Origin of the sequence: Acinetobacter sp. G11, from assembly GCF_049808495.1 — a bacterium.
Classification (GTDB): domain Bacteria; phylum Pseudomonadota; class Gammaproteobacteria; order Pseudomonadales; family Moraxellaceae; genus Acinetobacter; species Acinetobacter kookii.
Genome location: NZ_JBNCAT010000011.1, coordinates 1 through 57,671, shown reverse-complemented (window position 1 = coordinate 57,671; position 57,671 = coordinate 1). Strand labels below are relative to the sequence as shown.

Here is a 57,671-nt window from a genome sequence, read left to right as displayed (position 1 = left end):
AAAACTTCAATTATCTATATAGAACATATATTTAATTATTAAGTCTTTTTTATTATATGTTAAATAACTTTTAGCTATATATCGGTGTAATATTTTGCCCGATATTAATGCATTTTCAGTCCCATTTTTGCGCACAGGAATTCTATGTAAAAACATGCTAGTATTGCTCTCCAGCACATTGTTTCGCGCTGCTTGCCCAGCACTCCCGGTTATACATGAACACTCAAATTAGCTTGATTCAAAAAATTGACGCCCTGCTGCCGCAAACACAATGCGGACTTTGCGGCCATCGCGATGGATGCCTGCCTTATGCAAAAGCCATAAGTGAAGGTGAAGAGGCCAATAAATGTGTACCTGGCGGACAACCCGTAGCTGATGCTTTGGCTGAATTGCTGGGTCGCCCAAAACTCAAAGCGGAAGAAAGTGTCTGGCCAATTCAAAGTGATGGCCGTCCGCAACGCATGAAAGCCATTATTCGTGAAGACGAATGTATTGGTTGCACCAAGTGCATCAGCGCCTGCCCGGTTGATGCGATTATTGGTTCAGGCAAGCTCATGCATAGCATTTTGACTGACCTGTGTACCGGTTGCGAACTCTGTATTCCGCCCTGCCCGGTCGACTGTATTGACCTGGTAGAAGACAACCACGTCGTGCCTTCAGAAGAGGCTCGCATTGCTGAACAAACCGACCTGCGCAACCGTTATTACGCGCATATTCAGCGTGAAGAAAAACGGCGTATCAATCGTAAGGGTCCTGTGGTTCGTGCCAATATTGATACCGCCTTGTTTGCCCAATTTTCAGCGCAAAGTGATTTGGTTCCTGAAATTCAAGTTGCGGAAAAAACACCTATAGCTGTCGTGAGCCATGATGCCGCAACCACCATTCAACTGGCAAAAATCCGCACTCAAATCAAAAAATTAGAAAAACAGCTCAGTGTTCGTGAAGACCTTCAAAAACGTGCCCTGCTGGATGATTTGCAACAGCAGCTGATGGTTTTGGGAGCCTCATGATGGCCATTAAAAACATGACTCGAAAGCAGATTCAGATTTTTTTTGAACGCTTACGTGAGCAAAGACCCAGCCCTAAAACCGAACTGAATTACAGCAGCCCTTTTGAACTTTTAGTGGCCGTGACACTTTCGGCTCAAGCCACCGATGTCAGCGTGAATAAAGCCACGGACAAACTGTTTCCGGTGGCCAATACCCCTGAAGCCATTTATGCTTTGGGCGTTGAAGGGTTAAAAGAATATATCAAGACCATCGGCTTATATAACGCCAAAGCCGAGAATGTCATTAAAGCCTGCAAGATGCTGATTGAAAAACACAACAGTGTGGTGCCCAGCAATCGGGCTGATCTGGAAGCATTACCGGGTGTGGGACGTAAAACTGCAAATGTGGTGCTCAATACCGCCTTTGGTCATCCCACCATGGCAGTCGATACGCATATCTTTCGGGTAGGCAATCGTACCGGTCTGGCTATTGGCAAAAATGTGCTTGAAGTTGAGCATCGGCTGGTCAAAGTCATTCCCAAGGAATTTATTGTCGATGCCCATCATTGGCTGATTTTGCATGGTCGTTATACCTGTATTGCACGTAGGCCGAAATGCCATGAATGTGTGGTAGCGGATGTCTGCAACTGGCCAGATCGTTTCGAATTCGGTGCGGCACGTCGCATTGCGGTCAAAAACCTTGAAGCTGAGCTTTAAGTTCAGCCGGGTTGAATTAATCAGCCGTTTATTTATTTTTTTCTTGTTCAGCTTTTTCCTGGTCTCGTTTTTGTTGTTCTCGTCTTTGTTGGTCATGTTGCGCCTGTAATTTCGGGTGCAATTGACGCTGAGGTGCTTGAGCTGCATTTTCTGCCCGTTCCTGTTGGCGTACTTTTTTAAGCATCTTGAAACTGACATAGAACAAAGCAAACAATACTGCCAGAAATACGACCATTAACCCTAATACAGCAAATTTCACAGCAGTGTCCTTTTTGAGAGCATAATAAAAAGAGCCCTAATATGACTTAGGGCTCTTCGATTGTCAAAAGCATCGAAATACGATTATTTTGATTGGTCCAGAATAGCAAAAAGATCAGTTTGAACTTCTTCAATTGGACGCAGACCATTTAACTTGTCATAAGTCGGTGCATTTTCACCCGATGCTGCGCGACCTTGGTAGAAACCTACCAGCTGTTCAGTTTCAGTGTGATAAGAACCTAAACGTTTACGGATGGTTTCTTCCTGGTCATCAGGACGCTGAACCAGGTCTTCACCCGTTTCATCATCTTTACCTTCCACCTTAGGCGGATTGTAAACCACATGGTAAACACGGCCAGATGCCGGGTGCTGACGGCGACCAGAAAGACGTTTTACGATTTCTTCGTCTGGAACATCAATTTCAATCACGTGATCAATGTTGATGCCTTCATTTTCCAAAGCTTCTGCTTGAGGAATGGTGCGAGGGAAACCATCAAAAATGCAACCGTTTACACAATCAGGTTGAGCAATACGTTCTTTTACAAGACCGATGATAAGCTCGTCTGATACCAGACCACCGCTTTCCATCACGCTTTTAGCTTTAAGACCTAATTCAGTACCTTCACGAATTGCAGCACGGAGCATATCACCGGTTGAAATTTGTGGGACATTGTAGCGCTTACAGATCAACTGAGCTTGTGTACCTTTACCTGCTCCAGGTGGTCCGAGTAATATAATGCGCATAAAAAAACATCCTCATTTAACAAATATATGTGATGCGTTTGCATGACAAATCTCTCTATTCGTCATGTAGTCCAGCATCTAATTATAAGAAAGCCACAAACAAATGTATTGTACCCGCTATAAATCCGGTTACGCCACCCAAGACAATCAGAATCCATTCATCTTCCTGAAAGGCAGGACGTAACAGATTCTGAAACTCTCTTGGTGTCAACTCGCGAATACGGTCTCTAAACATTTGATAGATTTTCTGTGCACGGCTCGCATTAAAGGCCGGGTCGCATACAGGCACCATCGTAATTTCAATCGAGCGATCGATCAAGTCCGTCTTGAGTTTTGCATACTCTTTTGGTCCTAAAGACAGCTGCAAAGAGGTCCGAACAATCGGAGTTTCCATAATTTCGTTGATATGGCGTTTAACGATACGGCGAGTTTTATCTTTCTTCCCACCATACATCATCTCGGTCATAATGGATTTTAACGTAATCAGGTCTTCTGTGACCACTCGCGCAAAAACATCGGAAACTTCATCCTGACGTTTCATGAAGGCACCCTGGATATTATAGGTGCCAATACGCGGAATCACCGGTTTGATCCAAGGAAACTGGCGGTTTTCGGTGCGCGCAAAAAACTGCGGATAGCGAATATAATGCGGTTCCAGCGGATTAAACACCATCCAGATGGCAATCCAGTTGGTCAAAAAACCCCACACCGCTGCCCAGAAAGGAACCGTCCAGTGCCAAGGCACCACAAACCAGACAATCATCTGGAATATACCAAAGAACATTCCAATTAATGCACTGATATGCCAGATAAAGTTGATTTCCTTACGCCCCACCTTAAGAAACATGTTTACCATTAAACGGCGATCACCTTCCATTTGGCGCACCACCATTTCACGCATGTCCACAAGTGACTCGACGTTCATGGTCAGCTCGGTCACCAGCTCCCTTAAAATACCCGGCAGCTGTTTATGCGCTTGGGAATAGATACGGCGTTTAATCGAATACGGCAAGTTTTCCCAAAGTACGGCATTACGGTCAATCATCATTTCATCAATCAGATGTTCAAGTTCAAACCCGACCTGCTCACCGATGATCCGTGCCATATCTTCAGGATCCATGGCATCCAGAAATTCACGCAAAGAACCCAGTTTCGACAATGTATTGTCTGTGATAATCCCTGAAATGCGACCGGCTTTACGTGGCACAATCCCCTGCCAGCCCACAGGCAGCGGACCTACATGGAATCCCCAAAACGTCAGGGGATAAAATACCATTTTCAGCGCCATCCACACATGCGCCCAAGTTACAAAAGCTGTCACAGGAATGATGCTAAGTACTGCCCAGAAATCAGGGCGATTCAAGAAGGTTTGCCACAATTCGTTGACGTACTCAAACATGCACGATATCCATATTTAATTTTTTAATCACAAAATACTTAATTGTAAAAACTGACTATTTTCACTATATACCGACACTTAGAGTATAGGAAAATTGTAGCATGGGTTCTGTTTCTGCAATCACTTCGCCATATTGGTCCGTCATCTTTTCACCAGCGCCGATACCAATACTAAAACTGCTAATTCGTTCTTTACTAAGCAATACATAGGCCAAATCTACACCGGCTCCCAGTCTTGCTTCGTATTCATTATTGATGTGTTTGCTTTCAATATGTCCTGCATAGACACCCACGTAGTAACCGTTTTTATCTTTTCCGGTGAGATAGTAAGGATAACGAAACCCGACCTGAGCACCGGCATTATAGTCATCATTATAAAACACACCCGCTTTTGCATAAGCGATGCCATAAGGATTCACCCATTCTGCATTCAAATGAAGAAGCTTTTGGGTAAATCCAACCCCGACATTCCATGTTTTAGCACTGTCTGATGTCAATTTCGCTTCAGGTGAATATGGATTGTCTTGTGCATGAGCAATATTTGCCAGCGCAAAAAAAGCCAGCAAAGGATACACTTTTGTGATTATTTTCATCGTTGTCCCTAAATTTTATTTTTTAATACAGTCCTTTTTTTTGAATTTTGACTTTAGCAGAATTATCAGAACTCTTATATACTTCACTTTACAATTTTAATGTCTGTAAAGTCAAAGTTTAAGCTAAACCCGTCCACCAGTTCACCGGAACAAATATCAAAAAATGCTGACTTGCGTTAGAATGTGCCACCAGATTTTTTCACTCCCCTGTATGTAAGTCGATCGCGTATGAAGCAGCACTTTCCTTTAAAAAATGTTCAACAAGAAAAGCGCATTTATCGCAATCGGGTTTTTATCTCCATCGGGATCGTGGCTTTCTTTCTGCTCCTGCTTGTTGCCCGTTATGCCTATCTGCAAATCGTGCATTATAATGAATTTTCAACGGCTTCAGACCAGAACCGTATCCGCCTGCAGCCTTTGGCACCTGCGCGCGGCTATATCTATGACCGTAACGGTATTTTGCTGGCAGACAATTATCCGGTCTTTTCTGCAACCATGTCTCGGGCCGATGTGCAGGACATTGACGACACCGTAAAGCGCCTCACTCCCATTTTAAGCCTGACGCAAGAAGATATTGACCGTTTTAGCAGCCGCATCAAGACCTCTAAAAAAACCGAACGCGTATCGCTCAAATTAAATTTAAACGAAACCGATATTGCCAAATTTAGCGAAGTCAAATTTCAGTTTCCCGGGGTCAATATTGAAACCCAAATGACCCGCTATTATCCGCATGGCGACCTGTTTGCCCATGTAATCGGTTATGTGGGGCGTATTAACGACAAAGAATTAAAATCGATTGATAAAGACTTATATGCCGGCACCAACCTGATTGGTAAAATCGGGGTGGAGAAATCTTATGAAGATCTGTTGCATGGCTTGCCAGGCAATGAATCTGTCGAAGCCGATGCTCACGGTAACGTATTACGCAATTTAGGTCGTAAAGAGCCGGTACGCGGGAATGACTTGTACCTTTCCATTGACTATGGCTTGCAGGTCACAGCAACCGAGCAGCTGGCGGGTCGTCGTGGTGCCATTGTGGCGCTGAATCCGAAAACAGGGGAAATTCTGGCCCTGGTTTCCAGTCCAAGTTTTAACCCGAATTTATTTGTGACCGGGATTAGCAATACCGACTATAGCGCGCTACGGGACGACCTTGACCAGCCGCTGTATAACCGTGCTGTGCAAGGGGCCTATCCTCCAGGTTCAACCATTAAACCGATGTTTGGTTTAGGTGGGCTGCATTACAATATCGTGGATTGGAACACCGCCATTTCAGACCCCGGGTATTTTTCTTTACCCGGCGATTCGCATAAATTCCGTGATTGGCGCAAATCAGGTCATGGCACGGTCAATCTGCATAAAGCTCAAGTGGTTTCTTGTGATACCTATTATTATATTTTGGCCTACCGCATGGGCATTGAAAAAATGAATGCCTGGATGCGCCAATTTGGCTTTAGTGAAAAAACTGGCGTCGATTTACCTAGTGAAAGTACCGGTTTGTATCCAAACCCGGACTGGAAAATGCGGACCCGTAAGAGCAAATGGCTAAAAGGTGAAACCATTTCCGTCAGTATCGGACAAGGTGCCTTTACTGCAACGCCGCTGCAACTGGCCATGGCGACCGCGATTACGGCAAATCAGGGTGCGCATATTACCCCGCATGTACTGCGTGAAAGTCACGGCGCCAAACCTTTTCACATGCGTAATGCACCTGATGGCAAAATCCAGTTTAACGGCAAACCGGAAGACTGGATTAAAATGCGCGATGCCATGGTTGATGTCATCGAATCTGGTACAGGACGTGGCATCCGTACCCCGCTGTATCACATTGCAGGAAAAACCGGAACCGCACAGGTCAAGAGTATTGCCCAGGGCAAAAAATACAACGAAGCATTATTAACCGAGCGTCAACTTGACCATGGTTTATTTGTCGGTTTTGCCCCGGCCGAAAATCCTGAAATTGCGATTGCGGTCGTTTGGGAAAACGGTAAACACGGGGGCTCCGCAGCTCAGCTGGCTCGCCCTATGTTTGATTACTGGTTATATACCCGTAAAAAGAATCCAATCCTTCCGGCAGCGCATCAAATTAGTGGCGGCTTAATGACTGCCGGCATCAAACCGGGTGAATTGCCAAGTGGCACGGTACCCGCAGGCACGGCGATCAATACTCAGACCAGTGCAACAGCAGCGCCACAGCAGGTTCCACAAGCTGCCTCAGGTGCACAACCCGCAGAAGCTGAAGGTGAATGATCTATGAAAAATCAACTCCGTATTATTGGTGGTGAATGGAAACGCCGTCAGCTTCCTTTTGCCAGTATTGAAGGCTTACGCCCTACCCCCGACCGTGTCCGTGAAACTTTGTTTAACTGGCTGATGTGGGATATTCAAAATGCACAGGTTCTCGATATCTGTGCCGGCTCAGGCGCCTTAAGTTTTGAAGCATTATCACGTGGTGCAGCACAGGTGGTCATGATTGAACCGAATCGCACTCAGGCTGCTTTTTTGACAGATAATTTGCAGTTGCTGAAAGTGACCAGCCAACATGCCAAACTGAAAGTCGCCACGGCACAGCAAACCCTACCCACCCTGAAACAATCTTTTGACCTGGTTTTTTTAGATCCGCCTTATAGTCTGGATTTATGGGAAGAACTTGCCCGGCTTGCTGACCCGCTGATTAAAGACCGTGCATTTATCTATGTTGAGGCCGATCGCGAGTTAAACCAGCTTAAACTCCCCGCTTCCTGGCAACAGATTAAACAAAGCAAGGCGGGAACTGTCCGTGCAGGACTGTATCAAAAAAATGCATCCTGATTAAAAATAAAAAAAGGATTCCTGAATGGAATCCTTTTTTGTCAAATGAAGTCAGTCAATTTAAGATCGATAATAAATCGATTAACGACCATAACGCCAGTCCCGGTCATCTCTATCATGATCCCAGTCCCGACGGTCTTTGTTGCCCCAGTCCCGGTCACCATGATGGTGTCGGTCATAGTGTCCGTTACGGTCTCGATGATCATCATAATCATCATCATAAGGATCTAGGACACAGCCAGTTAATGACACTGCCAATACAGAAAGCAAGAGCACTTTTTTCATCATTTTCGTCACCTCTTTACGGCGTATTCTCAGTATTAGCGGGTTTGATGAAGAGCGATAGGATTGCGTGTTAGATTCTTGTAGCCATTTATGTATTTTTTTATTCACAGGAACAATTTCTGTAATGAAAGCTGAAGCGGCGTTATACAAAGTTCTCCTTAGATTTGCAGAAATACTGCTAAATAGGGGCTTGGTTTTTTGGCTTATGTTTTTAATACTACTGACTTTTCGTCTGTACCTATTTCTATGACCTGGTTGTTATTTATTGTTGGGGCCATGGTCGCAGGTTTTGTGCAGGGACTGACCGGCTTTGCCTTTGCCTTAATCGCCATGTCATTCTGGGTGTGGGCGCTGCCTCCGCAAATTGCTGCGCCCCTGGTGGTCTTTGCTTCGGTATGGAGCCATATCATTTCGTTGTCCAATGAACAGAAGCATCCACATCTGAACAAAACCCTGGTATTGCCTTATTTGATTGCCGGGCTGATTGGCGTACCTTTAGGCACCTATTTGCTGCATATTATTCAGCCCGAAACCTTTAAAGTGGTTTTAGGCATTTTTTTGCTGTTGTGGTGCCCGGTGATGTTTTTCAGTCCGGCATTTCCACGGCTGCAACAGTCGGGAAAACTGGCAGATAGCCTGGTAGGATTTCTCGGTGGAATTCTGGGTGGTTTAGGCGGTTTTTGCGGTTCATTGCCATCTGCCTGGGTCATGCTGAAAAATCTATCCAAACAGCAACAGCGTTACGTTTTACGACACTTTAATTTTGGCATTCAGCTATTTACGCTACTGGCCTATTTACTGCAAGGCACGCTTGTCATCCAGCTCTGGCCTTATATGGCAATTTTGCTGATCAGCGTCAGTTTTCCCGCCATTCTAGGGGCAAAATTATTTTATAAAATTTCGGAAACCCAATTTAAGCATACAGTTTTAAGCCTTTTATTTGCTTCCGGCGGCTTCCTGATTTTCAATACACTGCTGTAAGGTTGATTTCTGGTTTACACAAATCACTTACATATGTTGAGATATTGCAGGTCTATTGATCCATAACAACTGATCAAACGCCCCATAAATCTCATTTAAACAAAAAATGCCCAATCAGTCGGACAGATCAAATTTATCGGCAGGAAAACTTTATACAATAACTTAATCCCACCATCAATTTTCCTAGAAATGAGAACCTTGATTTTATTAGCAGGAATAATTCTACTCTCTGGCTGCTCTCTCGGCACTTCTCGCGAGCTTAAACATGCAGAAAAAATGCTTGCAGATTTTCAGTGCAATAAAATTGAAAGTGCACAAATGGCGCATAGTTCGATTACCTCTTATCATGAACAGGCACTTACCTCTAGCCGCCAGAAAGCCGAATCTTATATCAAGAGTTATAAAGATGGAGATGAGTTATTTAATCTGCCATTAACAGAAGTCATTGAGGAACAATATTATATTTATCAGGAAGCTTGCCAGCATTTAGGCGGGATTAGTCCGGCACAAAATCAATAATTTTTTAAGCAAAAAGTCAAACCCCATACTTACTGAGCCATCATATGCAGCGAGCCAAGATTTGCTATCTGCATCTCTTGGCTTCGCTTAAAAATGACAATGAACTCGGTTTTTCCAGTTAGGTTTCAGGGTAATAACGTGTATCCACGCTAAACTGTTCTGGAAATTTGGCATGAATTTGTGCATAAAAAGCCATAATTTCAGCCATATCTTTTTCATAGTCGCCCGTAGGATAAACAATTTTACCCACCCCGGTTTTCTTCTTGGCATAATCCATATAAGCCAATGCGATGGGCACCCCGGCATTGATTGCCACATGGTAGAAACCGGTTTTCCATTGTTCCTGTTTGGCACGCGTTGCTTCCGGTGTGACCAGCATCACCAGTTTTGGATGGGTTTTAAATAAATCCGACATCACTTGAACCATGCTTGGACGTGGTTCCCCTTCTTTTTTGGCTGTGCGGTCAATCCCGATTCCGCCCATTGCACGTACAAATGGACCAAAAGGAAATTTCATATAACTGTCTTTAATGGTAATACGGACGTTGACGCCTAAGGCCTTGAGTGCCAGACGTGCATATAAGGCATCCCAGTTGCTGGTGTGCGGTGCAGCAATCATGACACATTGATCCAAGTCAAGTGGCCAATGATTATCGATTTCCCAGCCCATCATTTTTAAACCTTGTTCAGCTAATTTTTCAAACACTTGCCGCACCGACACCTATATAAAGTGCGCAGATTTTAACAAGGTGGCTGAAATATAAAAGTGCAATATGACCAATAATTAATCAATTAATATATAAATGTATAACTTTAGAGTTCAAATAAAATAGGTAAAGTTGCCGTTTTATTTTTGCCGAAATTTTAGCTTGGCAAGCTTACACCCAAGTTGCCTATTCAAATCCATACAAAATAGATATAACAAAGCCATAACAAGATGAACATTTAATTGATCTGCATTTTTACGTATTTTTTAAAGCTCTATGAGCCAAAAGGACAATATCGTGAAAAAAATAATATTCATCCTGTCATTAACGACTCTGGCTTTAGCTGGGTGCAGCAAACCCAAAACCGATACTCATGACAGCAATACAGCACCTGATCAGCCCATGACTCAAACCACCCCATCAGCCGCCACCACCGCTCAACCCACCTCAGCTATAAGCGATACGGCAGAAACATCTCTGGATTGGCCTGGTGTATATAAAGGGGTTTTACCCTGCGCCGACTGCGAAGGTATTGAAACCGAACTGGAATTAAAGGCAGATAAAACCTATGAATTGACCCAGGAATACTTGGGTAAAGGAAAAGACAATGAATTCAAGGTAAAAGGAAGGTTTAGCTTTGATGCTAATCAACCCTCCATGATTAGCCTGGACCAAGCGGGAGAAAATCGTAATTTTTTTGTCGGTGAAAACTTTGTTGAAGCACGTGATATAAAATCTGGAAAAGTTATTGATTCTAAAATGAATTATAAATTACAAAAAAATCTTAAATAATTTCTATTTAAACCTTTGTCTTTAGGCACTTAAAAAAGTCTGAAAATTAAAAACGACAAATATGCAAATGAAGATAGAGAATCAGAAACTTATACGCGATGGAATGGCATTCATGACTCAATCAGCATCTATAACTACAGATAGATACATCAGAATACCTGGTTTTTGTTGATGGCTTAAGAAATTTCAGCTTTGACGTATATGATCAGGATGAACTCGAACTTTCATTCATCAGTTGAATGGAAAGTGAATAAAAAATCCCCGCAAAAGCGGGGATTTTTTAAGATCAAATGATCAGTATGAATTACATCATACCGCCCATTCCACCCATGCCGCCCATATCAGGCATAGCAGGTTTATCTTCAGGGATATCTGTGATCATGCATTCAGTGGTTAGCATTAAAGCAGCTACAGATGCAGCATGCTCAAGTGCAGAACGGGTTACTTTTGCAGGGTCAAGAATACCCATCTCAAGCATATCGCCATATTCACCAGTTGCAGCGTTATAACCGAAGTTGCCTTCGCCATTTTTCACAGCATTGATGACTACAGATGGTTCGTCGCCCGCATTCGCTACGATTTGACGAAGTGGCGCTTCAATCGCACGACGTAAAATGTTGATACCTACATTCTGGTCATCATTACCGCCTGTCACACCTTCAAGTGCTTTAGCAGCACGTACCAGTGCAACACCACCACCAGCAACTACACCTTCTTCAACCGCAGCGCGAGTTGCATGAAGCGCATCGTCTACACGGTCTTTTTTCTCTTTCATTTCAACTTCAGTTGCTGCACCAATTTTGATGACCGCAACACCGCCAGCCAATTTAGCAACGCGTTCTTGAAGTTTTTCTTTGTCATATTCAGAAGTCGATTCTTCAATTTGCGCACGGATTTGTTGAACACGTTCAGCAATCTGGTTCGCATCGCCAGCACCGTCTACAATCACGGTGTTTTCTTTAGAAACCGTGATTTTATGTGCAGTACCCAAGTCTTGAAGTGTCGCTTGCTCTAAAGACATGCCCACTTCTTCAGAGATCACAGTCGCACCAGTCAAGATTGCGATATCTTGCAGCATTGCTTTACGACGGTCACCGAAACCAGGTGCTTTCACCGCACATACTTTAATGATGCCACGCATGTTGTTCACAACTAGAGTTGCCAACGCTTCGCCTTCAACATCTTCAGCAATAATAAGAAGCGGCTTGCCAGTTTTAGCAACAGCTTCAAGTACAGTAATCAATTCGCGGATGTTGCTGATTTTTTTGTCTACAAGAAGAATGAACGGATTTTCAAGTTCAGCTGTTAACGTATCTTGTTTGTTGGCGAAGTACGGCGAGATATAACCGCGGTCAAACTGCATACCTTCAACTACGTCTAAAGCGTCTTCGAAGCCTGAACCTTCTTCAACAGTAATTACGCCTTCTTTGCCCACGCGTTCCATAGCTTGTGCAATCAGTTTACCCACTGTTTCATCAGAGTTGGCAGAGATTGAACCCACTTGTTCAATGGCTTTAGTATCAGAAGCAGGTTTTGCAGTAGCTTTAATGTTTTCAACTACAGCTTTTACTGCAAGGTCGATACCGCGTTTCAAGTCCATCGGGTTCATACCCGCAGTCACTGACTTGATCCCTTCGTTCAGGATTGCTTGAGCCAATACAGTTGCAGTTGTTGTACCGTCACCTGCGATGTCATTAGTTTTTGAAGATACTTCACGAACCAGTTGCGCACCCATGTTCTCAAATTTGTCTGCCAGTGAAATTTCTTTCGCTACAGTTACACCATCTTTAGTGATGTGTGGTGCACCAAAAGAACGGTCGATCACAACGTTACGGCCTTTAGGACCTAAAGTCACTTTTACCGCATCTGCAAGTACGTTTACACCTGCAATCATTTTAGCGCGAGCTGAATCACCAAATTTTACGTCTTTAGCTGACATGGTTTACTCCAAATATTTTAATTTTCAATAAGCTGAATAAATAATCAGGTCTGAATTTTCCGGCTCAGGATTAACCTTCAAGCACAGCTAAAATGTCAGACTCTTTCATAATAAGAAGTTCTTCGCCTTGTACTTTTACCGTTGTACCTGCATAAGTACCAAACAATACTTTGTCGCCAACTTTTACATCTAAAGCACGCACACCGTTGTCAGTAATCTGGCCATTGCCTACTGCAATGATTTCACCTTGAGCCGGTTTTTCAGCAGCAGAACCTGGAAGCAAAATACCGCCAGCAGTTTTAGTTTCTTCTTCAACACGACGAATAACTACGCGATCATGTAATGGACGAATGTTGCTCATTGGAAACTCCATCAGACTAAGTCTTTTATTAGTGAAGTAATGATGACTTTGTTATTCCATCGGTCATCATCAAATAATTTCGATGACACTTTTGTGGGGATGGAAAAAAACGCTTCAAGGGGCAAGCAAAAAAAAATTGCTGTTTTTTGTATTTTTTTTATTCAAATCCGATATTTCTTCTTTTAATCGGCATTTTCTTCTTTTAATACAAATTCTTTTTGCTGATTGTTAAAATAATAATGCTCCACATCGCCATTGGAATAAATCAAATTCAAACTGTTTGGCAAACCACGATGCAAACGGTAGGAAATTGCAGTTCCAGCATGAATGTCCAGCACCGGATGGTCTGCCCCCAAATGGTAAATCTGGTTCAGGTCATACACCGCCGACTGATGCAGATGACCATGCAACAGGCCATTTAAACCACTTTGACTCCACGATTCTAAAGCCATACGCCCCAGCATTGGACAGTCCTTGATGCCATGCGGATTATCCGGAGGCGTATAAAATGGTTGGTGCGCAACGATGAGTTTGATTTTATGCCTGGGAGCCATCATCAGCCTTTGATCAATTTGCTGAATTTGCTCCAGGGAAATATGCCCGCGAGTGTGATAGCGCCGCCGAATACTATTCACGCCAATCAGGTAAAAATGCTTGGTTTCCAGTACCGTTTCCATATGGCCAAAGAAAATTTTATAGCGGGTAAAGGGACTGAATATCCGGTTCCAGACATGGTACAAGGGAATATCATGATTACCCGGCACCACCAGATAAGGCAGATTTAAACTTTCCACAAACTGTTTGCAGTCATAAAACTGCTTGTAACGGGCGCGCTGGGTTAAATCCCCGCTGACCACCACGGCCTCCAACGGGTGTTGCTGACAAAACAGGCGAATTGCCGCCATACAGGCCGGTTTTTCCGTACCAAAATGCAAATCAGACAGATGTAGAATCATAAGGAACCATTATTTTCAATGCATGCTTGCGTACTGAAATCTGAAGCGGAGGCTGCATTTCCACAATCTCACCATCCAGTGCCAGGGTCAGTTTTTTGGCTTTGGAATGTATTTGCACCTTGTCGGCGGAAAAGCTATATACCTCGGGCGTATGATCAAGCTTGCCGCGGATCAATTGCCATAAGATTTTAAACAAGGTGGGTTTATCGCTTTTCGCCACTATCACCCCCACGACCTTTCCCAATTCAGCACATTTGGCAATGCGTAAATTCATCTCTGCAAGTTGCAGCTGATTATTACCAAAAAAAATCAGCGGCGTTTTGACGGGATATTTTTTACCGTCAATTTCCACTTCAAGTTTCAGCTCTTTGCGATCACGAATCAGCACATCCAGCGCTGAAGTATAGGCATGTAGAGCAAACCGCCCAAAACGCCGGTTATAGAGTTCACGCCTTTGTATGAATAAAGGATAAAGCCCCAAACTGGCGTTGTTCAAATAGATATGATCATTGATTTGCGCCACATGGACTTCACGGATCTTCCCGGTCGCTATAACATCGGCCGCTTTGAGCAAATCCAGCGGAATATGCAGTAGACGGGCAACATAATTAAAGGTTCCCAGAGGAAAAACTCCCATGGGAATCTCGGTACCGATCAGTTTGGTTGCCACCGTATTGAGTGTACCGTCTCCACCCGCAGCCACCACAACACCAATTTCTTCGGCCTGTTGATGACGTTCGATTATTTTGTCCATAAAACTGTTAAAATCTGCTTCTGCACTGATTTCAAAAGCCTGGATTTCATAGCCATAGGCTGTTAAATTTGTCATAAGCTGTTCATAGATTTCATCTTTATTGGCTGCATGAAATCCCGATTTTTCATTATAGATAAGCGATAAAGGCTTGGCAGAAACTGACATTTTCCATACTTCTTTGAAGTAATTGCTCTAATTTTGTCCAAATTATCAACAATTGAAAGCATCTTTATGTAAAATTCGAATTACCACCATTTATTAAATCAATAACAATTGCCACCCAAATACCCCAGATAACTAATTGTTTTTAAAAAACATAATTTAAATAAATTATACCCATAAAGTTAATAAATGGATTAATTAATAAACACACTACATCATAACTTATTGTTTTTTATTACATAAAAATAGAAACATATAATATTCCAATCTATTTCAGCTACTTCTTTAGTCTTATTTTTTTCACGATTTTATGCTTTAATACAGCCACTTTTTTTTTATATTTTCTTCCGGGCGATGTATCCCATTGTCCGGATTGTACTTTGTACATTTGAATCGTACATATTTGAGATAGGCCTCACCATGACCCAAGTGAACGCACCAGAATTCGTTCGTCACCCTAAGCTTATTGCATGGGTGGAAGAGATTGCTAAATTAACAAAACCGGCAAAAATTGAATGGTGTGACGGTAGCGCAGAAGAATATCAACGTCTTATTGACTTGATGATCGCTAACGGCACTATGCAAGCGCTGAACCAAGAAAAACATCCTGGTTCTTACTTGGCAAATTCTGATCCTTCTGACGTTGCTCGTGTTGAAGGTCGCACATTTATCTGTTCAGAAAAAAAAGAAGACGCAGGTGCGACAAACAACTGGGAAGCGCCTGCCGAAATGCGCGATCGCCTGAACGGTTTGTTTGACGGTTCAATGAAAGGCCGTACTATGTACGTGGTTCCTTTCTCTATGGGTCCTTTAGGTTCTCATATTGCCCACATCGGTATTGAAATCACTGACTCTCCTTACGTTGCAGTCAGCATGGCCAAAATGGCTCGTATGGGTAAAGCGGTTTATGAAGTACTGGGTACTGACGGCGAATTCGTTCCATGTGTACACACTGTTGGCGCGCCGCTTGAAGAAGGTCAAAAAGACGTTGCTTGGCCATGCAACCCAGAAAAATACATCGTGCATTACCCAGAAACCCGTGAAATCTGGTCATTCGGTTCTGGCTACGGCGGTAACGCATTGCTTGGTAAAAAATGCCTGGCTTTACGTATCGCTTCTTCGATGGGTCGTCAACAAGGCTGGTTAGCTGAACACATGCTGATCCTTGGCGTGACCAATCCACAAGGCGAAAAACACTACATCGCTGCTGCATTCCCTTCTGCTTGTGGTAAAACCAACTTCGCAATGTTGATTCCACCAGCAGGTTACGAAGGCTGGAAAATTGAAACTGTAGGTGACGATATTGCCTGGATCAAACCGGGTGAAGACGGTCGCTTATATGCCATCAACCCTGAAGCTGGTTTCTTCGGTGTAGCGCCTGGTACCAATACCAAGACTAACCCGAACTGTATGGCGACATTAGCGAAAGATGTTATCTATACCAACGTTGCTGTAACTGACAACGGTGAAGTATGGTGGGAAGGTCTGACTAAAGAAGCTCCTGCTAACCTGACCAACTGGAAAGGTCAACCACACACTGGCGCAGAGAAAGCAGCACATCCAAATGCTCGTTTCACCGTTGCTGCGGGTCAATGTCCTTCTATTGATGCTGACTGGGAAAATCCGGCAGGTGTTCCAATTTCTGCGTTCATCTTCGGTGGTCGCCGTGCAGATACAGTGCCTTTAGTTTCTGAAGCATTCGACTGGGTTGATGGCGTATATAAAGCTGCAACCATGGGTTCTGAAACGACTGCCGCTGCTGTAGGCCAACAAGGTGTGGTACGTCGCGATCCATTCGCAATGCTTCCATTCGCAGGTTACAACATGGCTGACTACTTCGCTCACTGGTTAGAAATGGGTGAAAAAGTTGGCGAGAAAGCTGCTGCTGCCGGCAACAAGCTGCCTGGTATCTACAACGTGAACTGGTTCCGTCGTGATGCTGAAGGCAACTTCGTATGGCCTGGCTTCGGTCAAAACATGCGTGTTCTTGAGTGGATTATTGACCGTTGTGAAGGTCGTGCAACAGCAGTTGACACACCAATCGGTCGCGTTCCAACTTACGAGCAGCTGAACTGGACTGGTTCTGACTTCACTAAAGAACAATTCGAGCTTGTCACTTCTCAAGACAAAGATCAATGGATCAAAGAACTTGAAAGCCACACTGAATTGTTCAACAAACTTGGTGAGCGCTTACCAGCTGCACTTAAAGCACGTCAAAACGAGCTTTTAGAAGCTGTAAAAAAATCTGCTTAATCAGTAGATATTGAAAAAAGGCCGCACGTGCGGTCTTTTTTTCAACCGTTTGTTTAATAAAAAGATTATATAACTTAACAACAACCATAAAAGGGGAAAATTCATGTTAAAAATGCTTACACTTAGCGCTTGCCTGTTTGGCCTGTCTACTTTAGTGATGGCCAAACCTGAAACTGCAGAACAACCTGCCTTACACATTTGTGCAATCAAAGGTACGCCAGACTCTAGCCAGTTTCAGATCAAAAAGCGCATTAAAGTGGCTAAGGGAACTTATGGCAGTGTAGAAGAGCTGTATTCACGTTTTGCAGAACGTGCCCATCAAGTCGGTGGCAATGTGGTCATTAACTACAATGCCAGCCAGAGATTCGGTTTCTGGCCTTGGCGTATTGTACGCCCGGTAGTTTGGGGAACTGCAGTGAAATGGAATACGCCAGTAAATTGTAAAGAACTCGGCGGCGTTGAAATTTAAGTACAGCCCAGAGCTGGGACTTCAGTCAAGATAAAAACTACGACTTGCTACATCCAAAAGACCGCTCAGGCGGTCTTTTTTATTGACAGGTTTAAGCAGCCGTATCGCTTGATCTTTTCAGCAGCAACTTTAAAAGATATTGATCTAATTGCTGTATTTCATCAGCACTAAATTGAAAGCCGAGTTTGGTTCTGCGCCATAAAATATCTTCACTGGTTCTTGCCCATTCCTGATCGACCAGATAGTCGACCTCTCTAGCAAACAGTCCATGACCAAAATCTTCACCCAATTCACTTGTCGTTGAAATATTCTTTAAAAAATTCCACACCCGTGAGCCATAAGCATGTGCCCAGCGCGAAGCCAATGACAAAGAAACCTGATCAATGCCTTGCATAAGCTGCTGCATTAACAGCTCCACCGAAACCAGGTTTTCCGCACCCGGCAAACATGCCGTCTCGGTCCAGGATTTATTCATGTCCGGGAATGTGGGTGCCAAATGCGCCATGGCTGACTCTGCCAGTTTTCGGTAGGTAGTAAGCTTGCCCCCAAAGACCGAAAGCAAGGGGGCATCATTTTCCTGCGTAGGCGATATCGCCAAAGTGTAATCTCGGGTAATCGCCGATGGATTATCTGACTCGTCATCACACAAAGAGCGCACACCTGAATAGGTATATAAAATATCCTCAACCGTCAGCTGATGTTTAAAATGATCATTATAAACATCCAGTAAATAGTCCACTTCCTGCGAGGTGATTTTGACCTGATCCAGGTTGCCCTGATATTCATGATCAGTGGTACCAATTAAGGTGTATTGCTCCAGATAAGGAATGGCAAAAACAATCCGGTGATCATCATTTTGCAGAATGAACGCTTTATCGCCTTCATAAATTCTAGGCACGATAATATGACTGCCTTGGACAAGGCGTAGGCCATGCGGCGATTGCTGTTTTAAATTGTGCTCAATAAACTGGAGCACCCAAGGCCCAGTAGCGTTAACCAGGGCTTTTGCCTGCACCTGATAACTGCCCTGCGCATGTTCCAGATGGATATTCCACACGCCATTTTCACGGTAAGCAGCGGTACAACGGGTTTGTGTGGCAATTTTGGCGCCCAGCTCATGGGCCTGCATGGCATTTAAAACCACCAGGCGTGCATCATCCACAGCACAATCCGAATATTCAAAACCCTGCGTCATTTCATCTTTCAGAGGACTGCTGGCTGGATCAAAATGAATATGCCGGGAAGCGGCTAATTTTTTCCGCTTGCCCAAATGATCATAAATAAATAAACCGGTCCGTATCAGCCATGCAGGACGTAAATGCGGTTGATGCGGCATGACAAAACGTAAGGGGCGAATAATATGGGGCGCTTTGGCTAGCAGAATTTCCCGTTCCAGCAAAGCCTCATGTACCAGGCGGAATTCTTTATATTCAAGATAACGCAAACCGCCATGAATCAGTTTACTGCTCGCAGAGGAAGTATGGCTGGCGAGATCATCCTTTTCACATAAAAAAACGGATAAACCCCGTCCTGCAGCATCAACCGCAATACCTACGCCATTGATGCCACCACCAATCACCGCTACATCATAGACCGGATGACTCACTTGCATGTCCACCTCCTCTAGTCCTGTTCGAACAGTAAACTTAAATTTCCTGTTGTTCCAAGCAACTTAACACTATTTAAAGTGAAAGGACACCGAATAATTGTCGTTCACTTCCATGAAGACAAAATGGACAGCGTGTTTATTTTTATCAACTCCCCAAAACTTGATCCCACTGCTTATTTATATACTTTCTTTTTACACTGTAAATTTTGCACATTTCTCATACAAAACTGAAAGAATCATAGGCTTATTCCACTTTAATAATGGGTTTAACATCAGAAAAACAATAGCAAAATGGACTTGTGCAGATGATTGAACAAAACGTTTCTCAAGTAAATCTAGACACCAAAACACGGGTCAAATCCATTCTTGGCGGTTCGGCAGGCAACCTGGTGGAATGGTATGACTGGTATGTCTATGCTGCTTTTACCTTATATTTTGCCCATGCCTTCTTCCCCAAAGGCAGCCAGACAGCACAATTACTTCAGGCAGCCGCCATTTTTGCAGTCGGCTTTTTAATGCGACCGATTGGTGCCTGGATTATGGGTATTTACTCGGATAAAAAAGGACGCAAATCCGGGCTTACCCTTTCTGTGACCTTGATGTGTATTGGCTCTCTGATGATTGCTGTTTCCCCAACCCATGATCAAATTGGCATATTCGCGCCTATTATTTTAGTAGTTGCCCGGCTCATTCAGGGCTTAAGTGTCGGTGGTGAATACGGCGCCAGCGCCACTTATTTAAGTGAAATGGCTGAAAGAAACCGGCGCGGCTTTTTCTCCAGCTTTCAGTATGTGACCCTGATTGCCGGTCAGCTGACTGCACTCTGTGTATTGCTGATTTTGCAGTTCGTCCTCACTGAAGAACAGCTGCATGACTGGGGCTGGCGTATTCCCTTCTTTATTGGAGCTTGTCTCGCCATTGTGGTGTTCTATATCCGTCGTGGATTGCTTGAAACGCAATCTTTTAGAAATGCTCAAAAAGATAAAACTCAGCCTGAATCTGGCATGTTTGCTTTATTTAAACATTATCCTAAACAAGCCTTTACGGTTTTATTTTTAACCGCTGGAGGTACGGTTGCTTTTTATAGCTATACCACCTACTTACAAAAATACTTGGTGAATACTTCCGGATTTAGCAAACCTGCAGCCACACAAATTACGACTCTGGCGCTGTTCATTTTCATGTGTATACAACCTTTAGCCGGTGCTTTGTCAGATAAAATTGGACGTAAACCGCTCATGATTGCTTTTGGGGTCTTAGGCGTTTTATTTACCTATTTTATATTTGATCGTCTAGGTCAGACGCATGACTACTGGGCAGCATTTTGGCTCTGCCTGGCAGGCCTAGTTATTGTAACTGGCTATACCTCCATTAATGCAGTCGTCAAAGCCGAATTGTTCCCCGCCCATATCCGTGCCTTGGGCGTTGCACTGCCCTATGCCCTCGCCAATACCCTGTTTGGCGGCACGGCCGAATTTTTTGCCTTAAGTTTTAAGGAAGCCGGACATGAGTCCTGGTTCTTTATTTATGTCACGATTTTAATTTTTATCTCGTTGCTGGTTTATATCTTTATGAAAGATACCAAACACCATTCCGAAATTAAGGAACATTAATCCAAAACCAATCAAAAAAGCCTTTCTTTATTGAAAGGCTTTTTTGATTTATCTGTACGCTTAAATAAAATAAGTAGTGCATGTGCAATAAAAGCTCAAAAAATATTCTCTCAACTCAAGTGGACAGAAATGAACTTTGCCACAATCTTTATATTCATATGGCTACTCCCCAGTATGCAGTGTCAGACAAGTGATAATTAATTCGATTTAACTCGGTTGAATCATCCACTTCTAAGCCGGGAATGGTCACATTTGGAAAGCTTTTTTATGAGATATAAGCACGGTAAGATCGTTAAAAAATCGGGCTTATGGCATACTGAATAGAATAATAACGCCGGGAACTTTTGAAGATGAACAAGAGCTATAAATTGTTGGGTTTGGGTTTGATTGCGCTTGGACTGGCTGCCTGTCAAAGCACTCCGCGCCAATACAACGGTAATGTCGGCTATCAGATTGAAAGCAAGTCTACGGATAGTGCAACCTTGGCTTATACTCTGGCTATTCGTCAAAACCAGAAAGTTGATGAACAGAAATTACAACGTGCCTGTCAAAAAGTATTAGGTCTAAATAAACAATATAAATTAACGATCCTGAGCATTAGTGAAATTGCCAATCCGGAAATACAAACACCACACTATGGCCGTCAACTGGGTCAAAGTCGCACCAGCATCAGTCTCAGCAACACCCCAGATCTATATAACAGTGAAAATATGGCGACTCGCCAGTCGTTGGAGGCGCGTCCAAGTACCTTAAGTGTGGTGCGTTATACCTGCTCTTAAAATTTACAGGCTAGATAAAAATAAGACGCTGTTTATAGCGTCTTATAAAAACTGACATTACGAAATTCCTTTGCTTCATCCAGGTCCGGCCAGGTGGTCGCACTGCGCTCATCCAGCTTTTGATAGTTTGGATGACTAAAGTTTTTCACCCGACTGTCTGCCACCCATACCTCGGGTGCAAATTTCAGGAATTCATCCAGGAAAAAGCGGTTACATTGGTCATACAGCACATCTGCTGCAAGCAAGATATCGACTTGTTCTGCTTTATACAGATCATCCAGATATTCAAGCTCGACATCATTCAGTTCTGCATTGGCGCGACAGGCATCCAGACTAACCTGATCAATATCACAGCAGATTACCCGCTTCGCGCCTGCCATTTTCGCTGCAATCGCCACCACGCCCGACCCTGCACCAAAATCCAGAACCACCTTGTCTTTGACATGATGCGGTTCAGCAAGAAGCCACTGCGCCATAGCAAGTCCAGAAGCCCAGCAGAATATCCAGTACGGCGTATCATTCCAGATCCGGCGAATCACTTCGTCATCAAGTCTGTCAGTTGGAAATACAGGTGGAATGAGCCATAAAGAAATGGGGGTTTCAGGCAATTGCTGGGCAAGCAGTTCACAGTTCGGAATTACTTCATGCAAAGCTTGAATAAGATGTTCTGGGGCTTTTGGAAATTTAAAAGTACAGCTCATTGGATTTTTATTCGTTTTAATTTGAAAAAATTTGAAGATATTCCTCCTCCTTTTAGGAGAGGGTTATGGAGAGGTCTAAATTCCTGAGACTTCTTCCCTCATCCCAACCTTCTCCCTGAGCCGTATACGGCGCAAGAGAAGGAGTATCCATTATTTTTACAATGAATTTCCCCTCTCCTGAGCAAGATTTAAAGGATTGCTTTTAAATCGAAGCGCAAGAGAGGGTCAGGGAGAAGTCAATTTATTAACCCAAAGCCTTCTCAGCAGCTTCAACCGTTTGACGAATCAAAGTGGTAATGGTCATTGGACCTACACCACCCGGAACTGGTGTATAAGCAGAAGCGATTTCTTCGATCCCAACCAGTTGAATGTCACCGACACCACCGCCATCACGTGGGTGGAAACCGGCATCTACAACCACTGCACCTGGTTTGATCCAGTCTTTTTGAATCAATTCAGCTTTACCTACCGCACCAACAATGATGTCTGCCTGTTTTACAAAGCTTGCAAGGTCTTGGGTACGTGAATGGCAAATCGTGACTGTTGCATTTGCTTCAAGCAGCATTGCAGCCATCGGTTTACCCAAAATTGCAGAACGGCCAACAACAACGGCATGCTTACCTGCAATTTCAACGTTGTTTTCTTTCAGAATGGTCATGATGCCTGCAGGCGTTGCAGAACCATAAGCCGCTTCACCCATTGCCATACGGCCATAGCCCAGGCAAGTTACACCGTCTACGTCTTTCGCCAGTGAAATGGCATCAAAACATGCACGCTCATCAATTTGCGCAGGTACCGGATGCTGTAACAGAATACCGTGAACATCTGGGTTCGCGTTTAATTTTTCAATTTCCGCAAGCAACTGTTCAGTTGTGGTTTCCTTTAGAAGCTCAACTTTGAGTGAATCCATACCAACACGGCGGCAGGCATTACCTTTCATACGAACGTAAGTTGCAGATGCACCATCATCACCCACCAAAATAGTCGCAAGGATTGGAGTACGACCTGATTTTGCTTTTAACGCTTCTACGCGAGTTAACAAATCAGCCTCAATTTGCTTTGCCAATGCACGACCATCTAATACTAATGCCACGGCACTTCTCCCAAATGTTGATATGAATCAATTTCGCACATTCTACATGAATATTTTAAATATTTTCCGTTATATGCTGCTTTTCTGCACATCTGCATAAATCTACTATTGTTTTTTTTTCAGGGCTTGATAATATACGCAGCAACAAGAGATGGCGGGGTGGCAGAGTGGTCATGCAGCGGACTGCAACTCCGTGTACGCCGGTTCGATTCCGACCTCCGCCTCCAATCTTGTTAAGCCCGAGTGGTGAAATCGGTAGACACAGGGGATTTAAAATCCCCCGCCCACAAAGCGTGCCAGTTCGAGTCTGGCCTCGGGCACCATTCTTAGCCTACTAAGATGGTGTAAATAAAGAACCCAGCGACCAGCTGGTTTTTTTATGCCTGAAATTTCTTCCAGACCCCTCTCTTATTTCACGCTCTTTCATTTCTTTGTTAATGATGATTCTGTAAATAACCCTGCAGGCTAGCTTCCAGCTCTTGCTGCAAATGTGCTGGCTTTATTATTTTCACATAAGGAATCCAGTAACGTACCAGCGGGTTCAATTCTTTCTGATGCCGAATTTGACAACTCATCAACAGCCCTTCTGTTTCCGATTCATCTAGAATCGCTTGTTCTGGAAAAATCCGGCGTTGCTTAAAATAAATCGAAGCCTCTGGGTGCACAGATAAAACTACTTCCTGTTTTTCGTACTGAAACCAGATGCCTTCATCATCTTCCAATTGCTGCAAGATAGTCTGATCATGTTCAAACGCTGAAAGCCGATGGCTACAGATAATTTTCTCAATACGCCCCAGACGGTAAACGCGCAGTTCCTGCTTGCGTACAGCCGCCAAATACCAGTTGCCCATGTGATGAATTAATCGATAGGGTTTTACAACCCGTATTTGGCCTCTGTAAAGCAAAGCGATTTGTTGTCTTTTTTGAATACTTGCAGTGAGCACCTTGAAATGTTCAGCATACTGGGTATTGTCTTCAAAATTGTAGCCTTTGGCAGAAAAAACCGGATTGGACCGATTGTCGAACAGTTCCCTTAAAAAGGAGATATCTAAAGAGGGATAAAGATTCTGAATGCCAGACAACTGGGCAAAATTTTGAATATCCTGTAATTTAAAGCGCCCAAAATAGGAAGAATCCAGGTAAAATTTTTTGGTTTTAGTGTCTTGAATAAGGGGAAGATAAGAATTTAAACGATCAAAATCACGCTCTATGGTCCGGCTACTGACCCGAAACTCAAGCGCCAATTCATGCACGCTCAGTTGATGCCCTACATTAAGCTTTGTCAGTATACGGGCCAAACGTTCTGCAAGACGCTCATGTGTTGAAGGATGACCCTTCATAAAACCCCTCTTTGTGCTTTGCAGCACAACGCTTAAAATGCGTAAAATTATTCAATTATGAAAAAATTATAGCGTCAATTAAAAACGTGTTTTTGGATATTTTCTCCGACTTAAGGCTAATATGGCGGCTTTAAAAGTTATTGAATCGAACGTATCCGACGGCTTTTTTTGCCTTTACCATTCAGGCGTTCAACATAACGCTCCAGATGTAGCATGGCTTTATAAAACTGATGCAGATTAGAAGGCAATACCTGATTGCAAATAATGGCTTTATGCAATCTTTTCAAGGCACGTAAGCCATGTTCAGATGTATAAGGAGCTGAGACTATTTTCATAATATTCTTCCTTTTATTACATGACGTTTCTATTAAAACCAAACAATTTAGTCGGATATCTTAAAACTCAATTTACCTCCTGGTTCTGACAGGTTGTGTCAATTAATCGACCTTTTTTACCATTTTTTAAAATTTATGACCTTTTTTCTATTCATTAATTTAAATTAGTTATCATTTTTTATTACATGCAAAATAAAAGCCAACATCTGTTGGCTTTTATTTTATTTAAAGCTGGAATCGTTAGATGATTTCCACCACAACTTTACCGACATGCTCACCGGTATCCATCACCGCATGTGCATCCTGAATCTGGTCAAACTTGAAAGTTTTATAGATCATTGGCAAGCATTCTCCTTTTGCCCACAGCGGAGCAACCTGCTCTTTTAAGCCTTGAGCAATTTCAGCCTTTTCAGCAGTATTACGTGCACGCATGGTTGAACCGGTAATGGTCAGGCGTTTCATCATGATTTGACCGAGTTTGACCTCTTTGGCTTTGGCCCCACCCAAGAAAGCGATATAGACCAGACGACCGTCACGACGCAGCAGATTCAGGTTTTTCTCCAGATATGGCGCACCGACCATATCCAGAATCACATCGACACCGCCATTCTCTGTAACTTGATTAATGACTTGCTCGAAGTCTTGAGTCTTATAATTGATGGCATGGGTTAAATCTGAAATGGCCGCAACTTTTTCATCGGTCCCTACAGTGGCAAAAGTTTTGATTCCAAGCGATTTACACAGCATTAAAGCAGTGGTTCCAATTCCGCTGGTTCCACCATGCACCAGTACCGTTTCCCCTGCTTTGGCTTTACCCATCTGGAATACGTTGGCCCATACGGTAAAGAAAGTTTCAGGAATTGCAGCAGCCTGAGTAAAGCTTACGCCTTCAGGAATTGCCAAGGTTTGGCTTTCAGGCACCACACAATATTCCGCATAGCCGCCGCCATTGGTCAGGCCGCAAACCTTATCTCCAACCTTAAACTGGCTAACGCCACTCCCCACCGCCACCACTTCACCGGCCACTTCCAGACCCGGTACAGGCGTTACCCCTTTAGGCATTGGATATAGACCCTGACGCTGCAAGATATCTGGACGGTTAATACCAAAGGCATGTACTTTTACCAAGACTTCATCTGCTTTAGCTTCAGGTACTGCAACAGTTTCGTAAGCGAGTTTATCCACGCCGCCCGGTTCTGTAATAATGACTTGTTGCATTGTCGCTTGTGACATAGTTTATTCCTGATCTATTCATTGCTTTTTAAATTTACCGCCCTATTTGAACATAGAAATAGCCGGGAATGAATAACCGTGGACTTATGTATAATCCTCCCACTATTCAGCAAAATAATATGAGATAGCACATGGCAACCATTCAAAAAGCTAAAATGCAGGATATGGATGCTATCTTAGGCATCTGGCTCAATGCTTCCTTACAGGCGCATGATTTTATTCCTGCTGCTTACTGGGAGCATCAACTGATTCCGATGCGTGATCTTTATCTGCCTTTGGCCGAAAATTTTGTCATTAAAGAAAATCAAACAGTGCTGGGTTTTGCATCTTTATTAAGATCTGAGGCGGTGCTGGCTGCACTTTTTATTGCACCTCATCAGCAAGGCTCTGGATATGGCAAATGTTTAATTGATTTTTTTAAACAGCAATGTGATGAATTGCATTTAAATGTGTATGCTGAAAATACCGCAGCGGTCAATTTTTATCAGCAGCTGGGCTTTAAAGTCATCAGCCAAGCCCTGGACAAAAACACCGGTCATGCAGAATTGAGTATGACTTGGTCCAAACCTTAATTTGGAAAAGATAAGGACAAATTGATGTCAGCCGTCATTGCATACAATGAAGATAATTATAGTGACTTTGAATGGTTTGAAGGCCTGGCAGTCATCCGTTTCTATGCCGACTGGTGCACACCCTGTGTACAGAACTTTCCTGTCTTTGAACAGCTGGCCGCTCATTATGCTGAAGTCAAACCCGAGATCAAATTCGGCAAGATCAATGTCGATCAATCCCCGATTCTGACCTTGCGCTATAACGTTTACGGTTTACCCTCTACACTGATTTTTAAAAATGGACAAATCATTCAACGGATTGCAGGGGTGAAAAGTTTGAATGAAATGAAAAGTATTGTTGATTTAATGGACTAATATAAAATTATCTTTGCTGATCGATAAAAATACTCAATTGAATATTGTAGCGTCATTTCAGTAAATCTTACTTTATTTCTATTATTATTCAATATATTGTAAGACCCACACCGACAATAAAAAATACTCAATTATTATGGATTTAAAAGTCATTTTCCTATTTTGCCTGTTCCCTTGTTTGGGCATTATTTTCCTGACATGGTTGTTGCGTTTTCCCTGGACCTGGCTATTTAAAACTGTGATTGCTTTTGAAGTTGTAGTTGCAATTTTGGTATTTGTCATTGAGCTTGATGCAAGAAAAACACCTGGGAATAGCGGCTGGATCATGATCTTTGCAGCCGTCTTTCAGATCTATTTTGCCGTACTGCTTATGTTGACCCGCTTAGTGATCTGGCTGATAAAAAAACGGGGCTAAATTTTATGCATTCACCCCATCTCTCATAGTCATGGTTTGGATAATTTTTTAATCAAACCGAATCGTTTCTTATTTTGGCATTTCTACAAATTGCATCAAAAATTTACGCACCAGTGGCAGCATCACCAGAATCAGTGGAAATGCCATCAGCCATGATAAGCTCCAGGCATGTAGCCATAATGAGATAAATTCATTACTCCAGCCTTTATTCAGCAGCATGTTAAAGCAGGAAATTGCCCCACTCATAATGCCTGACAGGATGAGTGGCATCAGCCAAGTCAGATGTTTTGGGTGAAATTTTGGGAGATTATTTTTCATCATTTAACCTAATTTTTTAAATCGTGAATTGAATTACAGACGGGTAATGTTTGCTGCGGCTTGGTCAATCTGTTCTGCAATCTTTAGAACGTCTTTACTGCTTAATTCAGCATGAGACAGCTTTAAACGCAGGGAGGTTTTCAGGTTTTCCATCGCACGTTTGATATCAATAAACTGTTCGTTGTTGTGGATTTGCTTACGCGTATTAAAACGGTCGAGAACTTTATTGACCTCTTGTTGATGCGCGGCTAAATGTTTTAGGCCTTTGGCTGTAATATGATATTGCTTGCGCTCATCCACACTCAGCTTTACTTCTGTGTAATGGTGTTCTTCAAGATAGTTGATGGTCGGACAGATGGTGCCGGTGCTCGGCTTGTAGTTTCCACCAACCAAAGCAGCAACATCTTTGATAATGTCGTAGCTAAACTTTGGGGATTGGGCAATAAAGTGCAGCACCAAGAGCTTCATTTCGCCTGCTTCAAACAGGCGTTTTCGGATTTTAACAGGACTTTCGCTAACTGCGAGAAGGTCTGAATTTGGCATAGCTAAGACATACCTCAAAAACTATTAAGATATATCTTAATATATTTTTAAAATTTTAGTCACCTCTATTTTTTAATTATTTTAGATTTAGATGACCTCTAAATTCCTTCAATTTTTATCCTACTCCAATATAATAATGAGACTTTTTATGTATATTTTCTAATAACATATCAAAATTATTAAAAAAAATTTATGTTTAATATTTCAATTTTGAATTTTTTAAATTGTTATGAAGCTATTTTAAGAATTCAGTTAATATTAATTATATAAACTCAAAGTGTTTTGATCCTTCCATTCCATTTAAGAATTTTAGAAAAGTTTTACATTAAAGAAGAACTTTCATATTTATAATGCTTCTTTACTAAGCTTTATCAAGTCTTTAAGCTTATCTCTCCATTCATTGATAACCTTATTATGTTCTGCTTCATTGAACTTCACACTTTTTAATCCTAATTCTGAACGAAAAGCATTAAGTAAATCTATATTAACTTTGGCCATCTCTCCTTTTAATTCAAAAAGTTTAATATTTGCTATATCTTCCAATTCACATCTTTTTAAAATTAACTTTAGCCTTTCATCTACATATTCTTTTTTTAAATTACTAACAGCTTTTTTGTGTTCCAAAGCTCGTTGTGTAGCATTCATGTCCCCTTTAACAAATGCATCATAATATTTTTGCTGTAAAAAAATTATTTCATTTTCAAAATTATTAATTATAGGGTCAATTGCAGAAATCTCACTTTTTATATCAATAATTGCGTAACCCAACTCAATCATTTGGAAATAAATAGATATATAGGTATTCTCCCATCTATTCACTATCTCCAAAGAGTCAAGATGCAAAACCATTTTTACTTTTGTAAGACTCTGAAAAAATTCAATAGGTAATTCAATATTTTCATTAATTGCTACATAAATTGGATGTTTCAACTTATACAATGCTGAATCAATATTCTCTGCCAAATTCATGAAAATATTAAGTTTAAGCTGGAGTTCTCGACTTTTTCTATTATGTCTGACCGTTAATAAACTGAATACTATAGTCACTAATACTGTGCATAATGCAATTAAACTTTGATTAGTTTTCAAAAAGACTAAGAATTCATTCATTATTATGATTATCAAAAATTTAATTTTAATATTCTACATAAAAAACCCGCCTTTCGGCAGGTTTTTTAAATCAATTCAATCTATTAAAGACGAACCAATTCCACAATTTTCTCAGCCAATTCTTCAACCGACTCTTGCGCGAAGCTTACATCTGTACCTTCCGCAACAGTGGTAATCACCGCAATACCTGTTTCACGAAGCAGTGCAACTTGCGCAGCATCAAGGTCAGCTTTGGCAATCGCAACAATACCTTGTTGAAGCAACAGGTTTTCAAGCGCTTGCGCATTTTCCAGTGCTTTAGCAGATACCGTAATTGACGCAGGTTTTTGACCCAAACGTGCCGCACGGTCTTCCGCAGTGACAGGGTTACTATGTGCAGTCCATTCAACTGACTCTTCAACCATACCCGCACCAATCGTAACGTTGTTCAAACGATCAATGAAGATAAACGAACCGGTGTAACGGCTGTCCTGATAACGGTCAAAGACCACTGGCGCATCAAATTCAACAGTCACATTGGCAATCGCATTCAGCTCAAGGTAATCCACTTGCATTTGCTCAAGCGTATTCACATTGGTACGGAAGTTAATGCCAGTCACTTTGGCAGGCACAGTTTGCGTACCAATCTTGATATTATACAGCTTGCCAATTACTAACGGCTGATCCGCCATCCAGACCACAGTCGCTTTCACTGAACGTGAAATGGCAGGAACAGCCTGATCCGCACGAACCAGCATATTACCGCGTGATACGTCAATTTCATCGTTTAGCGTTAGTGTGACCGCTTGACCTGCAAAAGCATGTTCAAGGTTGCCATCAAAGGTAACGATCTCTTTAACCGTTGAAGTCTTACCAGATGGCAAGGCAACAACTTTATCGCCCACATTGATTTCACCCAGCGCAATCGTACCAGCGAAACCACGGAAGTCGAGGTTAGGACGGTTGACATACTGCACAGGGAAACGGAAATCACGTTGCGCGGTATCACGGTTAATTTCAACAGACTCAAGCGTACCCATCAAGGTTTCGCCAGTGTACCACGGCGTATTGGCAGACTTGTTCACCACGTTATCGCCATTCAATGCAGAAATAGGCGTAAAGATGATGTTACTTGGCTTGCGGTCGCCTAACTGGTTTACGAAGTTGGCATAATCGGCCTGAATTTCATTGAAGCGCGCTTCAGAGAATTCCACCAGATCCATTTTGTTGATCGCAACAATAATGTTCTTAATACCGAGCAAGCTTGCAATATAGGTATGACGGCGGGTTTGGGTTTGTACACCATAACGCGCATCAATCAGAATGATTGCAAGGTCACAGGTAGATGCACCTGTCGCCATGTTACGGGTATATTGCTCATGTCCCGGAGTATCGGCAATGATGAACTTGCGCTTTTCAGTAGAGAAATAACGGTAAGCCACATCAATGGTAATCCCCTGCTCACGTTCAGCTTGCAGACCATCTACAAGTAACGCCAAGTCAGGTGCATCACCTGTTGTACCGACTTTTTTCGAGTCACGGGTTACGGCTTGCAATTGATCTTCATAAATCAATTTTGAATCGTAAAGCAAACGACCAATTAAAGTCGATTTACCGTCATCCACGTTACCGCAAGTCAGGAAACGTAGCAGGTCTTTATTTTCGTGTTGTTTTAAATACGCCAGAATATCCTGGCTAATCAATTCTGATTGATGAGACATTGCTCAAAGCTCCACAAATTCGTTGAAATCAGTTTTTAATCCCCCTGTTTCCCCCTTTTACAAAGGGGGACTTTCATCAGGAAATTAGAAGTAACCTTCCTGCTTTTTCTTCTCCATCGAGCCTGCTTCATCATGGTCAATCATACGACCCTGACGTTCAGAACTGGTGGCTAAAAGCATTTCCTGGATAATTTCCGGCAAGGTGTTGGCAGTTGATTCAACTGCACCCGTTAACGGGTAACAACCTAAAGTACGGAAACGTACCGATTTCATTTGTGGAACTTCACCTTCATGTAAAGGCATACGTTCATCATCAACCATAATCAGTGTGCCACTACGTTCAACTACAGGACGTTCTGCAGCCAAATAAAGTGGTACTAATGGAATGCTTTCCAAATAGATATATTGCCAGATATCAAGCTCAGTCCAGTTTGATAACGGGAATACACGAATACTTTCGCCTTTGTTCACTTTACCGTTGTAAAGGTTCCAAAGCTCAGGACGCTGGTTTTTAGGGTCCCAACGGTGCTTCGTATCACGGAACGAATAAACACGTTCTTTGGCACGTGATTTTTCTTCATCACGGCGCGCGCCACCAAAAGCGGCATCAAAACCGTATTTATCCAAAGCCTGTTTTAAGCCCTGGGTTTTCATGATGTCGGTATATTTAGAACTGCCGTGATCAAACGGGTTGATTCCAGCGTCTTTACCTTCTTTGTTTTGATGCACGATCAAATCGAAACCATGGGTTTTCGCCATGTTGTCGCGGAATTTGATCATATCTTTGAACTTCCAGCCCGTATCTACATGCAGTAGCGGGAATGGAAGTTTTGCAGGATAGAATGCTTTTAAAGCAAGATGCAGCATTACTGCAGAATCTTTACCAATAGAATACAACATGACCGGATTTTCAAATTCGGCAGCCACTTCACGGATAATGTGAATACTCTCAGCTTCAAGCTGTTTAAGATGAGTAAGTCTTTCCTCAGTTATGGACATTGACAACACCAGCTCAGATCAACGTGTACTTATTACACTTTTAAAAATATATATTCATTATAGAGATTTAGTTATCACATCTATTGCTTGTTTTATTATATTGATATGCATATTTGTCATATAAAGCTTAACTAATAAAGAGTATAAGTTTTTATTAATGATTCACTTAAATGATGTTCTATTATTTTATCCAGATGCGCCCTTTACCACAAGCCAACATTAAAATGTACAAAATCTAATCTGATTGTTAATTCATCTAACACATCTATGTCATTCTTGCTGAAAATTGCATAGAGTACTTAGACTTTCTCCCATCTCCTGTATTTTTTGAATTATGCATACGCTAGACCGTACTCTTGAATCCGTTAAATCCTGCCTGGAACAGGCGCAGCTTGCAGGTCATATCTATCAGCACAATGCGCATTTGCTGATCTTGCAGGAACCGTTGAATGATGATGGTTCAATCCTGAATAATTTTGTGCAACATGAACATACCGCTGACCAGATTGGGCTGCAATATGGACTAAGACTTTTGGATAATCATTTTGATTTTTTGATTGGAGTCACCCATAGCAACCAGGATCGCAGCTATGAAATTGGTGCAGGAAACTTAAAGGCCGATCAGAAAGCCTTTAACCTGTTGTATGCCTTTTATAACTATCCCAAGGCATTTTATCTGGTCAGCCTGCCCATGACAGCCAGTAGCGCTCAGCTTGAACATGCCATTGAAACGCAACTTTTCAACCAGTCACAGTTAGACTTCCTGAACACAGCCATCAAAACCAATCCGATGGGACAACAGGTCAACTGGATGAAAGCTTTTATTCTGCAACAGGCTTTAGACTTGAAAGTCCGTATTCAAACCTGCTTACTTTAAGCATAGTTATTCAAGCTGCATGCATCATCCCTTTAAGATAAAAGATTAAAGCAAGCTGATTGAAAAGATCATTCATTTTTGTATTACAAATAGTTGAATCTATATAAATTTTTATCATAAAAAAACATGCAGTCTTAATGACTGCATTTTTATTAAAATTGAATAAACTTTATACAATTACCCTGCATAAACTCACTTGAGTAATACTGCCAGAACACTACATTATCTGTATCTGTTTATATGACCTATATAGAGCATAATAATGACTCACTCTATTTACCCCTGCCTATGGTTTGAAGAAAATGCCCAAGCAGCCTTTGAATGGTATGGTTCTATTTTTCCGCACAGTCACATGATTGAAACAAACGCATATGCGGCAAAAGCAAATTTTTCAGGCGAGCCATTTCTAGGCATGAATGGAGGTCCTACTTTTCACCCCAATCCTTCTATTTCCTTTATGGTCATTTGTGAAAGACAAAATGAAATTGATCACTTGTGGAATCAGTTGATCGAGGATGGTTCTATCTTGATGGAATTAGGTCAGTATGCCTGGAGTGATTATTACGGCTGGCTGCAAGACCAGTATGGTTTTAGCTGGCAAATTCATCCTGAAAATTTGAGTGAAATCTTTAAGCAGAATCCTCGTGCCCAAGCCGCAGCATTTAAAATGAAAAAGCTGGTGATTCAGGATTTGATTCATGCCTGATCACTCGGCATCACAATCAGGTAACAATAAAACAAACATCAATACATTGATAATTTTTTGAAAAATTCAATAACCAATAAAAGCGAGTATAACAATGAATAATTTTAAAAATTTATACCAGAACAGGCTTAGCCGTTGCCTTTATTGGAGCTTAGGCTGTCTGCCATTGTCTACACAGGCTGCAGATCTCGTGCAAATCAAACAACATCCTATTGATGCAATTGTGCAGCAAAATATGACACAAAAATCAGTTGCACCGCCATTTAAAAAAACCGGAAAAATCGATCAGATGCGTATCATGCATATCGATATCGACTATGTTTATGATAAAGATAAAGCGCAGCAGAAAAAAAATCTTCAGACTCTATTACAGCGTATTAACAAGATTCAACCCAATACCATTTTCTTGCAAGCCTTTGCCGATCCTGATGCCAATGGTTCAGCCGATCAGGTCTATTTTAAAAACCGCCACATCCCAAGCAGGGACAATCTTTTTCCTGTTCTTGTTAGCCAGATTCGCAGCAAGACTCAGGTCAAGCATATTTATGCCTGGCTCCCCTTAATGGCGTGGGAATTTCCAAAAAGTTATAAACTGACTTATGTCTCACATTACGACGGCGGAAAACAGGGTTATATTCGGGTTTCTCCCTTTGATCCTAAAAACCTTCAATATGTTTCCGAGATTTTTGTAGATTTTATCAAATCAAATGCGGTAGATGGTGTGCTCTACCATGATGATGTTACGCTGAATGATTATGAGGACAGCTCTGCTCCGGCACAAAGCATGTATCGGGCCTGGGGATTTGGTGCAGATCAATTATTAAAACAGCCTCGGCAATCCAAACAATTAGAGTTTGCAAAATTCAAAACAGCCTATCTGGATCAATTTGCTGCAGGTATTACCAAAATCATTAAACAACAACAGCCTCATCTACTGACTGCACGCAATATGTATGCACCTGTGGTCTTAGAGCCTCATAGTGAAAACTGGTTTAGCCAATCCATGCCCAGTACTTATCAATATTATGACTACAATGCCATTATGGCGATGCCCTATATGGAAGAAGCGGATGACCATCAACAATTCTATTTGGATCTCGTAAAACGGTCAAAAAAATATGACCCAGATTTGAGTCATACGATTTTTGAACTTCAGGCGTTGAATTGGCGAAATAATCAAAAACTTTCCACCGAAGAAATTGTGGATACCATCAAGTTTTTAAAAAAACACGGGGTAAAACATATTGGTTATTACCCCGATGATTTTGTAGAGGAACATCCTCAACCATCTAAGCTGAAATCCGCTTTTTTAACTGGTGATTAGTCTCAAAAAATTCCAGAAACCCTTTATTATTATAATAAAGGGTTAAATTCCTAGCCTGCTGCATATTGATAATATCTGCCGTATTCACCTTAAAACTACTGGCAAGTTGCGGTACTGCGACCGCTACTGGGGTTTTTCTACGATCCTTACCTGAAAAGCGAGCCCAGTTATAAGTTGCCCACAGCAACAGCAGACCAATAAAGCTTAAAATCATCACAACAATATTGATTAAACTTAATGGGCTATTGGGTTGGGCTTGTATAACCAGTTGCTGATAAATGGTTTGACCTTCAAACCACCATAAAAACAGGGTCAACACTGGCATAAATAACCACATAAACATAAACCAACCCACAATTTGTAAGCTGTAACCCGCGCTTTTATTACGTACATATTCAGGTTGATCAATATACGCTGGCAGTTCTAATTTTGACTCATCTTCAATTAAATAATATTTATATACTTTAGTCATTTTCTGGCGCTCCTCTAAATCCACGATCTGGGCTTACCCAACGTGCACGTTTTTGAGTCTTGAAAATCGTTTTAGGTAATGCAACCACTGTCGTCAGCATAGTGAGAACCCAGAAGAACAATGGATACCAAATGACCCAAAAATAGTTTCTGAAGATTCGGGCTTTATCATAGGGCTTATCGATACATAAACTAACAAAGAATTGAATAAGGCAAGTCAAACCCAGAATAATCCCGTACCATTGTGGAAAGAGAGATTGAATTGCCCACTCTCCGGGTAAAGAAAAAAACAGACCATATAGATATAGAATAATAATACCGAACATCACATATGCCCAAACCACACTGACAATAGACTCTAATGCAATAGGCCACATACGGCGTCGATTCCACTTAAATAAGCTCGGTAAATAAGCAAATAAAACCTCTACTCCTCCTTGTGCCCAACGCAAACGCTGTTTCCATAAACCTTTAAAAGTTTCAGGCATATAGATATAGCACAGTGCTCTTGGGACATATTGCAGGTCCCAATGATCGAACTGTAAACGCCATGATACATCGATATCCTCCGTGATCATGTCATCACGCCAATATCCAATCCGGTCTAGCGCCGTTTTACGAAAACCGACTATTGCGCCTGAAACAGTAAAGATTCGTCCATAGGTGCGTTGTGCACGTTTAATTAATCCAATAATAGAAGAGAATTCACCCACCTGAATTTTGCCCAGAATACTGGAGCGGTTCAAAATACGTGGATTCCCCGTGACTGCCCCAACCCTTGGATATCTTGTTAAATGATGCATCATCCATAGCACTGCATGCGGATGGATTAAGGCATCACCATCTATACACACCAGATATTCATTTTGACTCACCATTGCACCGGCACGTAAAGCATAGGCCTTGCCCTGATTTTCAGCCAAATGGACAACTCTGAGTTTCGGATATTTTTGCAAAAGTTCATCAAGAATTTCGGCAGTTTTATCCTGACTTCCATCATTTACTGCAATGACTTCAAAATCCGGATACTGCGTTTGCATGGCAAATTTTATGGTATCCCGAACCTGGGCTGCTTCATTAAAACAAGGAATAATAATACTGCATCCATGTTCGCTAGGATGAGGTAATGGCGGTTGCTTGCGTTCATGTTTTAAATAGAACCAGATTCCCCCCGCAATCCAAAGCCAAGCCATAAATAATGGGTAGAAAAAAGCAAAGCCGAAATACACATCACTAATTTGAAATAAACTTGAGTCAGTCATTATTTCCTCCCCTTCGCAGTATTATTTTCATATGGATTACGATAAGTGAGTGGACTGGTATTAATACTTAAATCTTGGTAAAGATGTTCTTGAACTTGTTGTCCAGCCTTTAATTGATAATTATTAATCCCAATTTTTTGTACGGATAATTTTTTTAATTCCTGATAATATTGTGAATACTCTTTCCAGTCGCTTCGTTTTGCATTCTGATTTACTGTAAAACTCACGATTAAATACTGTTTTTGTATACTGTTTAATTTTTCGAGTTGTTTTTCTAAAGTTTTAAATATTCCAGCATCTTTCACCGGATCAAATTCAATATAAAGAAAATCCTTATTATTTAAACTGTATTCCATCAAAGGCATTAATCCATCTACATGCTTATCCTTTAAGGTAATTTTCAAAACAGTTTGATAATTATTACTAATATTAGTGTAATATTTTGCCTGTTTTTTAGCTTGATCTTTTATATCAAAAACCTTTTTTATTTTTTGAGCGCATTCTCCATCCCAGGTCTGTTTCTGTATTGCACAGTCGAGCTCATCTCCAATATCGATCATTACACCTTCAACTGAAGAATTATATTTAACCAATTCTGCAGTGAGATCTGCAAAATTGAGCCCCTGTTTGGTTTGTAAACTAATCGGTAATTCAGCATATACCCGATTACCTACACGGGTGCGCGCTTGCCAAACTGTACGATTTAATAAATCTTTACGCATGCCCAGTTGACGATTTGGGAAATAGGCAACATCTATTTTTCCATCACCATTCTCATCCGCTACGGTTTTTAATAAAATGGTATTGGTTTGTAATGCACTAACCTGATCTAGAAATTGCCCAAGCTTTTGATCAAAAATTTCATTATTGGGACTGACCATTTCAGCCAAATCAAAACGGATATAACTTCTACGTTGCTTATGGATATCACTGGCAAAAGTCAAAAAATCCAGCATTTCTGCATGTAGCATTTCAGGGGTCGGGTTATTCATGACCAAGGCGCGTTGATAGGTTTGCCCCGAATCAGCAAGGGTGGACATACTGCCCAAACTAAATGACATAGGCAGACCCGCTTTTTCTGCAAGTTCTTCACTTTCCTTGGTCACGGCACCATAAGGCCAGAATATAGCCCTTGTATCTATTGCTAATTCAGTGTCTAAAATTTTCTTAGACTGTTTTAAATCATCTATAACCCGTTTTTGATAGGCTTGATCTGACTCGTAACGTTGATATTTTGGCAAAAATTGGCGTGTAATTGCCGCAGGTTGCATACTTTGTTGAGGATTGGCAAGTATACCTTTATGCAAGTTATCCGAATGTGAAACAAACTCTACCAGACCTGAACGTTGCATTTCCCGCATTTGATCCCAGGTCATCAAGCTATTTTGACCATAGGCCTCATAAGCATCTTTGGTATTCCCATTAATCCAGCTCGTCGGAATAGCAAAAGCAGCGAAATATTTATACTGTTTCAATAACGGGAAAACATGGGTATAACTACTGATTGCCCCATCATCAAAGGTTAATAACACTGATTTTTTTGGTAATTTCTTTTTCTTTTGCTGGGCATCCCATACATCTTGCAAATTAATCGTTTGCCAGCCTTCCTGTTTTAGCCATGCAAAATAGCGTCCTAAATTTTTGGTACTAATTGCATACAGATCCCGATCTCCGTCACGGGCAACATCATCCCGAACATCATGAAAAGTGATGGTCACAAATAAATTATCAGGTATTTCAGTGGTATTTTTAGTTATATTTTGAGCAAAAACCGTCACTGGAACGGCGAATGCCGTTACCATGACAGCAGAAAGTAAGGTTTTTATCACGTGTTTCATTAAAAAATTCCTTTAAAGCCCACTGTTGCATACGTTTTTTCTTCATCTTCACCATCATAAGGATGAGTTCCCCATCCTATGCCATAGTTCAGACGCCATGTCCGAGAAAGCTGCCAATCATGTTCATAAAAAACGTTATAAATTGGCTTGCTGGAATAGTTATCTTGTCCAAAAGTCCCAATGGTAGCTTCAAAATGTTGAGTGAAATTCCTGTCATATCTACGCCACGTAATCCACTCATGCTGTAAATTCAGTTCTGCACTATAACTTTCTTCAGGATTGAAATAGTCCACAATGACATCTTTGTTCTGGCTGTAATAACCAGCTAGAGTCAAACTGGTGGTATGATGCGGAGCTTGAAAAATCTGTTGTTTAAGGTATGCCGAAACCTCTTGGCGTGTATTGTCATCATCAATATCGGTTAACTGATAGACAAGACCTGCCTTACGGGATTCATGCTGTTGCCAATTCAAATCAAAGGTATAAGATTTTCCTTCATTGCCATTTCTGATGGCCTGTAAAGGAATATCCGCCTGACTATTAAATCCTAATGCGTACTGCCAATGATCATTCAGCCATTGTGACCAATTGAGCTTGACCCCAAAACGGTCTTGATCTTGTTCATTGTCGATACTCTGAGACAACATGATATTTACCGCTTTACGACGCGATGCCCATTCCAGCCCTAGACCTACACGTTGATCTTCAATGGTGCCGATATCATATTCACCAGAACGAAAACTGTGATCAACATAGGTACGATAATTATCAAAAAGCCATGGGCTATGAATGCGTGTGAAATGATCCTGCTCACGGTTCCCCCTCAAACGATCGAGTAAAGCCGAGTTATCGGAGTCACTTTCTGAAAAATTACTCAGGTGTTGAATAGAGGCATGATTACGGTCATTCAGTTCTTTTTTATTTTTTACTACAGTCGTATCTTCAGGCATGGTTTGCATGAGTTCAGCACTTTGGATACGCCATTCCTGGATATTTTCCAAAGCTCGCAGGTTTTCTAAATGACGGATTCGGATGCCTTCATCTACCGGTATGACGCCATCCCATTGAGATACGATCCATTCAGCACGTTGCGGGTTTTCACGCAAAAGTTGAATAAATGCGCGATTATTTTGGAAAAGTACGTTATTAGGCGCTTTTGCAATCAATTGTTCATAATATTGTTCGGCTTTGGCATATTCTTGACGATAGGCATAATTCAGCCCGACTAAAGCTAAATACTCACTTCGGTCATCATGGGTAACTTTATCCACACCTTTAGCATTACTGTATTGAAAAGTAGGTAAGGCTTTGTCCATTATTTTTAATAATTGATCAGCTTCCTTATATTTCTCCTGCTCAATTAACGAGTAATATAAGCCTGCATACAACTCAAAATGCGCATAGTTCTTTTCTTGCAGCAAATTTTTATAAATTTTTTCAGCGATTTGAGGCTGTTGATTCTTAAAGTAGGCATCTGCAATAGCCTGACGCACATAAGGAGGCATCTGTTCTATAGGCACGCCAGTTTTTGGAATTTGCTCGAAGACTTTTTGAGAGCGATTTCGTTCGTTTAAGGCATAAATGTATTCATAGTAAAATCGTCGCTTCCAACTCGGATCATTCGGCAGTTGCGATTCGTACTGTTCCATATCCGCGAGCACTTCATCAAGTGGCTGGTACGGCTGTTTTCGACCTCTATAAATGGAAAGCTTATAATATTCCACTGCATTTTGAATGCGCTGGGAAAATTCATTAATTTTGGCATTGGCTCTCAGATCGGCATTTTCTTTGAGTGATTGACTATTTTGTATAAAATTTTCCGCATTGGCATAATCTGCATTGGTCAGCAAGGCCAATGCATACTGTTCTTCGGTACTCACATCCTTGCTTTTTTCAATAGCCAAATTAGCCGTACTCAATGCCTCTACCGGCATATCTAGCAACCGGTAAGTATAAGAAAGCTGGGCTAAATAATCTGCTTCAACCTTATTAATGTCGACCTGAGAAAGTGTTTTTTTCGCCTGTGCCTTTTTACCCGCTTCTGCCTGCAATATGCCTGTCCAGACAATCCATTGTGGATTGGAATCGGTTTTTGCAAAGGTTTTGGCCCAGTTTTCTGCTAACTCAAATTTCTTTAAGTCGCGTAATGCCTTGATGACATATATTTTTCCATAGTCTGGAAATTGTTGACTTTGTATACCCTTTAGGTAGCGAATATCCGACTCTGCAAACTTTTTATTTTCATAAGCCATTACTACAAAATCAGCAATCAGTTTCTGATTATTGGGATAGCGGCCCAATAATTGTCTGAGTTTTTGTAAACCAGTGTCCACCTGGCCCTGTTTAATTAAAGGTATAACTTTTTCACGTTGTTGATCCACAACGTCCTTATAGATCAATTCTGCGTATGACAATGTAGAAAACAGTAAAGTCCCACAGGAAAGCGCGAGTACAGTGAAATTAAAGTTCATAATTAAAATATTCTTTATTCATTGTTATTAATGCTGACATTGTAATCCACAATATGTGAATAAAAGAGCAAATTAATAAAATATTGTGTTTCGTTTTGTGTTTTTTATTATTATGTGTGATATAAATCACATTATTTTAAATATAAATTATATTGTTTTTAATCTGATTATTTTAATTTAACGATAATATTTTCTTTATTCAAGCAACCTACAATTTTCATACAACAAGCTATTTTAACGGGTTGTAAAAATATCCTTCCTTACAATCTACTATTTTAATTTAAAATTCCTCAACGTTAGATTGTCACCCATATCAAATATTATGCAATAAAAAACCCTCAAAAGAGGGTTTTTTTATTGCACTTGTTATGTGTCACACCAAACCTTTATTCTTCAACACTTCAAACATGGTTGAGCCAAGTTCTGCAGGACTACGGGTATAAGCCATACCGGCTTTTTCAAAGGCTGCAAATTTTTCTTCTGCTGTGCCTTTACCACCAGAAATAATTGCCCCGGCATGCCCCATACGCTTGCCTTTAGGTGCCGTTACCCCTGCAATATAACCCACAACCGGCTTAGTCACATGAGACTGAATATATTCAGCGGCTTCTTCTTCTGCGGTTCCGCCAATTTCACCAATCATGATGATAGCTTCGGTTTGCGGATCTTCCTGGAACAGTTTCAGGCAATCAATCTGGTTCATGCCTGGAATTGGATCACCGCCAATGCCAATACAGGTGGATTGACCCAAGCCTAATTTAGTAGTCTGTGCCACTGCTTCGTAGGTCAATGTTCCGGAACGGGAAATAATGCCGATTTTACCTGGCTGATGAATATGTCCCGGCATAATCCCGATTTTGCACTCACCCGGTGTGATAATACCTGGACAGTTTGGCCCGATCAGACGTGTGCCATTACCGTTGGTTTCTAAATAGCGTTTGGCTTTTAACATATCCAGTGTTGGCACACCTTCCGTAATCACCACAATCAGCTCAATCCCAGAGTCTACTGCTTCTACAATTGAATCCAATACAAATGGTGCAGGGACATAAATCACAGAGGCATCTGCATCTGTTTCTTTGACTGCTTCTTTCATTGTATTAAAAACAGGAAGATTTAAATGGGATTGACCGCCTTTTCCAGGAGTTACCCCACCAACGACTTTGGTGCCATAGGCTAAGGCTTGTTCTGAGTGAAATGTACCATTTTTACCTGTAAAACCTTGTACCAATACTTTCGTGTCTTTATTGATTAATACGCTCATGTTTGATACTCCTTAAGCTTTTACAGCAGCAACAATTTTTTCTGCAGCATCGGCCAAACCTGATGCAGAAATTAACGTTAGTCCAGATTCATCCAATAACTTGGCACCCAGTTCTGCATTATTCCCTTCCAAACGCACAACGACCGGCACGGCTACATGAACTTCCTGAACCGCTGCAATAATGGCTTCAGCAATCATGTCACAACGTACAATCCCACCAAAAATATTAATTAAAACCCCTTGTACCGAACTGTCTGCCAAAATAATTTTAAAGGCTTCAATGACACGTTCTTTGGTTGCACCCCCTCCCACATCCAGAAAGTTTGCCGGCTGACCGCCATACAGTTTGATGATGTCCATGGTTGCCATGGCAAGACCGGCACCATTGACCATACAGCCAATGTTACCTTCTAGGGCTACATAATTCAGGTCATGCTCTGAAGCTTTCAATTCACGTTCATTTTCCTGAGATTTATCGCGCATCGCTGCAATTTCGGGCAAACGATACAAAGCATTAGAGTCGATCCCGACTTTGGCATCCACACATAAGATGTCACCATTTTCACGGACTGAAAGCGGGTTAATTTCAAATAAGGCAAAATCATTTTCAATGAATGCCTGATAGGCTGCAGTCATGATTTTGACAAACTGATTGATCTGCCCATCTTTTAAATTCAGTGCAAAAGCCACTTCACGCGCCTGGAATGGCAATAAACCCACCAGCGGGTCAACTTCAACTTTAATAATTTTTTCAGGTGTTTCTTCAGCAACCTTTTCAATTTCGACCCCACCCTCCGTGGATGCCATAAAGGTTACCCGACGGCTGGAACGGTCAACCACTGCACCGAGGTATAACTCGCGTTCAACCGGGTAAACATCTTCAGAGACTAAAATGCTGTTGACTGGCTGCCCATTGGCATCGGTTTGATAAGTGACCAAACGTGTACCCATAATCTGGTTAGCATAGTCTGCGGCTTCTTGTGCAGACTTCACCACTTTTACTCCACCGGCCTTACCACGCCCCCCGGCATGAACCTGGGCTTTGAGTACTGCAAATTTTCCTCCAAGCTGTTCAAAAGCTTGTACGGTTTCTTCTGCATTTGTTGCCAGGATACCCTCTTGCACCGGCATACCATATTTTTTTAATAACGTTTTTGCTTGATACTCATGTAGATTCATTGAACAACCTTTTACTACTTATTTGACTTTGTTATTACGTTCACCAATATTTTTTGGTTCACATCAATCAATATTGGTATTTTTTAGAACTTAAAATGATTCTTATCTTTATTTTTAGATGATTGTTCTAATAAAAACAACTATCAAATGTAAAAAGAGCGGCCTAAGCCGCTCTTTTTTTATTACTTACGCTTACGTTGAATCGCGTGAATCGCTCGACCATCTACAGCCAAAGCAGCTTCATGAACCACTTCAGAGAATGTAGGGTGACCAAATGTCATCAACTGTAAATCTTCAACAGAAGATACAAACTCAAGTGCGATCATACCTTGGTGTACGATATCAGACGCAGCAGGTCCAATCACATGCATGCCCAATAAACGGTCAGTTTTTGCATCAGCAACAAACTTCACGAAACCAGCATTTTCGCCAGCTGCCATTGCACGACCATTTGCAGCAAAGCCGAATTGACCTGTCTTAACGTCATGGCCTTTTTCTTTTGCTTGCTCTTCTGTTAAACCGACCCACGCCGCTTCTGGGTGTGTGTAAATTACAGAAATGATGGTGTCATAGTTCACTTGAGCAGCATGACCGTGAATACGTTCAACGGCCATTACGCCTTCTTCCATTGCTTTATGAGCAAGCATTGGACCACGTACCAAGTCACCAATTGCATATACGCCTTCAACAGAAGTCGCACACCAGTCGTTTACTTCAACCAGACCGCGTTCAGTTAACTTAATGCCTGAATCTTCAGCCAATAAACCTTCAGCATAAGCACGACGACCTACACAAACGATCAACTTGTCGAAAGTTTGAGTTTTGTCTTCGCCACCTTGAGTGTACTTAACAGTAACTTCACGGCCATTTACTTCAGTACCAGCAACTTTAGCGCCAACACGAATATCCAGACCTTGTTTAGTCAATACTTTTTGGTAGTCTTTCGCCAATGCTTTATCAGCCATTGGCAAGAATGCATCCATTGCTTCAAATACAACAACTTCAGCACCCAGACGACGCCATACTGAACCCAGCTCAAGACCGATGACACCCGCACCAATTACGCCTAGACGTTTAGGTACTTCAGGGAATTCAAGTGCGCTAGTTGAATCAACAATGATGTCTTGATCTACAGGAGCTACAGGAATGTTTACCGGTACTGAACCTGTCGCAAGAATGACATATTTAGGTTCAAGAATTTGAGTTTCACCTTCGTGAGATACAAATTCAACTTTTTTACCAGCAAGTAATTTACCGGTACCTTTTAACCATTCGATACCGTTACCTTTTAGAAGGCCATCGATACCCATTGTTAATTGGTTTACGATTTTGTCTTTACGAGCAAGCATTTTTGCAAGGTCGAATTTCACTTCACCAGTTGCAATACCGTGATCTTCTAAGTGATGCACTGTATCTTCATAACGGTGTGAAGAATCAAGCAAAGCTTTAGACGGGATACAACCTACGTTTAAGCAAGTACCACCTAAGGACGGTTTGCCTTTATGAATACGTTTTTCGATACAGGCAACTTTGAAACCAAGTTGAGCTGCACGAATTGCTGCTTCATAACCACCTGGTCCACCGCCGATAACAACAAGATCAAACTGTTGAGACATGTTTATCTCCAAAAATGGGCCTAGAGTTTCGCTCTAAGCCCATGGATTTATTCTATAGAATTAAAGGTCAAGGATAAGACGAGCAGGTTCTTCTAACAATTCTTTGATTGCTACAAGGAAACCTACAGCTTCTTTACCATCAATTAAACGGTGGTCATAAGACAGTGCCAAGTACATCATTGGCAAGATTTCTACTTGACCATTCACTGCCATAGGACGGTCTTGGATTTTGTGCATACCCAAGATTGCAGTTTGTGGTGTGTTCAAAATTGGTGTAGAAAGCAATGAACCGAAAGTACCACCGTTGGTAATAGTGAACGTACCACCAGTCATGTCTTCAATGCCTAACTTACCGTCACGTGCTTTAGCAGCATAAGCGCGAATACCGTTTTCTACTTCAGCATAGTTCATGCGGTCAGTATCACGTAATACAGGAACCACTAGACCACGGTCGCTTGATACAGCTACACCGATGTCATAGTAACCGTGATAAACAATGTCATCACCATCGATAGAAGCGTTTACAGCCGGATAGCGTTTCAGTGCTTCAGTCGCTGCTTTAACGAAGAATGACATGAAGCCCAGACGCGCACCATGACGCTTTTCGAATGCATCTTTATACTGAGCACGCATTTCCATGATTGGTTTCATGTTCACTTCGTTGAACGTAGTCAACATTGCTGTTGATTGAGTCGCAGCAAGTAAACGCTCAGCAACACGTTTGCGAAGACGGGTCATAGGAACACGTTTTTCGATACGCTCACCCACAGCAACGCTTAAAGGCGCAGCAGCAGGAGCCGCTGGTTTAGCTTGATGGTTTGCAACATCTTCTTTAGTGATGCGGCCACCGCGACCAGTACCTGCTACATCGCTAGCTGCAATACCAGTTTCAGTCAATGCTTTACGCACTGCTGGAGCTTGGTCTTGAACAGGCTGGCTACGTTCTACCACAGGTGCAGCACCCGCTTCAGTTTGAGCTGCAGCTTGTTCAACTTTCTCTTCAGATTGAACGGCTTGAGTTTGCGCAGCGCCAGAAACAGCACCTTCTTCAAACTGTGCAATCACTTCATTTGACAGCACTGTGTCGCCTTCATTTTTAATGATTGACGCAATTGTACCGTCCGCAGGAGCAACAACTTCCAAAACAACTTTATCAGTTTCGATATCACAGATCACTTCATCACGTGATACCGCTTCACCTGGTTGTTTATGCCAAGTTGCGATCGTACCGTCAGCAACTGACTCTGGGAATACCGGTGCTTTAATTTCGGTTGCCATTATTTAGAATCTCCTGATTGTTCAGCTGCAATCGCGAGTGCGTCATTTACCAGCTGAGCTTGTTGTTTTGCGTGCAAATATGGTGAACCACATGCCGGTGCAGCAGAAGCTTCACGGCCTGCGAAGCTAATACGTACTTGTTTACCTGATTTCATCACGTCGTCATATAGACGCGGTGCGATGAACAACCAAGCACCTTGGTTTTTCGGTTCTTCTTGAGCCCAAACCACTTCTTTGATATTTGGGTAAGAAGCAAGTACTTCAGCAATGCGTTGTTCTGGATATGGGTACAATTGTTCAATACGAACGATTGCAGTGTTGTTTAATTCCTGTTCACGACGTTTTTCAAGCAAGTCGTAATAAACCTTACCACCACAAAGTACCAGACGAGTCACATCAGACTTGTTGATGTTGTCGATTTCGTCAATCACAGTCTGGAATGAACCATTTGCAAGCTCTTCAAGCGTAGAAGTTGCAAGTTTGTGACGAAGCAATGACTTCGGCGACATGATGATCATTGGCTTGCGGATTGGACGAAGTGCTTGACGACGCATCGCATGGAAAATTTGCGCTGGGGTAGTCGGTGTCATCACCTGCATGTTGTCTTCAGCACAAAGCTGCAAGAAACGTTCTAAACGTGCAGATGAGTGTTCTGGACCCTGACCTTCAAAACCGTGTGGAAGAAGCATGGTTAAACCACACACGCGTTCCCATTTGGTTTCGCCAGATGCGATGAACTGGTCAATCACGACTTGCGCACAGTTCGCAAAGTCACCGAACTGCGCTTCCCAGATAATTAAGCTCTTTGGAAGCGTCGTTGCATAACCGTATTCAAATGCAAGTACCGCCATTTCTGACAATAAAGAGTCATAAATTGCTGTACGTGGCTGGTTTTCTTTCAGGTTACATAATGGAATGTAAGTTGAACCGTCCACCTGGTTGTGCAATTTCGCATGACGGTGTGAGAATGTACCACGACCCACATCTTCACCGGTTAAGCGAACCAGGAAGCCTTCATCCAGAATAGTTGCATACGCTAAAGTTTCTGCAGCACCCCAGTTCAATGGCATTTCACCCGTTTGCATTTTCAGACGGTCATCAATCACTTTTGCAACCTGACGTTGCATCACGAAGCCTTCTGGAAGCTCACGCATTTTGGTACCGAGTTCTTTCAAGCGTTCGATTGGGAATGATGTATCCCATTCGTCTGTATATTCGTGACCTAGGTATGGAGTCCAGTCAACAAACATTTTGGTATTTGGTTCAAGTACCAATGCATTGGCAACATGCTTGCCTGCTTCAAGGTCTGAACGGTATTGTTCAACCATTGCATCAGCAGCAGCACGATCCAGAACACCTTGTTGTACAAGTTGGTCAGCATAAAGCGTACGAGTGGTCGCTTTTTTGTTAATTACCTGATACATCATTGGTTGAGTTGCAGCTGGCTCATCCGCTTCGTTGTGACCACGACGACGGTAACAGAACATGTCAATTACAACGTCTTTACGGAAAGTATGACGGAAGTCATGTGCCAATTGAGAAACAAACAATACAGCTTCAGGATCATCACCATTCACATGGAAGATCGGTGCCTGAATCATTTTCGCGATATCAGTACAGTATTCTGTAGAACGTGCATCACGTGGGTCAGAAGTTGTGAAGCCAACCTGGTTGTTGACCACAAGATGAACTGTACCACCTACGGTATAACCACGCGTTTGTGACATCTGGAAGGTTTCTTGGTTAACACCTTGACCTGCAAATGCTGCATCACCGTGAACAATGATTGGCAATACATCGTCACCGCCAATGTCTTTACGACGCACTTGACGCGCACGTACAGAACCTTCAACCACAGGACCTACAATTTCAAGGTGCGACGGGTTAAATGCCAATGCCAAGTGAACTTCGCCGCCTGGAGTCATCACGTTAGATGAGAAACCTTGGTGGTATTTAACGTCACCAGAACCTTTTTTGTGCAGTGATTTACCTTCAAACTCGCCAAACAGGTCAGCCGGGTTTTTACCCATGATGTTCACAAGCAGGTTTAAACGGCCACGGTGAGGCATACCGATAACCACTTCTTTACAGCCTACAGAACCTGCGCGTTGAATCAGTTCATTCACCATAGGAATGAAAGATTCACCGCCTTCCACACCAAAGCGTTTTGCACCAACGTATTTATTACCGAGGTATTTTTCCAGACCTTCAGCTGCTGTTAAGCGTTCTAAGACGTGTTTTTTCTGTTCAGCAGTGAAACCGAATTGGCCTTTTGCACTTTCAAGACGTTGTTGAATCCAGCGTTTTTCTTTGGTATCAACAATGTGCATGTATTCAGCACCAATAGAAGCACAATAAGTTGCTTCCATTGCCTGAACCATTTCAGCTAAAGTTGCTTCAGTCTTACCGATTGCAAGGTTGCCCGTGTTAAACACTGTGTCTAAATCAGATTGAGTCAAACCATGCGCAGCAAGATCAAGATCAGGCACGATTTCACGCTTAGCCAGACCTAATGGATCTAATTTTGCTTTTTGATGACCACGGTTACGATAAGCTGCAATGAGTTGCAATACGCCAATTTGACGACGCTCATGCTCAGAACTTACAGCACTTTGAATCACAGGTTGAACGCGACTTGAGTTGCGACCTAATAAAAGGAATTGCTCACGTACATTGCTATGTGGTTGATCACCTTTAGGGAATTTACCGAAGTATTCTTGCCAGTCAGCACCTACTGAATCTGGAGCCGTCAAATACTGCTCATAAAGTTCTTCAATATACGCTGCACTGTCAGCGCTAAGTTCAGTGTCAAGACGCAGTGCGTCAGCAACTTCTTGCATTTGTGGACCCATTTCCTATTGCAAAAACATTTTCAGGATGCTTTTTAAGCGAACCCATGATTAATAATGTCAAATTGGTAACATGACATTAGTCCCCATAAGGCATAAGCCATGAGGCGTGATCACTACATTAGGAATAACCCAATGTGAATAATGAATCATAACGCCCTCATTGGCATCATCACTCATTGATATATACTCGACCAAAACCGAGCAATTTTTTGCAAATCGACTTAGAAAAAATAACTACGTGACTTAATTTTTCTAAAACGATTTATATTTATTTATAAACCTTATACATAATTTCAAATGTTGAAAAAATGTACGCAAATACAGGGCTTTTTTTAAATATAGCTTTGTGTCAAATCGTAACATGTTCTCCAGTTGCAATTGATTTTTTTGACACATACCTCTCATAACTTAGCGAAATACACATCTAACATTTTCATCTAACATATGGTGCTTTATCTCATAATTAGATTCAATCTAGACCAAAGTCCTAGCCCACCTCACCATATATAACAAAAGAGAGCACAATATTTAAACTGGCTCTCTTTATCTGCGTTATATAATAACATTTTAATCTCAAATTTGCAGATTCAAGCCTAAAATTAGTGCTTTAATCACCCATTCAAACCATCCCACCAGACCCAGATCGTTTTTAAGCAAAATTCTGCTTTTGTTTTAATCAATTATATATTTTTTAACACCGCTGCACACCCCCACTCCCATCTATTCATATAAGCATTTAGTATTCCATACTTATTTACAACTATTAAAAGTATAAAAAAAGCACACCTATGGGTGTGCTTTTTTTTGACTGGAGCAGATTAGCCTGCCTGGTCTAACAACATGCTACGGATGTGACCGATAGCTTTAGTTGGGTTAAGACCTTTAGGACAAACTGATACACAGTTCATGATGCCTTTACAACGGAATAGCGAGAACGGGTCGTCAAGACGAGCCAAACGCTCTTGAGTTGCAGTATCACGAGAGTCAATGATAAAGCGGTAAGCATTCAACAATGCTGAAGGACCCAAGAACTTGTCAGGGTTCCACCAGAATGACGGACATGAAGTTGAACAGCATGCGCAAAGAATACATTCGTATAAACCGTCAAGGTGTTCACGATCTTCAGGAGACTGTAAACGCTCTTTCGGTGGCGCAGGCTGGTTGTTGATCAAGAACGGATGAATTTTATTGTACTGATCGTAGAACTGGTTCATGTCTACAACCAGGTCTTTAACCACTGGAAGACCTGGAAGTGGACGAACAGTAATTACTTCCGGTAAGTCGTTCAGGTTCCACAAACATGCCAAACCGTTTTTACCATTGATGTTTACACCATCAGAACCACAAATACCTTCACGGCATGAACGACGGAACGTTAAAGATTCGTCTTGTACTTTCAACGCAAGAAGAGCATCAAGCAACATACGGTGCTTGTCTGTCAATTCAAGTTTAAAAGTTTGCATGTACGGTGCTTTATCCTTGTCAGGATCGTAGCGGTAGATATTAAATGTACGAGTACCTCTACTCATCTTACTTCTCCCTATTAGAATGTACGCGGTTTAGGTGGAATTGCAGCAACCGATAAAGGCTTATAACGCACTGGCTTGTACTCAAGATGGTTGTCAGCAGAGAACCATAATGTGTGCTTCATCCACTCATCATCACGACGACCGTATGGATAATCCGCATGTTCTGGCGGCAATTCAAAATCGACCACCGTATGCGCACCACGACATTCTTTACGAGCAGCAGCAGAAATCAGTGTTGCTTTCGCCACTTCATACAAGTTTTCAACTTCCAAAGCTTCAATACGTGCAGTGTTGAATACTTTAGATTTGTCTTTCAAGTGAATGTTACGAACACGTGGCTCAATCGCAAGAATTTGCTTCACCCCTTCTTCAAGAAGTGCAGATGTACGGAATACACCAGCGTGGTCTTGAACGATATCACGGATTGCATCAGCAACTTCTTGAGCATTTTCACCTGAAGTTGATTCATCCAATTTACGAATACGCTCAACAGTTTGTTCAAGCACAGTCGTAGGAAGCGGTTGGTACTCATCACCATGATGTTTAGTTACATAGTCAATGATATGTTGACCAGCAGCTTTACCAAATACAACCAAGTCAAGCAATGAGTTTGTACCTAGACGGTTCGCACCATGTACCGATACACATGAACATTCACCAATTGCATAGAAACCTTTCACTGGTTTAGTGAAGTCACGGCCTTCCGCATTTGTAGAATAAACATCAGTATCTTTGTTGTAGTGTGCTTCAAGCGGAGTTATTTCGCGAGATTCAGGAACTACAACCTGACCATGAATATTCGTTGGAATACCACCCATTTGATAATGGATTGTTGGTACTACCGGAATTGGCTCTTTGGTGATATCCACGTTCGCGAATTTCTTACCAATCTCGAATACAGATGGAAGACGTTTCATGATTGTGTCAGCACCCAGGTGCGTCATATCAAGAAGGATGTAGTCGCCTTTAGGACCACAACCACGACCTTCTTTGATTTCCTGGTCCATAGAACGTGATACAAAGTCACGTGGCGCCAAGTCTTTCAAAGTTGGAGCATAACGTTCCATGAACGGTTCGCCGTCTTTGTTACGAAGGATTGCACCTTCACCACGACAACCTTCAGTTAACAATACGCCTGCGCCCGCAACACCCGTTGGGTGGAATTGCCAGAATTCCATATCCTGTAATGGAATACCTGCACGAGCCGCCATACCAAGACCGTCACCAGTGTTGATATACGCGTTAGTAGATGCACGGTAAACACGACCTGCACCACCTGTAGCGAACAATGTTGCTTTCGCCTGGAATACTGCAATTTTACCAGTTTCTTGGTCAATAGCAGTTACACCCAGTACGTCACCCTCTTCGTTACGGATCAGGTCAAGAGCGATCCATTCAACGAAGAATTGCGTACCCATTTTCACGTTGCTTTGATAAAGCGTGTGAAGAAGTGCGTGACCTGTACGGTCAGCTGCAGCACATGCGCGAGGAACTGCTTTTTCACCGTAGTTTGCAGAGTGACCACCGAATGGACGTTGGTAAATTGTACCGTCTGCGTTACGGTCGAATGGCATACCCAAGTGTTCTAATTCATAAACCACTTGTGGCGCTTCACGCGTCATAAATTCGATCGCGTCTTGGTCACCTAACCAGTCAGAACCTTTTACGGTGTCATAAAAGTGGTAGTGCCAGTTATCTTCCTGCATGTTACCAAGAGATGCACCAATACCACCCTGTGCAGCCACAGTATGAGAACGTGTTGGGAATACTTTAGTCAGTACCGCAACTTTCAAACCCGCCTGAGCAAGCTGGTAAGATGCGCGCATACCTGAACCACCACCACCAACGATAACAGCATCGAAAGTTTCGTGTGGAATATTTGTGTAATCTTCTTTAGGGGTTATAGCGCCCATGATATTTTCCTATCAATTCGCCCAAAAAATCTGGATCGCCCAGATTGCATATGCAAATACAGCAATAATGACTGCTGAAGTCAGCACCAAACGCAAGCCTGAAGCTGAAGGACCCATTTGACGAGTAGTCACATAATCCGTGAATACCTGCCACATGCCGATCCAAGCGTGTGCGACAAGAGATAAGACTGCCAATAAAGACATAATCTTCATTGGTAATGTCATCATAAAGCCAAACCATTGTTCATAGTTAAATCCACCATTAAGAAGGATCCAACCCAATACCACAACAGTATAAACAGCTAATACAACAGCACTTACACGTTGGATAAACCAATCGCGAGAACCTGAACCCGTTAAACCTGTAGCACTTTTCATTAGAGAACAATCCATACAAATGATGCGACAATTGAAATCGCAGCCAAGATCAATGAAATAGTAGCTGCTACACGACCACTTTGCAGTTCTTCAGCAAAACCAAGGTCAGCAAGTAAATGCTTAATACCCATAATAAAATGGAAAAGTAAGCCGGCTACAAATACCCATACGATAAAGCGCACAATGAAGCCGCTAAAGATTGCCTGAACTTCAGCAAAACCTTCAGCAGAAGACAATGATTTGTCTAGAAGCCACAAAAGTACCGGTACAAGTAAAAATACGATGACACCAGAAAGACGGTGTAGAATTGATGCAATAGCCACAGGGGATTTTAAGTTTACTTCTAAAACTTGACCCATGGACAAATTGACAGGTCTGTTGCTTTTCACAGCGGGCATCCTGTAAGTAAAAACTCCATCCGGAGTTTGTTGGAATTAATTCGAAGGAAAGCTAGCATTTTTAGGCAATTACTCTATCCAGTAATGCCTAATTTTAAAACGACACTGAATTATAAAACGTGAACTATCAAAACACAAACAATCACATTTAGCTTTTCCATAAAAAAATGTTAAATAAGAATCATTAACATAAAATCCACAAGTCAAGCAGACAAAATACATCTAAGAAAACAGAGCTATATACTTGGTTTTTATTAAATAAAAGTCGATTTTATTTATCGTTTTTAGCTTTGAGAATTTAATTTATTTATTTAGACTAAAGATGAACAAAAGAATTACTATATTTTACAACAAACTTAACCACATTTATATCATTTATGATAAATTTCATTTTTAATATAAATATATAGCATTTATAAAAATTATATCAACTTAAGATCATGAAATGAAATAATCACTTAGTCTGTGAATAATTCCCCACTACAGCAAAATCATGCTGATTTTTTCAGCAAAATTATGGTTTATTTTTCCCAATTTGAACAAATAACCAGCATTTCCACCCACTTTTAGCAGTTATTTTTTAACCAAACAAACTTTATTTTACTTTTAATTTATCGCTTTTAATTATGACCAATAAAACAGCAAAAAATACAATAAAAAGATGTAAGTTACGAAAATTATAATAATTTTAAATATTAAACTTGATATAAACTTTCAGTCTATCAGAGTTTTTAGGAATTAAAAATTGCCTACAATTCCCACAACATGCATATTTTTTTCTGCAACTTATTTTCATTTGACTTATTATACGGCGTCGATACTGATATTTTCCTCATGGCTACTGGATTTTGTGATCCAATCCTTATGAGGGTGTCGTTTTATCCATAAGTATAATTGACAAAATTTCAGTACTCTCTAATCTTATAGCAAATTTTTGATCCGTCTGATTCGCGCATTAAAAGATTAGTACTACGAGTCAGATAAAACATTCACCAGGACAGGAGATCTATTGAATGTCTGCAGCAACTGGCAAAAAAGCCGTTTTACAGCTTGATGGCAAAGAAATTGAATTACCAATTTACAGCGGCACATTGGGCCCAGATGTAATCGACGTTAAAGATGTGTTGGCCGCAGGTCACTTTACTTTTGATCCTGGTTTTATGGCAACCGCTGCATGTGAATCTAAAATCACATTCATCGATGGTAATAAAGGTGTGCTTTTACACCGCGGTTACCCAATCGACCAGCTTGCAACTAAAGCAGACTATCTAGAAACTTGCTACTTATTGTTAAACGGCGAACTTCCAACTGCTGAACAAAAAGTAGAATTTGATGCTAAAGTTCGTAACCACACTATGGTTCACGACCAAGTTAGCCGTTTCTTCAATGGTTTCCGTCGTGATGCTCACCCGATGGCAATCATGGTTGGTGTAGTTGGTGCGCTTTCTGCGTTCTATCACAACAACCTGGACATCGAAGATGTTAACCACCGTGAAATTACTGCAATCCGCCTGATTGCTAAAGTTCCTACGCTAGCAGCTTGGAGCTACAAATACACAGTTGGTCAACCATTCGTTTATCCACGTAACGACTTGAGCTACGCTGAAAACTTCCTATACATGATGTTTGCTACTCCTGCAGACCGTGACTACAAAGTTAACCCAATTCTTGCGAAAGCAATGGACCGTATCTTCACACTTCATGCTGACCACGAACAAAACGCTTCTACGTCTACAGTACGTCTAGCAGGTTCTACGGGTGCTAACCCTTATGCATGTATCGCTGCTGGTATCTCTGCACTTTGGGGTCCTGCTCATGGTGGTGCGAACGAAGCCGTTCTTAAGATGCTTGATGAAATCGGCACTGTAGAAAACGTGGCTGGCTTCATGGAAAAAGTGAAGACTAAAGAAGTTAAACTCATGGGCTTCGGTCACCGTGTGTACAAAAACTTCGACCCACGCGCGAAAGTAATGAAAGAAACTTGTGATGAAGTTCTTGGTGCTCTTGGCATCAACGATCCACAGCTTGCTCTTGCTATGGAACTTGAACGTATCGCGCTTTCTGACGAATACTTCATCAAACGTAACTTGTACCCTAACGTAGACTTCTACTCAGGTATCATCCTTAAAGCGATTGGTATCCCGACTGAAATGTTTACTGTAATCTTCGCACTTGCACGTACAGTGGGCTGGATCAGTCACTGGTTAGAAATGCACAGCGGTCCTTACAAAATCGGTCGTCCACGTCAGCTTTACACTGGTGAAGTTCAACGTGACATCCAAGGTCGTTAATTCATTTAGAATTGATTACTAAAAAAACCACCCATATGGGTGGTTTTTTATGTCTTTTACTTCTGCCCAACTATTTTTAAAATCAAAATTTTAATTATTTTTGAAGAAAAAATGTCTTTTATGCTTTATATATAGCATTCTTTGGCTTTTGATACTTTTTATAAAATGGCCACGTACTATTTTAAATAAACAACAATATAATTTTTTCATTTTTTAAAAAATAGAAATCCAACTTAACAATTAAAATGATCCGCCAGATTTAAATGTTAATGATTCACATACACACCCTCACTCATTTCATTTGAATTCAGCATTTATTATGCTTTTAGAATTAAAATCAGCATCTATACTTATCTTCTACCCCCTTTTTTTCATTTATACCTTTAAAAATTGTAAAAGTCTTATCAATAGACTTCTTACATCATCCCCTTTACTCTTCTATGAGATGAAATAAAGAGGTTAGGAATAATTATGAAAGACGTTTATTCTAATTTTATACATTTTAAATACAAATTAAATTCATATACCAACAGCACATTAAAATATTTTATAGTTAATTTTTTATAATAAGCTCATATATAACATCAAGTAACAACAGAGTATTATATTGTTATTCACCTTATTTATAAAAAAATAAAGCCATTTAATTACAGTCCATTACCAGTATATTTTTTATTTATTATTTACATTAACAATAATAGAAACACATCATTTATTTATTAATAAATTATTTCTTTTAATTTATTAGAGTTGTTTATTACAACAGTCTTACCCAAAAATAAAGATAGGACGAAAAAAATGGCTAATCGAAGTAATGAAAATGAAACAGAACATTCAAATCGCGGATTTGCAAGTATGGATCCCGAAAGACAACGTGAAATAGCAAGTAAAGGTGGTCATGCCGCGCATGAAAGTGGGCATGCTCATGAATTCACCTCAGAGGAAGCCCGTGCAGCCGGTCAAGCTGCTCATAGAAGCGGACATGCTCATGAATTTACCTCGGAAGAAGCGCGTGAGGCAGGTGCGCGCAGCCATATGAATACAAGCGGTCGCAGCCGTTATGATGACGACGATGACCGTGGTGGTCGCTCTAGTCGTAGCCGTTACGATGATGATGACCGTGGTGGTCGCTCTAGTCGTAGCCGTTATGATGATGACGATGACCGTGGTGGTCGCTCTGGTCGTAGCCGTTACGATGATGACGATGACCGTGGCGGTCGTGGTCGCAGCCGTTACGACGATGACGATGACCGTGGCGGTCGTGGTCGCAGCCGTTACGACGACGATAATCGCGGTGGCCGCTCAGGCCGAGGTCGTAGCCGTTATGACGATGATGACCGTGGTGGCCGTGGTCGTAGCCGTTATGATGATGACGATGACCGTGGTGGTCGTGGTCGCAGCCGTTATGATGACGATGATCGCGGTGGCCGTGGTCGTAGCCGTTATGATGATGATGACGATGACCGTGGTGGTCGTGGTCGCAGCCGTTATGATGACGATGATCGCGGTGGCCGTGGTCGCAGCCGTTATGATGACGATGATCGCGGTGGCCGTGGTCGTAGCCGTTATGATGATGATGACGATGACCGTGGTGGTCGTGGTCGCAGCCGTTATGATGACGAT

53 protein-coding genes, 2 tRNA genes and 1 pseudogene are annotated in these 57,671 nt (G+C 41.7%); 21 read left to right on the top strand and 35 right to left on the bottom strand.

Going from position 1 to position 57,671, the window contains the following annotated elements:
• Positions 1-188 precede the first annotated feature (188 nt).
• Positions 189-1,010: an RnfABCDGE type electron transport complex subunit B gene (locus tag ACPUEY_RS06440; RefSeq protein ID WP_425121571.1), complete on the top strand. Its 822-nt coding sequence runs from the start codon at positions 189-191 to the stop codon at positions 1,008-1,010.
• Entirely contained in the window at positions 1,010-1,705 is a 696-nt protein-coding gene (nth, locus tag ACPUEY_RS06435; protein WP_425121564.1) for an endonuclease III, read from the top strand. The genes ACPUEY_RS06440 and nth overlap by 1 nt, the downstream gene beginning before the upstream one ends.
• A gap of 28 nt (positions 1,706-1,733) precedes the next feature.
• On the opposite strand, the gene ACPUEY_RS06430 is transcribed toward nth, so the two are convergent.
• The 4 genes from ACPUEY_RS06430 to ACPUEY_RS06415 all read right to left on the bottom strand — a co-directional run bounded on the left by ACPUEY_RS06430 (position 1,734) and on the right by ACPUEY_RS06415 (position 4,689).
• Positions 1,734-1,964 carry a hypothetical protein gene (locus ACPUEY_RS06430; protein ID WP_131273282.1) on the bottom strand — a complete coding sequence of 77 codons (231 nt, stop codon included), beginning with the start codon at positions 1,962-1,964 and terminating at the stop codon, positions 1,734-1,736.
• Between the two features lie 83 nt (positions 1,965-2,047).
• Positions 2,048-2,707 carry an adenylate kinase gene (adk, locus tag ACPUEY_RS06425; RefSeq protein WP_092819948.1) on the bottom strand — a complete coding sequence of 220 codons (660 nt, stop codon included), beginning with the start codon at positions 2,705-2,707 and terminating at the stop codon, positions 2,048-2,050.
• Between the two features lie 82 nt (positions 2,708-2,789).
• Positions 2,790-4,106, bottom strand: a complete 1,317-nt coding sequence (locus ACPUEY_RS06420) for a hypothetical protein (RefSeq protein WP_425121563.1) — start codon at positions 4,104-4,106, stop codon at positions 2,790-2,792.
• A gap of 64 nt (positions 4,107-4,170) precedes the next feature.
• A complete protein-coding gene (locus tag ACPUEY_RS06415; RefSeq protein WP_092819997.1) occupies positions 4,171-4,689 on the bottom strand; it encodes a hypothetical protein in 519 nt (172 codons plus the stop codon).
• A gap of 237 nt (positions 4,690-4,926) precedes the next feature.
• Here ACPUEY_RS06415 and mrdA point away from each other — a divergent pair, with 237 nt between their 5' ends.
• Positions 4,927-6,948 carry a penicillin-binding protein 2 gene (mrdA, locus tag ACPUEY_RS06410; RefSeq protein WP_425121562.1) on the top strand — a complete coding sequence of 674 codons (2,022 nt, stop codon included), beginning with the start codon at positions 4,927-4,929 and terminating at the stop codon, positions 6,946-6,948.
• A gap of 3 nt (positions 6,949-6,951) precedes the next feature.
• Positions 6,952-7,509 (top strand): 16S rRNA (guanine(966)-N(2))-methyltransferase RsmD, encoded by a 558-nt coding sequence (rsmD, locus tag ACPUEY_RS06405; RefSeq protein WP_425121561.1) that lies wholly within the window; start codon positions 6,952-6,954, stop codon positions 7,507-7,509.
• Positions 7,510-7,590: 81 nt separating this feature from the next.
• Here the strand turns inward: rsmD and ACPUEY_RS06400 are convergent, their stop codons facing one another.
• Positions 7,591-7,797, bottom strand: a complete 207-nt coding sequence (locus tag ACPUEY_RS06400; protein WP_425121560.1) for a hypothetical protein — start codon at positions 7,795-7,797, stop codon at positions 7,591-7,593.
• 243 nt (positions 7,798-8,040) lie between these two features.
• On the opposite strand from ACPUEY_RS06400, the gene ACPUEY_RS06395 reads away from it, so the two are divergent.
• Positions 8,041-8,775, top strand: coding sequence for a sulfite exporter TauE/SafE family protein (locus tag ACPUEY_RS06395; protein WP_425121559.1), 735 nt, complete (start codon positions 8,041-8,043; stop codon positions 8,773-8,775).
• Between the two features lie 276 nt (positions 8,776-9,051).
• Entirely contained in the window at positions 9,052-9,294 is a 243-nt protein-coding gene (locus tag ACPUEY_RS06390; protein ID WP_425121558.1) for a hypothetical protein, read from the top strand.
• Positions 9,295-9,412: 118 nt separating this feature from the next.
• Here the strand turns inward: ACPUEY_RS06390 and ACPUEY_RS06385 are convergent, their stop codons facing one another.
• Complete coding sequence (locus ACPUEY_RS06385) at positions 9,413-10,000, bottom strand: 1-acyl-sn-glycerol-3-phosphate acyltransferase (protein ID WP_092819954.1); 588 nt, start codon at positions 9,998-10,000, stop codon at positions 9,413-9,415.
• Between the two features lie 298 nt (positions 10,001-10,298).
• Between ACPUEY_RS06385 and ACPUEY_RS06380 the strand changes: the two genes are divergently transcribed.
• A complete protein-coding gene (locus tag ACPUEY_RS06380) occupies positions 10,299-10,793 on the top strand; it encodes a copper resistance protein NlpE (protein WP_425121557.1) in 495 nt (164 codons plus the stop codon).
• 304 nt (positions 10,794-11,097) lie between these two features.
• Here ACPUEY_RS06380 and groL read toward each other — a convergent pair whose 3' ends face one another.
• From groL to ACPUEY_RS06360, 4 genes are all read right to left on the bottom strand, one after another.
• Positions 11,098-12,732 carry a chaperonin GroEL gene (gene groL, locus ACPUEY_RS06375; RefSeq protein ID WP_092819956.1) on the bottom strand — a complete coding sequence of 545 codons (1,635 nt, stop codon included), beginning with the start codon at positions 12,730-12,732 and terminating at the stop codon, positions 11,098-11,100.
• Between the two features lie 70 nt (positions 12,733-12,802).
• A complete protein-coding gene (locus ACPUEY_RS06370; protein WP_016167026.1) occupies positions 12,803-13,093 on the bottom strand; it encodes a co-chaperone GroES in 291 nt (96 codons plus the stop codon).
• A gap of 182 nt (positions 13,094-13,275) precedes the next feature.
• The gene (locus tag ACPUEY_RS06365) at positions 13,276-14,049 is read right to left on the bottom strand and encodes a metallophosphoesterase family protein (protein WP_425121556.1); all 774 of its coding nucleotides are present in this window, start codon (positions 14,047-14,049) and stop codon (positions 13,276-13,278) included.
• On the bottom strand, positions 14,030-14,968 hold the full coding sequence (locus ACPUEY_RS06360; RefSeq protein WP_425121555.1) for a diacylglycerol/lipid kinase family protein: 939 nt from the start codon (positions 14,966-14,968) through the stop codon (positions 14,030-14,032). The genes ACPUEY_RS06365 and ACPUEY_RS06360 overlap by 20 nt, the downstream gene beginning before the upstream one ends.
• A gap of 417 nt (positions 14,969-15,385) precedes the next feature.
• Here ACPUEY_RS06360 and ACPUEY_RS06355 point away from each other — a divergent pair, with 417 nt between their 5' ends.
• Together ACPUEY_RS06355 and ACPUEY_RS06350 are read left to right on the top strand one after the other, a co-directional pair.
• Positions 15,386-17,218: a phosphoenolpyruvate carboxykinase (GTP) gene (locus tag ACPUEY_RS06355; RefSeq protein WP_425121554.1), complete on the top strand. Its 1,833-nt coding sequence runs from the start codon at positions 15,386-15,388 to the stop codon at positions 17,216-17,218.
• A 103-nt stretch (positions 17,219-17,321) separates the two neighbouring features.
• Positions 17,322-17,687, top strand: a complete 366-nt coding sequence (locus tag ACPUEY_RS06350) for a hypothetical protein (RefSeq protein ID WP_131273291.1) — start codon at positions 17,322-17,324, stop codon at positions 17,685-17,687.
• A gap of 91 nt (positions 17,688-17,778) precedes the next feature.
• On the opposite strand, the gene glpD is transcribed toward ACPUEY_RS06350, so the two are convergent.
• Positions 17,779-19,299, bottom strand: a complete 1,521-nt coding sequence (glpD, locus tag ACPUEY_RS06345; RefSeq protein ID WP_425121553.1) for a glycerol-3-phosphate dehydrogenase — start codon at positions 19,297-19,299, stop codon at positions 17,779-17,781.
• Between the two features lie 302 nt (positions 19,300-19,601).
• On the opposite strand from glpD, the gene ACPUEY_RS06340 reads away from it, so the two are divergent.
• Positions 19,602-20,909, top strand: a complete 1,308-nt coding sequence (locus tag ACPUEY_RS06340) for an MFS transporter (RefSeq protein ID WP_425121552.1) — start codon at positions 19,602-19,604, stop codon at positions 20,907-20,909.
• Positions 20,910-21,259: 350 nt separating this feature from the next.
• Positions 21,260-21,688, top strand: a complete 429-nt coding sequence (locus ACPUEY_RS06335) for a hypothetical protein (protein ID WP_092819963.1) — start codon at positions 21,260-21,262, stop codon at positions 21,686-21,688.
• A 32-nt stretch (positions 21,689-21,720) separates the two neighbouring features.
• Here the strand turns inward: ACPUEY_RS06335 and ACPUEY_RS06330 are convergent, their stop codons facing one another.
• Together ACPUEY_RS06330 and folD are read right to left on the bottom strand one after the other, a co-directional pair.
• Complete coding sequence (locus ACPUEY_RS06330; RefSeq protein WP_425121551.1) at positions 21,721-22,389, bottom strand: class I SAM-dependent methyltransferase; 669 nt, start codon at positions 22,387-22,389, stop codon at positions 21,721-21,723.
• 244 nt (positions 22,390-22,633) lie between these two features.
• Entirely contained in the window at positions 22,634-23,482 is an 849-nt protein-coding gene (gene folD, locus ACPUEY_RS06325) for a bifunctional methylenetetrahydrofolate dehydrogenase/methenyltetrahydrofolate cyclohydrolase FolD (protein ID WP_425121550.1), read from the bottom strand.
• A gap of 153 nt (positions 23,483-23,635) precedes the next feature.
• Between folD and ACPUEY_RS06320 the strand changes: the two genes are divergently transcribed.
• Positions 23,636-23,709 (top strand) — tRNA-Cys (locus tag ACPUEY_RS06320).
• 10 nt (positions 23,710-23,719) lie between these two features.
• Positions 23,720-23,805: transfer RNA gene (locus ACPUEY_RS06315), tRNA-Leu, on the top strand.
• A gap of 111 nt (positions 23,806-23,916) precedes the next feature.
• Here ACPUEY_RS06315 and ACPUEY_RS06310 read toward each other — a convergent pair.
• From ACPUEY_RS06310 to ACPUEY_RS06300, 3 genes are all read right to left on the bottom strand, one after another.
• Positions 23,917-24,822 carry a helix-turn-helix transcriptional regulator gene (locus ACPUEY_RS06310; RefSeq protein ID WP_092819966.1) on the bottom strand — a complete coding sequence of 302 codons (906 nt, stop codon included), beginning with the start codon at positions 24,820-24,822 and terminating at the stop codon, positions 23,917-23,919.
• Positions 24,823-24,959: 137 nt separating this feature from the next.
• Complete coding sequence (locus ACPUEY_RS06305) at positions 24,960-25,157, bottom strand: hypothetical protein (RefSeq protein ID WP_092819967.1); 198 nt, start codon at positions 25,155-25,157, stop codon at positions 24,960-24,962.
• Between the two features lie 240 nt (positions 25,158-25,397).
• The gene (locus tag ACPUEY_RS06300; RefSeq protein ID WP_425121549.1) at positions 25,398-26,390 is read right to left on the bottom strand and encodes an NAD(P)H-quinone oxidoreductase; all 993 of its coding nucleotides are present in this window, start codon (positions 26,388-26,390) and stop codon (positions 25,398-25,400) included.
• Positions 26,391-26,521: 131 nt separating this feature from the next.
• On the opposite strand from ACPUEY_RS06300, the gene ACPUEY_RS06295 reads away from it, so the two are divergent.
• From ACPUEY_RS06295 to ACPUEY_RS06285, 3 genes are all read left to right on the top strand, one after another.
• Positions 26,522-26,962 (top strand): N-acetyltransferase, encoded by a 441-nt coding sequence (locus tag ACPUEY_RS06295; RefSeq protein ID WP_425121548.1) that lies wholly within the window; start codon positions 26,522-26,524, stop codon positions 26,960-26,962.
• Positions 26,963-26,986: 24 nt separating this feature from the next.
• Positions 26,987-27,316 carry a thioredoxin family protein gene (locus ACPUEY_RS06290; RefSeq protein WP_425121547.1) on the top strand — a complete coding sequence of 110 codons (330 nt, stop codon included), beginning with the start codon at positions 26,987-26,989 and terminating at the stop codon, positions 27,314-27,316.
• A gap of 136 nt (positions 27,317-27,452) precedes the next feature.
• Positions 27,453-27,731, top strand: coding sequence for a hypothetical protein (locus ACPUEY_RS06285; RefSeq protein WP_425121545.1), 279 nt, complete (start codon positions 27,453-27,455; stop codon positions 27,729-27,731).
• A gap of 69 nt (positions 27,732-27,800) precedes the next feature.
• Here ACPUEY_RS06285 and ACPUEY_RS06280 read toward each other — a convergent pair whose 3' ends face one another.
• The 5 genes from ACPUEY_RS06280 to cysD form a co-directional block, all read right to left on the bottom strand.
• Positions 27,801-28,049 (bottom strand): DUF2798 domain-containing protein, encoded by a 249-nt coding sequence (locus ACPUEY_RS06280; protein ID WP_425121544.1) that lies wholly within the window; start codon positions 28,047-28,049, stop codon positions 27,801-27,803.
• A 33-nt stretch (positions 28,050-28,082) separates the two neighbouring features.
• Positions 28,083-28,592 (bottom strand): PadR family transcriptional regulator, encoded by a 510-nt coding sequence (locus ACPUEY_RS06275; RefSeq protein WP_092819973.1) that lies wholly within the window; start codon positions 28,590-28,592, stop codon positions 28,083-28,085.
• 345 nt (positions 28,593-28,937) lie between these two features.
• Positions 28,938-29,561, bottom strand: a complete 624-nt coding sequence (locus tag ACPUEY_RS06270) for a hypothetical protein (RefSeq protein WP_143222993.1) — start codon at positions 29,559-29,561, stop codon at positions 28,938-28,940.
• A gap of 224 nt (positions 29,562-29,785) precedes the next feature.
• Positions 29,786-31,402: a sulfate adenylyltransferase subunit CysN gene (gene cysN / locus ACPUEY_RS06265; RefSeq protein ID WP_425121543.1), complete on the bottom strand. Its 1,617-nt coding sequence runs from the start codon at positions 31,400-31,402 to the stop codon at positions 29,786-29,788.
• 84 nt (positions 31,403-31,486) lie between these two features.
• Positions 31,487-32,395, bottom strand: a complete 909-nt coding sequence (cysD, locus tag ACPUEY_RS06260) for a sulfate adenylyltransferase subunit CysD (protein WP_171259703.1) — start codon at positions 32,393-32,395, stop codon at positions 31,487-31,489.
• A gap of 340 nt (positions 32,396-32,735) precedes the next feature.
• Between cysD and ACPUEY_RS06255 the strand changes: the two genes are divergently transcribed.
• The 3 genes from ACPUEY_RS06255 to pgaB (ACPUEY_RS06245) all read left to right on the top strand — a co-directional run bounded on the left by ACPUEY_RS06255 (position 32,736) and on the right by pgaB (ACPUEY_RS06245) (position 35,308).
• The gene (locus ACPUEY_RS06255) at positions 32,736-33,278 is read left to right on the top strand and encodes a hypothetical protein (protein WP_425121542.1); all 543 of its coding nucleotides are present in this window, start codon (positions 32,736-32,738) and stop codon (positions 33,276-33,278) included.
• Positions 33,279-33,540: 262 nt separating this feature from the next.
• Positions 33,541-33,984: a VOC family protein gene (locus ACPUEY_RS06250; RefSeq protein WP_425121541.1), complete on the top strand. Its 444-nt coding sequence runs from the start codon at positions 33,541-33,543 to the stop codon at positions 33,982-33,984.
• A gap of 190 nt (positions 33,985-34,174) precedes the next feature.
• Positions 34,175-35,308: a poly-beta-1,6-N-acetyl-D-glucosamine N-deacetylase PgaB gene (pgaB, locus tag ACPUEY_RS06245; RefSeq protein ID WP_425121539.1), complete on the top strand. Its 1,134-nt coding sequence runs from the start codon at positions 34,175-34,177 to the stop codon at positions 35,306-35,308.
• On the opposite strand, the gene pgaD is transcribed toward pgaB (ACPUEY_RS06245), so the two are convergent.
• From pgaD to sdhC, 14 genes and pseudogenes are all read right to left on the bottom strand, one after another.
• Positions 35,274-35,780 carry a poly-beta-1,6-N-acetyl-D-glucosamine biosynthesis protein PgaD gene (gene pgaD / locus ACPUEY_RS06240; protein WP_092819979.1) on the bottom strand — a complete coding sequence of 169 codons (507 nt, stop codon included), beginning with the start codon at positions 35,778-35,780 and terminating at the stop codon, positions 35,274-35,276. The genes pgaB (ACPUEY_RS06245) and pgaD overlap by 35 nt on opposite strands.
• The gene (gene pgaC / locus ACPUEY_RS06235) at positions 35,773-37,041 is read right to left on the bottom strand and encodes a poly-beta-1,6-N-acetyl-D-glucosamine synthase (protein WP_092819980.1); all 1,269 of its coding nucleotides are present in this window, start codon (positions 37,039-37,041) and stop codon (positions 35,773-35,775) included. The genes pgaD and pgaC overlap by 8 nt, the downstream gene beginning before the upstream one ends.
• Positions 37,041-38,879, bottom strand: coding sequence for a poly-beta-1,6-N-acetyl-D-glucosamine N-deacetylase PgaB (pgaB, locus tag ACPUEY_RS06230; protein ID WP_425121538.1), 1,839 nt, complete (start codon positions 38,877-38,879; stop codon positions 37,041-37,043). Before pgaB (ACPUEY_RS06230) ends, pgaC begins: the two co-directional genes overlap by 1 nt.
• Positions 38,879-41,350, bottom strand: a complete 2,472-nt coding sequence (gene pgaA / locus ACPUEY_RS06225) for a poly-beta-1,6 N-acetyl-D-glucosamine export porin PgaA (protein ID WP_425121537.1) — start codon at positions 41,348-41,350, stop codon at positions 38,879-38,881. Before pgaA ends, pgaB (ACPUEY_RS06230) begins: the two co-directional genes overlap by 1 nt.
• A 373-nt stretch (positions 41,351-41,723) precedes the next feature.
• Positions 41,724-42,614 (bottom strand): succinate--CoA ligase subunit alpha, encoded by an 891-nt coding sequence (sucD, locus tag ACPUEY_RS06220; RefSeq protein ID WP_425121536.1) that lies wholly within the window; start codon positions 42,612-42,614, stop codon positions 41,724-41,726.
• 12 nt (positions 42,615-42,626) lie between these two features.
• Complete coding sequence (gene sucC / locus ACPUEY_RS06215) at positions 42,627-43,793, bottom strand: ADP-forming succinate--CoA ligase subunit beta (RefSeq protein ID WP_425121535.1); 1,167 nt, start codon at positions 43,791-43,793, stop codon at positions 42,627-42,629.
• Positions 43,794-43,975: 182 nt separating this feature from the next.
• Positions 43,976-45,409, bottom strand: coding sequence for a dihydrolipoyl dehydrogenase (lpdA, locus tag ACPUEY_RS06210; protein WP_425121534.1), 1,434 nt, complete (start codon positions 45,407-45,409; stop codon positions 43,976-43,978).
• Positions 45,410-45,469: 60 nt separating this feature from the next.
• The gene (odhB, locus tag ACPUEY_RS06205) at positions 45,470-46,687 is read right to left on the bottom strand and encodes a 2-oxoglutarate dehydrogenase complex dihydrolipoyllysine-residue succinyltransferase (protein ID WP_131273315.1); all 1,218 of its coding nucleotides are present in this window, start codon (positions 46,685-46,687) and stop codon (positions 45,470-45,472) included.
• On the bottom strand, positions 46,687-49,527 hold the full coding sequence (locus ACPUEY_RS06200; protein ID WP_425121533.1) for a 2-oxoglutarate dehydrogenase E1 component: 2,841 nt from the start codon (positions 49,525-49,527) through the stop codon (positions 46,687-46,689). The genes odhB and ACPUEY_RS06200 overlap by 1 nt, the downstream gene beginning before the upstream one ends.
• A gap of 153 nt (positions 49,528-49,680) precedes the next feature.
• A pseudogene (locus ACPUEY_RS06195) lies at positions 49,681-49,773 on the bottom strand (hypothetical protein); the annotation flags it as partial.
• A 584-nt stretch (positions 49,774-50,357) separates the two neighbouring features.
• On the bottom strand, positions 50,358-51,068 hold the full coding sequence (locus ACPUEY_RS06190) for a succinate dehydrogenase iron-sulfur subunit (RefSeq protein ID WP_425121532.1): 711 nt from the start codon (positions 51,066-51,068) through the stop codon (positions 50,358-50,360).
• A 14-nt stretch (positions 51,069-51,082) separates the two neighbouring features.
• Entirely contained in the window at positions 51,083-52,981 is a 1,899-nt protein-coding gene (locus ACPUEY_RS06185) for an FAD-binding protein (RefSeq protein ID WP_425121531.1), read from the bottom strand.
• Positions 52,982-52,993: 12 nt separating this feature from the next.
• On the bottom strand, positions 52,994-53,359 hold the full coding sequence (gene sdhD, locus ACPUEY_RS06180; protein WP_092819989.1) for a succinate dehydrogenase, hydrophobic membrane anchor protein: 366 nt from the start codon (positions 53,357-53,359) through the stop codon (positions 52,994-52,996).
• A complete protein-coding gene (gene sdhC / locus ACPUEY_RS06175) occupies positions 53,359-53,757 on the bottom strand; it encodes a succinate dehydrogenase, cytochrome b556 subunit (protein WP_131273317.1) in 399 nt (132 codons plus the stop codon). The genes sdhD and sdhC overlap by 1 nt, the downstream gene beginning before the upstream one ends.
• A gap of 1,013 nt (positions 53,758-54,770) precedes the next feature.
• On the opposite strand from sdhC, the gene gltA reads away from it, so the two are divergent.
• Together gltA and ACPUEY_RS06165 are read left to right on the top strand one after the other, a co-directional pair.
• Positions 54,771-56,048, top strand: a complete 1,278-nt coding sequence (gene gltA / locus ACPUEY_RS06170) for a citrate synthase (RefSeq protein ID WP_092819990.1) — start codon at positions 54,771-54,773, stop codon at positions 56,046-56,048.
• Positions 56,049-56,846: 798 nt separating this feature from the next.
• The coding region (locus ACPUEY_RS06165; RefSeq protein ID WP_425121530.1) for a KGG domain-containing protein at positions 56,847-57,671 on the top strand (825 nt) is incomplete at its 3' end.

Excerpts from the sequence above, each read along its gene's own strand:
- nth (WP_425121564.1), top strand. The coding sequence starts at position 1,010 with ATGGCCATTAAAAACATGACTCGAAAGCAGATTCAGATTTTTTTTGAA.
- adk (WP_092819948.1), bottom strand. The coding sequence starts at position 2,707 with ATGCGCATTATATTACTCGGACCACCTGGAGCAGGTAAAGGTACACAA.
- ACPUEY_RS06420 (WP_425121563.1), bottom strand. The coding sequence starts at position 4,106 with ATGTTTGAGTACGTCAACGAATTGTGGCAAACCTTCTTGAATCGCCCT.
- mrdA (WP_425121562.1), top strand. The coding sequence starts at position 4,927 with ATGAAGCAGCACTTTCCTTTAAAAAATGTTCAACAAGAAAAGCGCATT.
- rsmD (WP_425121561.1), top strand. The coding sequence starts at position 6,952 with ATGAAAAATCAACTCCGTATTATTGGTGGTGAATGGAAACGCCGTCAG.
- ACPUEY_RS06400 (WP_425121560.1), bottom strand. The coding sequence starts at position 7,797 with ATGATGAAAAAAGTGCTCTTGCTTTCTGTATTGGCAGTGTCATTAACT.
- ACPUEY_RS06395 (WP_425121559.1), top strand. The coding sequence starts at position 8,041 with ATGACCTGGTTGTTATTTATTGTTGGGGCCATGGTCGCAGGTTTTGTG.
- ACPUEY_RS06390 (WP_425121558.1), top strand. The coding sequence starts at position 9,052 with ATGCTTGCAGATTTTCAGTGCAATAAAATTGAAAGTGCACAAATGGCG.
- groL (WP_092819956.1), bottom strand. The coding sequence starts at position 12,732 with ATGTCAGCTAAAGACGTAAAATTTGGTGATTCAGCTCGCGCTAAAATG.
- ACPUEY_RS06370 (WP_016167026.1), bottom strand. The coding sequence starts at position 13,093 with ATGAGCAACATTCGTCCATTACATGATCGCGTAGTTATTCGTCGTGTT.
- ACPUEY_RS06365 (WP_425121556.1), bottom strand. The coding sequence starts at position 14,049 with ATGATTCTACATCTGTCTGATTTGCATTTTGGTACGGAAAAACCGGCC.
- ACPUEY_RS06360 (WP_425121555.1), bottom strand. The coding sequence starts at position 14,968 with ATGTCAGTTTCTGCCAAGCCTTTATCGCTTATCTATAATGAAAAATCG.
- ACPUEY_RS06355 (WP_425121554.1), top strand. The coding sequence starts at position 15,386 with ATGACCCAAGTGAACGCACCAGAATTCGTTCGTCACCCTAAGCTTATT.
- ACPUEY_RS06350 (WP_131273291.1), top strand. The coding sequence starts at position 17,322 with ATGTTAAAAATGCTTACACTTAGCGCTTGCCTGTTTGGCCTGTCTACT.
- glpD (WP_425121553.1), bottom strand. The coding sequence starts at position 19,299 with ATGCAAGTGAGTCATCCGGTCTATGATGTAGCGGTGATTGGTGGTGGC.
- ACPUEY_RS06340 (WP_425121552.1), top strand. The coding sequence starts at position 19,602 with ATGATTGAACAAAACGTTTCTCAAGTAAATCTAGACACCAAAACACGG.
- ACPUEY_RS06335 (WP_092819963.1), top strand. The coding sequence starts at position 21,260 with ATGAACAAGAGCTATAAATTGTTGGGTTTGGGTTTGATTGCGCTTGGA.
- ACPUEY_RS06330 (WP_425121551.1), bottom strand. The coding sequence starts at position 22,389 with ATGAGCTGTACTTTTAAATTTCCAAAAGCCCCAGAACATCTTATTCAA.
- ACPUEY_RS06310 (WP_092819966.1), bottom strand. The coding sequence starts at position 24,822 with ATGAAGGGTCATCCTTCAACACATGAGCGTCTTGCAGAACGTTTGGCC.
- ACPUEY_RS06305 (WP_092819967.1), bottom strand. The coding sequence starts at position 25,157 with ATGAAAATAGTCTCAGCTCCTTATACATCTGAACATGGCTTACGTGCC.
- ACPUEY_RS06300 (WP_425121549.1), bottom strand. The coding sequence starts at position 26,390 with ATGTCACAAGCGACAATGCAACAAGTCATTATTACAGAACCGGGCGGC.
- ACPUEY_RS06295 (WP_425121548.1), top strand. The coding sequence starts at position 26,522 with ATGGCAACCATTCAAAAAGCTAAAATGCAGGATATGGATGCTATCTTA.
- ACPUEY_RS06290 (WP_425121547.1), top strand. The coding sequence starts at position 26,987 with ATGTCAGCCGTCATTGCATACAATGAAGATAATTATAGTGACTTTGAA.
- ACPUEY_RS06285 (WP_425121545.1), top strand. The coding sequence starts at position 27,453 with ATGGATTTAAAAGTCATTTTCCTATTTTGCCTGTTCCCTTGTTTGGGC.
- ACPUEY_RS06280 (WP_425121544.1), bottom strand. The coding sequence starts at position 28,049 with ATGAAAAATAATCTCCCAAAATTTCACCCAAAACATCTGACTTGGCTG.
- ACPUEY_RS06275 (WP_092819973.1), bottom strand. The coding sequence starts at position 28,592 with ATGCCAAATTCAGACCTTCTCGCAGTTAGCGAAAGTCCTGTTAAAATC.
- ACPUEY_RS06270 (WP_143222993.1), bottom strand. The coding sequence starts at position 29,561 with ATGAATTTGGCAGAGAATATTGATTCAGCATTGTATAAGTTGAAACAT.
- cysN (WP_425121543.1), bottom strand. The coding sequence starts at position 31,402 with ATGTCTCATCAATCAGAATTGATTAGCCAGGATATTCTGGCGTATTTA.
- ACPUEY_RS06255 (WP_425121542.1), top strand. The coding sequence starts at position 32,736 with ATGCATACGCTAGACCGTACTCTTGAATCCGTTAAATCCTGCCTGGAA.
- ACPUEY_RS06250 (WP_425121541.1), top strand. The coding sequence starts at position 33,541 with ATGACTCACTCTATTTACCCCTGCCTATGGTTTGAAGAAAATGCCCAA.
- pgaD (WP_092819979.1), bottom strand. The coding sequence starts at position 35,780 with ATGACTAAAGTATATAAATATTATTTAATTGAAGATGAGTCAAAATTA.
- pgaC (WP_092819980.1), bottom strand. The coding sequence starts at position 37,041 with ATGACTGACTCAAGTTTATTTCAAATTAGTGATGTGTATTTCGGCTTT.
- pgaB (WP_425121538.1), bottom strand. The coding sequence starts at position 38,879 with ATGAAACACGTGATAAAAACCTTACTTTCTGCTGTCATGGTAACGGCA.
- pgaA (WP_425121537.1), bottom strand. The coding sequence starts at position 41,350 with ATGAACTTTAATTTCACTGTACTCGCGCTTTCCTGTGGGACTTTACTG.
- sucD (WP_425121536.1), bottom strand. The coding sequence starts at position 42,614 with ATGAGCGTATTAATCAATAAAGACACGAAAGTATTGGTACAAGGTTTT.
- sucC (WP_425121535.1), bottom strand. The coding sequence starts at position 43,793 with ATGAATCTACATGAGTATCAAGCAAAAACGTTATTAAAAAAATATGGT.
- lpdA (WP_425121534.1), bottom strand. The coding sequence starts at position 45,409 with ATGTCTCAACAGTTTGATCTTGTTGTTATCGGCGGTGGACCAGGTGGT.
- odhB (WP_131273315.1), bottom strand. The coding sequence starts at position 46,687 with ATGGCAACCGAAATTAAAGCACCGGTATTCCCAGAGTCAGTTGCTGAC.
- ACPUEY_RS06200 (WP_425121533.1), bottom strand. The coding sequence starts at position 49,527 with ATGCAAGAAGTTGCTGACGCACTGCGTCTTGACACTGAACTTAGCGCT.
- ACPUEY_RS06190 (WP_425121532.1), bottom strand. The coding sequence starts at position 51,068 with ATGAGTAGAGGTACTCGTACATTTAATATCTACCGCTACGATCCTGAC.
- ACPUEY_RS06185 (WP_425121531.1), bottom strand. The coding sequence starts at position 52,981 with ATGGGCGCTATAACCCCTAAAGAAGATTACACAAATATTCCACACGAA.
- sdhD (WP_092819989.1), bottom strand. The coding sequence starts at position 53,359 with ATGAAAAGTGCTACAGGTTTAACGGGTTCAGGTTCTCGCGATTGGTTT.
- sdhC (WP_131273317.1), bottom strand. The coding sequence starts at position 53,757 with ATGCCCGCTGTGAAAAGCAACAGACCTGTCAATTTGTCCATGGGTCAA.
- gltA (WP_092819990.1), top strand. The coding sequence starts at position 54,771 with ATGTCTGCAGCAACTGGCAAAAAAGCCGTTTTACAGCTTGATGGCAAA.